Raw genomic sequence first — 55,504 nt, 5'->3', positions numbered from 1 at the left:
CCTGGAAACCACCTTATTCAACGAGAAGCTGGCGATGCCAACGGCGCTGGCGCCGGTGGGGCTGTGCGGGATGTACGCCCGCCGCGGTGAAGTGCAGGCCGCCGGCGCGGCGGATGAAAAAGGTATTCCGTTTACCCTCTCTACCGTTTCCGTCTGCCCGATTGAAGAGGTCGCCCCGACCATTAAGCGCCCGATGTGGTTCCAGCTGTACGTCCTGCGCGACCGCGGTTTTATGCGCAATGCGCTGGAGCGGGCGAAGGCGGCGGGCTGTTCAACGCTGGTCTTTACCGTCGATATGCCGACCCCCGGCGCGCGCTATCGCGATGCTCACTCCGGGATGAGCGGCCCGAACGCGGCAATGCGCCGCTACTGGCAGGCGGTGACCCATCCGCAGTGGGCATGGGACGTCGGGTTAAACGGCCGTCCGCACGATTTGGGCAACATCTCCGCCTACCTCGGCAAGCCGACCGGTCTGGAGGATTATATCGGCTGGCTGGCGAATAACTTCGATCCTTCGATTTCCTGGAAAGACCTTGAGTGGATCCGCGACTTTTGGGACGGCCCGATGGTGATCAAGGGGATCCTCGATCCGGAAGACGCCCGCGATGCGGTGCGCTTCGGCGCTGACGGGATCGTGGTTTCTAACCACGGCGGCCGCCAGCTCGACGGCGTGCTCTCTTCCGCTCGCGCTCTGCCCGCGATTGCCGACGCGGTTAAAGGCGATATCACAATTCTTGCCGACAGCGGTATTCGCAACGGCCTTGATGTGGTGCGGATGATTGCCCTCGGCGCCGATAGCGTGCTGCTGGGCCGGGCTTATCTGTATGCGCTGGCCACCCACGGCAAACAGGGCGTCGCCAATCTGCTGAACCTGATCGAGAAAGAGATGAAGGTGGCGATGACGCTGACCGGCGCGAAAACCATCGGCGAAATCAGCCGTGAATCTTTAGTCCAGAACGCCGATGCGCTGCGGACCTTTGATGCGATCAAAGCAGGAAACGCGGCGGTTATCCCTGACCCTCTCCCACAGGGAGAGGGAACCGTCCGGCAGGCGGGTTAACGTCCTCATCAGGCCATCCGGCTCACAGGCCGGCGCCGGTTTTCTCCCGCCCCCTTTTCGGGAGAGGGGCGGGATGAGGGTTAACCAAATATCTGCTATTCTGCCCCCCGCAATTAAGGGGGCAGTATGCTTAACATCGTCTTATTCGAACCAGAAATCCCGCCAAATACCGGGAATATCATCCGCCTGTGCGCCAACACCGGCTTCAATCTGCATATTATCGAACCCATGGGTTTTGCCTGGGACGATAAGCGTCTTCGCCGCGCAGGTCTGGATTACCACGAGTTTGCCGCCGTCCAGCGCCATGGTGATTACGCCGCCTTTATTGAAAGCGCAAAGCCGCAGCGCCTGTTCGCCCTGACGACCAAAGGCACGCCGGCGCACAGCGCGGTAAGCTATCAGGACGGCGATTTTCTGCTGTTTGGCCCGGAAACCCGCGGACTGCCGGGCAGCATTCTTGATGCTCTGCCGGCAGAACAAAAAATCCGTATTCCGATGATGCCGGACAGCCGCAGCATGAACCTGTCAAATGCGGTGTCGGTGGTGGTCTATGAAGCCTGGCGCCAGCTGGGCTATCCCGGCGCGGTGCTGCGCAGCTGAGCTCGCTTTCTCCCGGAGGCGGCGCGTAGCGCCTGTCCGGGCTACCAGACAGCGCTCGGTTTTGTAGCCCGGACAGATGCGCAGCATCGCCTCCGGGAAATCAATCAAATACCGTCGCCGTACTCGAAGGTATGGTGTATGCCGTTAAAGTGCTGATCCATATCCATCGCGGGCTTATCGCTCTCCGGCTTGCCCACAATGCGGGCGGGAACGCCTGCGGCGGTAGTATGCGGCGGCACCGGCTGTAGCACCACCGAACCCGCGCCGATTTTTGCCCCGCGTCCGACTTCGATATTGCCGAGGATTTTCGCCCCGGCGCCAATCATCACCCCTTCGCGAATTTTCGGATGACGATCGCCGCTGGTTTTACCGGTACCGCCCAGGGTCACGGATTGCAGAATCGATACGTCGTCTTCAATCACCGCCGTTTCGCCGACGACGATGCCGGTGGCGTGGTCCAGCATGATCCCGCGACCAATCTTCGCCGCCGGGTGGATATCCACCTGGAACGATACGGAAACCTGATTTTGCAGGAAGATCGCCAGCGCCCGACGCCCCTGATTCCACAGCCAGTGGCCGATACGATAGGCCTGCAGCGCGTGGAATCCTTTCAGATAGAGCAGCGGGGTGGAGTATTTATCCACCGCCGGGTCGCGCGTTCGCACCGCCTGAATATCGCAGGCGGCGGAGGCAATCATTTCCGGGTCGGCGGCGTAGGCCTCTTCCACCACTTCACGAATCGCGATGGCGGGCATGATCGGAGAAGCCAGTTTATTCGCCAGCATATAGCTCAGGGCGCTGCCGAGATTTTCGTGCTTGAGTAGCGTGGCGTGGTAAAAACTGGCGAGCATTGGCTCACAGTCAGCTAAAGCCCGAGCTTCGGCTTTAATATTATTCCAGACGATATCCAGTTCTTCACACGGCATTGCTGACTCCAGACGATATAATAATGACCGGCCAGTTCTTTGCTGGCCGGGTCATTCAGGTGATCCAGGTTCCATCGCAGTTAGTTGCTACGCTCGTCCTTGCGTGCACGACCTAATAAGGTCAATGCTGCCTCGCGCGCAATTTTTCCGCAATACAATACCTGATAAATTTCCTCGGTTATTGGCATTTCGACGCCTAAACGCTGCGCCAGAACGCGAACCTCTTTGGTATTGCGATAGCCTTCAACCACCTGGCCAATCTTCTCCTGCGCGCTTTGCACATCCATGCCCTGACCGAGCATCATGCCGAAGCGGCGGTTACGCGACTGGTTATCGGTGCAGGTGAGCACCAGATCGCCTAAGCCCGCCATCCCCATAAAGGTCTCCGGATCGGCGCCCAGGGCCTCCCCGAGGCGTGACATCTCAACCAGCCCGCGGGTAATCAGCGCGGTACGCGCGTTGGCGCCAAAGCCAATGCCGTCAGACATGCCGGCGCCGATAGCGATGACGTTTTTCACCGCCCCGCCGAGCTGCACGCCGATAAAGTCCGGGTTGATATAGACGCGGAAGCTCTTGCCGCAGTGCAGCAGGCTTTGCAAATCGTCAGCGAACTGCGGATCCGTCGACGCCAGCGAGATCGCCGTCGGCAGGCCTGCCGCCAGCTCTTTCGCGAAGGTCGGGCCGGAAATCACCGCCAGGGGGATAGCGTCGCCCAGCGCTTCACGGGCCACGTCCTGCAGCAGGCGCCCGGTTTCCGCTTCCAGACCTTTCGTCGCCCATACCAGGCGAGCGTCGGGGCGCATCAGCGGTTTAATCTGCCGCAGCACCTGGCCGAAAACGTGGCTCGGCACGACGACGAGGATATCGCGGCTGGCCGCCAGCGCGGTCGCCAGATCGCTTTCCAGATGCAGCGTGTCGGGGAAAGGAACGTCAGGAAGAAATGCGGCGTTGCAGCGGTCGTGCTGCAGCGTCGCAATATGTTTCGGGTCATGGCCCCACAGCACAACGTGGTGGCCATTTCTTGCCAGGGTGATGGCAAGAGCGGTGCCGTAAGAGCCGGCACCGATCACAGTCATTGCAGCGTTAAGCGCGTTCATCAGGCATCCTGATGTTGTTCAGCACCTTCGCCAGCCTGCTGCTGCAGATAGTTCATAAACAGCGCATCGAAGTTCACTGGCGCAAGGTTCAGTTGCGGGAAGGTGCCGCGGGAAACCAGGCTGGTGATGCACTCACGCGCGTACGGGAACAGAATGTTCGGGCAGTATGCGCCGAGGCAGTGCGCCATCTGGGTGCCGTCGATGCCTTCGATGGAGAAAATACCGCCCTGCTGTACTTCGCACAGGAATGCGGTTTCTTCGCCCAGAGAGGCGGTTACGGTCACGCGCAGCACCACTTCATACACGCCTTCAGCCAGCTGGCTGGAAGCGGTATCCAGATCAAGTTTAACTTCCGGCTGCCAATCTTTCTGGAAAACTTGCGGCGCGTTCGGCGCTTCAAAAGAAATATCTTTGGTGTAGATGCGCTGAATCTGGAAAGTCATTTCGGTGCTGTTTTGTTCTGACATAGTAAAACCCTTTCGTGTTGTCCTTAAGTACGCCCGTCCAATGGGGATGAGCGCAAAAATTAGCGCAGGAGGGGATCGAGTCCACCACGTGAATCAAGCGCGTACAAGTCGTCACAGCCGCCAATGTGCTGCGCATCAATAAAAATCTGCGGAACCGTCGTTCGACCGCTGCGCTGAATCATCTCTTCACGCTTCGCAGCATCGCCATCGATAGGCAACTCGTTGAACGTCACGCCCTTGCTGTTCAGCAGCGCTTTTGCACGTACGCAGAACGGGCAGGTCGCTTTGGTATAGATATCAATATTGGCCATGACTTCACTCCTGTTTTTACCCCCGAGAGTTTTACGCCGCAGGCGTTGTTTTCCCGCTGACGAATAGCCGCCGCAGGGAAAACCGCGCTACGCCATAAAGACGCGGGTAAATTATTTACCGCGTACCAGCGGAAGGTTCTCGCCGCTCCAGCCAGCGATGCCTTCTTTCAGTACGAAGACCTTTTCAAAACCGGCTTTGTTCAGCGCGCTGGCGGGTTCTTGCGCCTGCATACCTGAGCCGTCTACCACTATAATGGGTTGTGCTTTGTGCTTTTCCAACTCGCCGACGTTATTTGCTTTGATATCGCTCGGCAGCAGGTTAATAGAACCCGCAATGTGGCCTTTACGGAAATCGTCACGCTGACGCAGGTCGACAACCACGGCATCTTCTTTGTTGATCAGGCGCGTCGCTTCACCGCGGGTGATGACTTTAACTTTCGACATCAGCCCTTTAAAGGTGGTGAACAGCACCGCCACCAGCAGCGCGACCCACGCGATGCTCAGGACGGGGTGACGGCTGATGAATTGCATAATTTCTTGCATGGGGGGTTACAACTCCCGACTAAGTGATAAAAAAACCAGGGAAGGAGTATACCTGTGCATTGCGGCAAATACAGCCAGTGAGCGCGATGTAATGTATTTTCTGCGGCCCGTCACGAAAAAAAACCGCTCTCGCCGCGGCAATGCGCTCTGGCCGCCCTCTTTCTTTGATCTTTTACGGTGATTTGATCGATTCAGCTGTAGTAAAATTACGCAAATTTTCTGTCTTTGAGCATGAGGTTGTCGCAATGTCGGTTTCTAAAAAACCTATGGTACTGGTGATTCTGGATGGCTATGGCTACCGTGAAGACCAGCAGGATAACGCTATTTACAGCGCCAAAACCCCTGTTATGGACGCACTGTGGGCGAAACGTCCGCATACCCTGATTGATGCTTCAGGCCTGGAAGTCGGTCTGCCGGATCGTCAAATGGGCAACTCCGAAGTGGGCCACGTCAACCTCGGCGCGGGCCGTATCGTGTATCAGGATCTCACCCGCCTGGACGTTGAAATCAAAGAACGTACCTTCTTCGCCAACCCGGTACTGACCGGCGCGGTCGATAAAGCCGTTGCCGCAGGCAAAGCCGTGCATATCATGGGCCTGATGTCTCCGGGCGGCGTCCACAGCCACGAAGACCACATCATGGCGATGGTTGAGCTGGCAGCCGAACGCGGCGCGGATAAAATCTATCTGCACGCCTTCCTCGACGGCCGCGATACTCCGCCGCGCAGCGCTGAAAAGACGCTGGCGAAATTCGAAGACAAATTTGCCGCGCTGGGCAAAGGCCGCGTCGCCTCGATCGTTGGCCGCTACTACGCCATGGACCGCGACAACCGTTGGGACCGCGTTGAGCAGGCTTACGATCTGATGACCCTGGCAAAAGGCGAATTCCAGGCCGATACCGCCGTTGCGGGCCTGCAGGCCGCTTATGCGCGCGATGAAAACGATGAGTTCGTGAAAGCGACCGTTATTCGCGCTGAAGGCCAGGCCGATGCGGCGATGGAAGACGGCGATGCGCTGATTTTCATGAACTTCCGCGCCGACCGCGCGCGCGAAATTACCCGCGCCTTCGTTAACGCCGATTTCGACGGCTTCGCCCGTAAGAAAGTGGTGAACCTCGATTTCGTCATGCTGACCGAGTACGCCGCGGACATTAAAGTCGCCTGCGCTTATCCACCGGCATCTCTGGTGAACACCTTCGGCGAATGGATGGCGAAGAACGACAAAACCCAGCTGCGCATCTCCGAAACTGAAAAATACGCTCACGTGACCTTCTTCTTCAACGGCGGCGTTGAAGAGCCGTTCAAAGGCGAAGAGCGCATTCTGATCAATTCACCGAAGGTCGCCACCTACGATCTGCAGCCGGAAATGAGCTCCGCTGAGCTGACCGAAAAACTGGTTGCCGCCATCAAGGGCGGTCAGTTCGACACCATCATCTGTAACTACCCGAATGGCGATATGGTTGGCCACACCGGCGTAATGGAAGCCGCCGTTAAAGCGGTCGAAGCGCTGGATGACTGCATCGACCAGGTGAGCAAAGCCGTTGAATCCGTTGGCGGACAGCTGCTGATCACCGCAGACCACGGCAACGCCGAGCAGATGCGCGATCCGGCCACCGGCCAGGCGCACACCGCGCACACCAACCTGCCGGTTCCGCTGATTTACGTTGGCGATAAAAACGTCAAAGCGGTCAACGGCGGCAAACTTTCCGACATCGCGCCGACCATGCTGACGCTGATGGGAATGGAAATCCCGCAAGAGATGACTGGCAAGCCGCTGTTCATCGTGGAATAATCCTTCCCCATGAGGGGAAAGGCGACGTATTCAACTACATGGATCGCAACGGCAGTTCGATCCGTCTTTTACGCCAGCGCGCTTAGCGCTGGCGTATTGCTGTGCGCCTCATCTGCTCACGCCGACGATCGCGACCAGCTTAAATCCATTCAGGCCGATATCGCCGCTAAACAGCGGGCGATTAAGCAGCAGCAGCAGCAGCGCGCTTCCCTGGTCGCCCAGCTTAAAGCGCAGGAGGAGGCCATCTCCGCCGCCGCGCGCAAGCTGCGCGAAACCCAGGAAACGCTGAACCAGCTGAATAAGCAGATCGATGAAATGAACGCCGCGCTGGCCAAGCTGGAGCGTCAGCGCGCCTCGCAGGAGCGTAACCTTTCCGCGCAGCTCGACGCCGCGTTTCGTCAGGGGCCGCATACCGGCATCCAGATGATCCTCAGCGGCGAAGAGGGGCAGCGTAATCAGCGCCTGCAGGCCTACTTTGGCTATCTGAACCAGGCGCGCCAGGAAACCATCGCCCAGTTGAAGAAAACCCGCGAAGACGTGGCGGTGCAAAAATCGATGCTGGAAGAGAAACAGAGCCAGCAGCAAACCCTGGTGTACGAACAGCGCGCCCAGCAGAGCAAGCTGGAGCAGGCGCGCAACGAGCGTAAAAAGACCCTCGCCAGCCTGGAATCCTCCATTCAGCAAGGCCAGCAGCAGCTCAGCGAGATGCGGGCTAACGAATCACGCCTGCGCGGCCGTATCGCCCAGGCGGCGGCGGCGGCCAAAGCGCGGGCGGATCGCGAAGCCCGCGAAGCGCAGGATGTGCGCGATCGCCAGCAGGAAGCCTCGCGTAAAGGCACCACCTACAAACCTACCGAAAGCGAACGCTCGCTGATGTCCCGCACCGGCGGGCTTGGCTCACCGCGCGGCCAGGCATTCTGGCCGGTTCGCGGCTCAATTCTCCATCGCTATGGCGAACAGCTGCAAGGTGAACTACGTTGGAAGGGGATGGTTATCGCTGCGTCTGAAGGCACCGAGGTCAAAGCCGTTGCCGATGGTCGGGTTATTCTCGCCGACTGGCTGCAGGGCTATGGCCTGGTGGTGGTCGTTGAACACGGCAAAGGCGACATGAGTCTTTACGGCTATAACCAAAGCGCGCTGGTCAGCGTCGGCACTCAGGTCCGGGCGGGCCAGCCGATCGCTCTCGTAGGCAGCAGCGGCGGTCAGGGCCGTCCGTCGCTCTATTTCGAAATTCGCCGCCAGGGTCAGGCGGTCAATCCACAGCCGTGGTTGGGAAGATAAGTTTTGCTTCAATTTCGCAGAATTGCACTCGCGGTAACCGGTACGCTGGTTATGGCGTCGCCGGTTTTTGCCGGCAAACTCTCCATTGTTATCGACGACTTTGGCTATCGTCCACAAACGGAAAACCAGGTGCTGGCGCTGCCAGCGACGATCTCCGTTGCCGTCCTTCCTAATGCGCCCCACGCCCGAGAAATGGCGACCAAAGCGCATAATCTCGGCCACGAGGTGCTCATCCACCTGCCAATGGCGCCGCTCAGCAAACAGCCGCTGGAAAAAGACACCCTCCGCCCGGATATGAACAGCAGCGAGATAGAGCGCATTATCCGCGAAGCCTACGGTAAGGTTCCGTACGCCGTGGGGCTGAATAACCATATGGGCAGCGCCATGACGTCGAATCTCTTCGGCATGCAGAAGGTGATGCAGGCGCTCGAGCGCTACAATCTCTACTTCCTCGATAGCGTCACCATCGGCAATACCCAGGCCATGCGCGCGGCGCAGGGCACCGGCGTAAAGGTGATTAAGCGTAAGGTTTTCCTCGACGATACCCAAAACGAAGCGGATATCCGCTATCAGTTCAGCCGCGCTATCGCTTTGGCGCGGCGCAACGGTTCCGCCATTGCTATCGGCCACCCGCACCCGACGACGGTGCGCGTGCTGCAGCAGATGGTGTATAACCTGCCGCCGGATATCACTCTGGTTCGCCCGAGCAGCCTGCTCAACGAGCCGCAGGTGGATACCTCAACGCCGAACACCGCGCCGCCGTCCGTTCAGCCGCCGCGCAATCCGTTCCGCGGCGTGAAACAGTGCAAATCTAAGCGTCCGCCGGAGCCGGTCAACGCCAGCCGCTTCTTTACCATTCTGAGCGAAAGCATCACTCAGAGCACGCTGGTGCAGTATTACCAGCTGAAGTGGCAGGGCTGGGATAAGCCTACCAACTAAATCATCCGGGAGTCCGTGTGCTTATCCGCCGCGGATTCCGGCTTGTCCTGATGGGCATACCAGGCTTTAAAGTATTTAAGAAAGCTGTAAAAGGTCGCGTAAAGCCCGGTGACCACGCCAACCTTGCCCTTTCGCCACGCTCCGCTGAACAGATACCACTTAAAGAAAGCGCCAATCGCGCTGATCGCTCCGCGCGCAAGAGACGGCCTGATTTTCTGGTGTTTAACCAGCCGCGTGGTGTAGCTATTGAGCTTACTAAACACTTCATGCAGGGAGTAGAAGGTATCGTGGCGCACGAATCCCGGTAGCCGGGCAGAGTGCGTAAAGCCAACCACCTGATCGTCTACCGGCCGATCGTTGAACCTGGCGACGGAGCGATTAAACAAGCGAACCGGGAAATCCGGCGATGATACCGGATAAATGGTGCGCACCTCTTCACCCAGCACGAACCAGTAGCGCGGCAGACGCCATGCGCAGGCGGGGTCCGGCTCATCGCCGGCCTTGAGCGCCAGAATTGCCGCCACCACCTCGTCGTCAAGGATCTCATCGCTGTCCACACACAGCACCCAGTCGTGGCGGGCCAGAGAGGTCGCATAATTCATCTGCGTACCGTGAGCCGTATAAGGATGATGGTGAACGGAGAGACCGAACTGTTGGCAAATCTGCAGCGTAGCATCCGTACTGCCTGAATCGACGACGATAAATTCATCAGCCACCCTGAGCAGCGGTGGTAACACCTCCCGTAATAAGCGGGATGAATTACAGATCAATAAGCATACAGAAAGTTTAAGCATAATCTTTATAGGGTTAAACCATGGTTAAACTGACTGTATAAACGAATAGGCGAGAAAGCGATTTAGAAAAAGTGCGGAGTGGATTAAGTATCACAAAATTGTAGGATAACTCTCAAAAAAGCGCCCGTGGGCGCTTTTTTACCATCCTGACCGGGGCGGAATTAATCCCAGCTGAGAATGACTTTGCCAGACTGGCCGGAGCGCATCGCGTCAAAGCCCTGCTGGAAATCATCAATGCCAAAGCGATGGGTGATGATCGGCGACAGATCGAGCCCGGACTGGATGAGCGCGGCCATCTTGTACCAGGTTTCGAACATTTCGCGACCATAAATCCCTTTGATAAACAGCCCCTTGAAAATCACCTTGGTCCAGTCGATAGACATATCCGACGGCGGAATACCCAGCATGGCAATACGCCCGCCGTGGTTCATGGTATCGAGCATGGTGCGAAACGCCGGCGGCGCGCCGGACATCTCCAGACCCACGTCGAAACCCTCGGTCATGCCCAGCTCGGCCATCACATCGTTAAGGTTCTCTTTCGCCACGTTCACCGCCCGGGTGACGCCCATTTTGCGCGCCAGCTCCAGGCGATATTCGTTAACATCGGTAATCACGACGTTGCGCGCGCCAACGTGTTTCGCCACCGCGGCGGCCATCACGCCGATCGGGCCGGCGCCGGAAACCAGCACATCTTCACCGACGAGGTCGAATGAAAGCGCGGTATGCACGGCGTTGCCAAACGGATCGAAAATCGACGCCAGATCGTCAGAGATATTGTCGGGGATTTTAAAGGCGTTAAACGCCGGGATCACCAGATATTCGGCAAAACAGCCCGGACGGTTGACGCCGACGCCCGTCGTATTGCGGCACAGATGCGTACGCCCGGCGCGGCAGTTACGGCAGTGGCCGCAGGTGATATGCCCTTCGCCGGAAACGCGGTCACCCAGCTTAAAGCCGCGAACTTCCTGACCGATACCCACCACTTCGCCGACGTATTCATGCCCCACCACCATCGGAACCGGAATGGTCTTTTGCGACCACTCGTCCCAGTTGTAGATATGCACGTCGGTACCGCAAATCGCGGTCTTGCGAATTTTAATCAGCAGATCGTTGTGGCCGACTTCCGGTTCCGGTACGTCGGTCATCCAGATGCCTTCTTCCGCCTTCAGTTTGGATAACGCTTTCATCTCACACCCTCAGGCAATGACGCCCAGTTGTTTACCGATGCGGGTAAAGGCTTCCACCGCACGTTCAATTTGTTCAGGGGTATGCGCCGCAGACATCTGGGTACGGATACGCGCCTGGCCTTTTGGTACCACCGGGTAGAAGAATCCGGTGACGTAAATACCTTCTTTTTGCAGCTCGCGCGCGAACTGCTGCGCCACGGTGGCTTCACCGAGCATCACCGGGATAATGGCGTGATCGGCGCCCGCAAGGGTAAACCCTGCCGCGGTCATTTTTTCACGGAACAGGCGCGCGTTAGCCCACAGACGATCGCGCAGCTCGCTGCCCGCTTCCACCATCTCCAGCACTTTGATGGATGCGGCGACAATCGCCGGCGCCAGCGAGTTGGAGAACAGATACGGACGCGAGCGCTGGCGCAACCACTCGACGACTTCTTTACGCGCGGCGGTATAGCCGCCGGACGCGCCGCCCAGCGCTTTACCCAGCGTACCGGTGATAATGTCGACGCGGCCCATCACGTCGCAGTACTCATGGGAACCGCGGCCGTTTTCACCCACAAAACCCACGGCGTGCGAATCATCGACCATCACCAGCGCGTCGTATTTATCCGCCAGATCGCAGACGCCCTTCAGGTTGGCGATCACCCCGTCCATGGAGAACACGCCGTCGGTGGCGATCAGCACATGGCGCGCGCCGGCTTCACGCGCCTCTTTCAGACGGGCTTCCAGCTCCTGCATATCGTTGTTGGCATAGCGGAAGCGCTTCGCTTTACACAGGCGCACGCCGTCGATGATCGACGCGTGGTTCAGAGCATCGGAGATAATCGCGTCCTCTGCGCCGAGCAGGGTTTCAAACAGGCCGCCGTTGGCGTCGAAGCAGGAGGAGTACAGAATCGCATCTTCCATACCGAGAAAATCGGCCAGCTTCTTCTCAAGCGCTTTGTGGCTGTCCTGGGTACCGCAGATAAAGCGCACGGAGGCCATGCCGAAGCCGTGGCTGTCCATCCCGCTTTTCGCGGCGGCAATCAGTTCCGGGTGGTTCGCGAGGCCGAGATAGTTATTGGCGCAGAAGTTAATGACCTGGCTGCCGCCGACGGTGATATCCGCCTGCTGCGCCGAAGTGATAATCCGTTCTTCTTTAAACAACCCTTCCGCGCGCGCGGTATCCAGGTCATTGGTTAACTGTTTGTAGAAATCCCCACGCATTGCAACTCTCCAGATTCGGCAAAATTTGGCACATATTACCTAAAGCTATACGCTGATACGAGATGATGCATTACTGCATGAATTATTTGCAGCATAAATCACGAGTCCCTCTCTACCTTATCGGCGAATGGCTGAAGCCTTTCCGATGTAGTGATATGATAGGAGTATTCATGTCCGGATTGTCTCTGGACTACCAACTTCAAAGGTTACAGTTATGATCATCGTTACCGGCGGCGCAGGCTTTATCGGCAGCAATATCGTTAAGGCGCTGAATGACCAGGGTATTACCGACATTCTGGTCGTAGATAATCTGAAAGACGGGACCAAATTCATCAATCTGGTGGATTTGAACATTGCCGACTACATGGATAAAGAAGACTTTCTGATCCAGATTATGGCGGGCGAAGAGTTCGGCGATATCGACGCTATTTTCCATGAAGGCGCCTGCTCTTCCACCACGGAGTGGGACGGCAAGTACATGATGGATAACAACTATCAGTATTCCAAAGAGGTACTGCACTACTGTCTGGAGCGTGAAATCCCGTTCCTGTACGCCTCTTCCGCAGCGACCTACGGCGGTCGCACCAGCGACTTTATTGAATCCCGCGAATACGAGCAGCCGCTCAACGTTTACGGCTACTCCAAGTTTCTGTTTGATGAATACGTCCGTCAGATCCTGCCGGAAGCGAACTCGCAGATTGTCGGCTTCCGCTATTTCAACGTCTACGGGCCGCGCGAAGGCCATAAAGGCAGCATGGCCAGCGTCGCTTTCCATCTGAACACCCAGCTGAATAATGGCGAAAGTCCGAAACTGTTCGAAGGCAGCGACGGCTTCAAGCGCGACTTCGTCTACGTCGGCGACGTCGCGGCGGTGAACCTGTGGTTCTGGGAAAACGGCGTTTCCGGCATCTTCAACCTCGGCACCGGGCGCGCGGAGTCTTTCCAGGCCGTTGCAGACGCAACGCTGGCTTATCACCAGAAAGGCAGCATCGAGTACATTCCGTTCCCGGATAAACTCAAAGGCCGCTATCAGGCGTTTACTCAGGCGGATCTGACTAACCTGCGCGCAGCGGGCTACGATAAACCGTTTAAGACCGTTGCCGAAGGCGTAACGGAATATATGGCCTGGCTCAATCGCGACAATCATGCGAATTCATAAAATCATTCGAGCGGTATCAAGGCGGCAACTCAGTGATTCTCCGGGAGCTGACTAAAGTCAGTGACCGGAGGGAACGCAGGCAGCCAACGCAGAGACAGCTTGAAGGATGGAATGAATGAAAATATTGGTGGTTGGCCCGTCATGGGTGGGCGACATGATGATGTCGCAAAGTCTTTACCGTACGCTCAGGGCGCGCTATCCCCAGGCGATAATCGACGTGATGGCGCCCGCATGGTGCCGTCCGCTGCTATCGCGCATGCCGGAAGTCAACGAAGCGATCCCGATGCCGCTCGGCCACGGCGCGCTGGAAATCGGTGAACGGCGTAAGCTTGGGCACAGCCTGCGCGAACGTCGCTACGATCGCGCTTTCGTGCTGCCCAACTCGTTTAAATCGGCCCTCGTGCCGTTCTTTGCGGGAATACCGCATCGCACAGGCTGGCTCGGCGAAATGCGCTACGGCCTGCTGAACGACGCCCGTAAGCTGGATAAAGACGCCTGGCCGCTGATGGTCGAACGCTACGTCGGTCTGGCCTACGACAAAGGCGTGATGCGCTGCGCGAAAGATCTGCCGCAGCCGCTGCTCTGGCCGCAGCTGCAGGTGCATGAAGGCGAAAAATCGCAGGCCTGCAGCGCGTTTAATCTCTCAGCCGAGCGCCCGATTATCGGCTTCTGCCCCGGCGCAGAGTTCGGCCCGGCAAAACGCTGGCCGCACTATCACTACGCCGAGCTGGCGAAACAGCTGATCGACGAAGGCTTTCAGATCGTACTGTTTGGCTCCGCGAAAGACCACGAAGCGGGCAATGAAATCCTCGCCGCGCTCACGACCGAACAGCAGGCATGGTGCCGCAATCTGGCCGGCGAAACCCAGCTTGAGCAGGCCGTTATTCTGATCGCCGCCTGTAAAGCGGTGGTCAGCAACGATTCCGGCCTGATGCACGTCGCCGCGGCGCTGGACCGTCCGCTGGTGGCGCTCTACGGGCCCAGCAGCCCGGACTTCACTCCACCGCTGTCGCACAAAGCGCGCGTGATCCGCCTGATCAGCGGCTACCACAAAGTGCGTAAAGGCGACGCCGCCGAAGGCTATCATCAGAGTTTGATCGACATTACGCCGCAGCGCGTACTGGAAGAATTAAACGACCTGCTGCTGGAAAAAACGGAACAAGAGGAAGCCTGACGGATGCGGGTACTGATCGTAAAAACCTCGTCCATGGGCGACGTGCTGCACACGCTGCCCGCGCTGAGCGACGCCGCGCTGGCCTTTCCCGGCATTCGTTTCGACTGGGTGGTTGAAGAAGGCTTCGCGCAGATCCCTTCCTGGCATGAGAGCGTCGACCGGGTCATCCCGGTGGCGATTCGCCGCTGGCGCAAGGCGTGGTTTTCCGCGCCGATCAAAGCCGAGCGCAAGGCGTTCCGCGAGGCCGTGCGCGCGGAAAAGTACGACGCTATCATCGATGCCCAGGGGCTGGTGAAGAGCGCCGCGCTGGTCACCCGACTGGCCCGCGGCGTGAAGCACGGTATGGACTGGCAGACCGCCCGCGAGCCGCTGGCGAGCCTGTTTTACAACCGTCGTCACCATATCGCTAAACAGCAGCACGCCGTTGAGCGCACCCGCGAGCTGTTCGCGAAAAGCCTCGGCTACGCGAAGCCGGAAACCCAGGGCGACTACGCGATCGCCCGCCATTTTTTGCGTCAGGCTGACCCGTCCGCTGCGCCGTATCTGGTGTTCCTCCACGCCACAACGCGCGATGATAAACACTGGCCGGAAGAGAACTGGCGGGCGCTTATCGCCCTGCTTGCCGACAGCGGCGTACGCATCAAACTGCCGTGGGGCGCCCCCCATGAAGAGGCGCGGGCCGGACGCCTGGCGGAAGGGCACGATTTTGTCGACGTCCTGCCGCGCATGAGCCTGGAGCAGGTAGCCCAGGTGCTGGCCGGCGCGCGCGGGGTCGTTTCCGTCGACACGGGGCTGAGCCATCTCACCGCCGCGCTCGATAAACCGAACTTCACGCTGTACGGCCCGACCGATCCGGGGCTGATTGGCGGCTACGGTAAAAATCAGCACGTGGTGCGCCCGGAAAGCGGCAGCAGCACGGGCGATATTCCCGCGTCCCGGGTTCGGCAACTGTTGAAATCTCAGGAACTGGCTTAATGGGTTCATTATTTAAGCAGATCTATCGCTACACGCATCGACGCGCCTTTCGCCATAACGAAAATCTCTGGCCGTTTACCCATATCACGCGCGCGGCGAGCGGCGAAATCCGCACCCTGAAATACAAAGGGAAAGCGGTTCCGCTGGTCAATCTCAGCGAACTGAAGGATAGCGCTCAGGGCGAGGTGCTGCTGACCGCCACCGGCCCCTCTACGCGCCGCATCGATTTTACGCTGCTGCCGAAAAGTATTCCGGTGATGGGGGTGAACGGCGCCTGGCATCTCTCTGATAAAATTAAATTTTCGCTCTATACCATCGTGGATATGGAGTTTTACGATAAAAAACCGGACGTGATCCGTTCGGTGATTAGCCAGGCTGACATTGTGCTCTTCACCACCATGCACGGTATCGCCAAAATCCTCGACCGCCACGGCGCAGAGCTTCGCTGTCGTTTGGCATTAATTGAAGACGCCTGTTATAAAATTTATCAGCCCAAAGTCGCCAAAAACGCGATACAGCAGGCCTGGCGCGGCGTCCCCGCGCTACGCTTTCATCCGCAAAGGCAGGATATTTGCTTTAGCACCGACATTCGTCACGGCATTTTCGATGCCGGAACCGTGGTCTACTGGGCACTGCAAATTCTGATGTGGCTGGGATTTAAAACCATTCTGATAAGCGGGCTGGATATGAGTAATTTCAACCAGCCGCGATTCTACGAAACGGAACAGGATAAACTCCCCTCCTGGCTGGCAAATAAGGTGGATGACCTGGTCATGCCGTCCTTTTCGCACGCTGCCAACGTGCTGCAACAAAACCATATTCGGGTCGTCAACTTCTCGTTAGAAAGCGCGGTTCCGGAAACGATTTTCGAAAAGGTTTCTTTTGATGAGTACTTTAAAAATAAGTAATTACGCCAGACAGGGCTACACCGTTTTCTTCACTTTGTTTCTGTTTTTTAGCGCTATTTTCTGCGTATCAACCCGGACAAATAACCTCCTTCATTTATCTATTTTGCTCTTTTTGCTTTCACTGCTTAACAAAGACAACCGTCAGGCAATAGCGGAAAGCATCCGCCAGCGGTGGCCGGTTTATAGCCTGCTGGTCGTATTCTGCGTGTACTATGCGCTGAGCAATATTTGGGGGCAGACGCCGCAGCATATCGATTCTCCTCTGACCCACGGCACCTATTTAATTTTCTATCTTCTGCTGCTGACAACGCTACTTGGCCATCCCCGGACCCGACATCTGGCGCTGCTGAGCGTCGTGGCCGGGATCACGGTGCTCTCCGTCTGGACGATGGCGTTCGACTTCACGCTGGTCCTCAAGGAACGCCTGGTTTCGCCGGAGAATCCCGGCCCGACCAACGTGATCGACCTGGCGGGCTATTGCGGTATCGGTATCCTTATTTGCGCGATGCTGCTGAAGGAGAAAGGCAGCCACCTGCTGTATGTGCCGATGGCTATCATGCTGGTGATGCTGTTTCTGACCCAAAGCCGCGGCCCGATTATCGCGCTGCTGGTGGCGTTTGTTTGCACCCTGCACCTGCACGTCTTTACCCGCCGCAACCTTCTGATTGTCGCCGCGTTAGCGTTGGTTCTGGGCGCGCTTTTCTTCTTTACGCCAACGGGAGACCTGCTGCTGGCGCGCTTTGAAGAGCTGGGCACCCAAAGCGGATTGCGCTTGAGTATCTGGCACCATACGCTCCAGGAAGTGGCCAGCCAGCCGTGGCTGGGTCGGGGCTTTGACTACGAGCTGAACTTTACCAACTACAGCGGCGAGCATATCACTACCACCCACAGCGTCTATCTTGGTGCTCTGTTGAAAGGCGGCATAATCGGCCTGGCGCTGCTGCTGGCGGTGATTGCCGGAGGGTTATGGCAGGCATGGCGTAAACAGCAGGATGGCCGCTACGGGCTGGCGATTTTTATCTATGCGCTGATTTTTATGGCCTCGCAGGGCATGTTTATCATCAGCAACCCTCGCGAAAGCTGGCCGCTGTTTTGGCTGCCGCTGGGCATCGCGCTGAGCGGCAGCCTGAAGGCGAAACGCTAAGAGAAGGGCCCGCAGCGGGCCCTTTTTTATGCCTGCTGGCGAGCGGCGATCAGGGCATCCACCTGCGCTTTGATGACCGGCCAGACCGCGTCAATGGTCATGTCGGCGACGTTAGTCTCTTCGCAGACAATTTGTCTGGCCTTGTCATAACCCGGCGCCCAAATGGTATAGCCCGGCAAACCGGTATCTTTGAGTTTACGTTTGTTGTAAACCGCCACCATGGGCTTGTCGAACGCGCGAGCAATATGCACGATGGCGGTATCCGCCGTAATCACCAGATCGCAGTGGCGAACAATCTCAACCGCTGAATTAATATTGCTATCTGGCAGATGCAGCGCCGTTTCCAGATTAAGCTGACGAATTTTCTCGCTATGCCCGACCATCACGACGCTGATTTTATAAGGGAGCGTATATAAGCGTTCAATCAGAGCAGAAACCTGATGACGGCAAAAGTCTTTATCCGTTGAGGCGGTAAACGGGTTTATGGCAATACAGAGCTGACTCCCCTTGTGCTGAGCCAGCAGTGTTTTGACTCTTTCCCGCTCAAAAGCATCGCCGGGCAGATGATAGTGGTAATGAGGGTGTTCTATACCAAATAGCCTGGCGACGGCTTTATAGCGCGCGGAAATATGGCTGCTGCTGTCCAGAAAAGGGATGGAGTGATCGTAAAGCTTATATTCTTGTTTATTAAAACCGATAACGCAGCCAGGGCGTAAATCAGCCAGCAGTTTAAAACGCTCGTAGGTTTTCACGTCATCAAAATCAACGACCGCGTCAAATCCTGCCGCACGCAGTGCGTTTAACGGCATCCGCGGCTGATATAAATAAACCTGCTCAAGAAAATCCGCACCGGCAAGCATCTGCTTACAGACCGGCCCGGTAAGAACCGAAACCTTATAGCCCCGGTCAGCTAAAAGCTTTGCGCAGCCGGTCGTTACGACCATATCCCCAACTTTGTCATCCAGGCGCAATAATAAAACATGCTGAATCTTCGCGGTATTAAAGGGCTGGCGTGCGCTTTTATTTCTGTAACGATAGTTAATTAAATTAAACTTAATTTCGCGGAAGAAGGCATTTTTCTTCCGCGTAAACTGCTTCACGATACGCATACGGTACCTGGTTGTGATCTTTTATCGCTGTGTGAGTTTCTGTTGGTAGTACTCCGCCAACGTCATTCCCTTCACCTGCGGCGCCAGCCAGCTGAAAAAAGCGTCCAGATCGGCATATAAGCGCTCGATATCCTGCTCGTTTTTAAACGTTGGGCTGCCGCCGGGCATGTACTCTGAAGAGTGGAGCATATATTCGACGTAGTCATTACCCTGAGTCAACGTTTGTTCGACCACTTTTTTCATCGTCTCAACGTTGCCGCCCATCGGACGCAGCCAGTGTACCGACGGCGAGCGTACTTTGCCGCGCAGGCGATCGTAGCCCTGCTTCAGGCTATTCATCCACGCGGAATGTTTGTACTGAATGCTCATCGGCACTTCCAGCAGCGATGATTGCCCTTCACGACGGATATCATTCTCGTCAAGAAAATAGGCGTGCTGCGGGAAATGACGGTAATCGGTACCGCCGTCGCCCTGCGGCGCGCCTTTCGCCGTCTTCCAGTTCACCCTCGGGGTAACCGAGCAATCCACCAGATAGCCATACTCCACCAGCAGACGCGCGTAGCGCTCGTCAAACGCCCAGCGACCGGCGCGATGGCTGACCATTTTGGTCTGGAAGGTGTCCTCCAGCAGACAGGTCATATAGTCGACTTTTGCCCGCATCGCCGCATCGCTGTACTCGATCAAATACGGTTTATGTCGCCAGTCGTCATCGGTGAGCGGATCGGTCGGCGGGCTGTTCCACGCGTGGAGATGCATACCGATTTCCGCGGTTCCCCGGGCGATCGCATCTTTGGCAAATTCGATATAAACCGGGTCGATGGCCATTTCATAGTTGGTCAACCAGACCGGTTTAAAACCATACTTTTCGCAAAGCTGCTGAAAACGCGGTAGATAGCGCGCATTCTCGGTGGTGATGCTGTCATGTTTTTGCCAGAGGTTATCACCCTCTGTATCAATCGTGATGAGAAATGCGGGTTTGTGCACGAAAACGTCCTCAGGCCATACGTATCGGGTCATGGTAGAGCAAGACAAGGCTTCTCTCAATCTATCTGATCCCCTAGAATCGGAGCCCTGCCCCTGAATGAAGAATAGAGAATGACGCCTGAAACCCGCACTTCCGGCCGCGTGAACCCGGCGCGAATCCTGGTTATTAAGCTTCGCCATCATGGCGATATGTTATTGATAACGCCGCTTATTCACGCACTTAAGCAGCAATATCCCGCCGCCAGCGTGGATGTGCTGCTTTATGAAGAAACCCGGGATATGCTCGCAGCGAATACGGATATCCGCCACATTTACGGCATTGACCGGCGCTGGAAAAAACAGGGCACCGGCCATCAGCTGAAGATGGAGTGGCGGCTGATTCGCACGCTCCGCCAGCAGCGCTACGATATGGTGCTCAATCTTGCCGATCAGTGGCCCAGCGCGATCATCACCAAACTGACCGGGGCGGCCATCCGTATCGGCTTTGACTTTCCGAAGCGTCGCCACCCGGCCTGGCGTTTTTGCCATACCGCCCTCGCCTCAACCGAGCGGCATAACCAGCTGCATACCGTGCAGCAGAATCTGTCGATTCTGGCGCCGCTTGGGCTGGATATTGCTGACGCGCCGGCGACGATGGGCTACAGCGAGCAGGACTGGCGCGCCAGCCGCGCGCTGCTGCCGGTAGGATTTCAGGATAACTATATCGTCATTCAGCCCACCTCCCGCTGGTTCTTTAAGTGCTGGCGCGAAGGGCGGATGAGCGCCCTGATAAACGCGCTTTCTGAAGCAGGCTACCCGGTCGTGCTGACCTCCGGCCCTGACGCCAGAGAGAAGCAGATGATCGACACCATTATGGCCGGCTGCCCCAATGCTCGCCTGCACTCCCTCGCCGGGCTGCTCACCCTGCGCCAGCTGGCGTCCGTCATCGACCATGCCCGCCTGTTTATCGGCGTCGACTCCGTGCCGATGCATATGGCCGCCGCGCTCGGTACGCCGCTGGTGGCGCTATTCGGCCCCTCCAAGCTCACCTTCTGGCGTCCATGGCAGGCGCAGGGCGAGGTGATTTGGGCGGGTGATTTCGGAGCGATTCCCGATCCTGACGACATTGATACCAACACCAACGAACGCTTTCTCGATTTAATCCCCACCGACGCGGTTATCGCGGCGGCGAAAAAGGTACTGGCATGAGTAAATTCAGGCTGGCTCTGGTACGCCAGAAGTATCGCCCGGACGGCGGCGCGGAGCGCTTTGTCTCCCGCGCGCTGGAAGCCCTCGACGACAGCGATCTTGAACTGAACGTCATCACCCGCGAATGGCAGGGGCCGGTGAAGCCCGAGTGGAACATCCACATCTGCAATCCGCGCAAATGGGGGCGGATCAGCCGCGAGCGAGGATTTGCCGACGCCGCCCGCCAGCTGTGGCAGCGCGAAGCCTTCGATCTGGTGCAAAGCCACGAGCGTATCCCCGGCTGCGACCTGTACCGCGCCGGAGACGGCGTGCACCGCCGCTGGCTGCAGCAGCGCTCGCGCATTTTGCCCGGCTGGAAAAGCCGCCTGCTGTTTGCCGACCGCTACCATCGCTATGTGATGCAGGCCGAGCGCGACATGTACCAGGACGCGCACCTGCGCGGCGTTATCTGCAACGCGGAGATGATTAAACGCGAGATTATTGAAGACTTCGGCCTGCCGGCGGAAAAAATCCACGTTATCTATAACGCTATCGATAACCAGCGTTTTCTGCCGCCGACGGAAGAAGCCTTTGTCGCGCTGCGCGCCAAATGGAATCTGCCGATCCAGGCGACCTGCCTGATCTACGTCGGCTCCGGCTTTGAGCGCAAGGGGCTGGATGCGGCGATCCGCGCCATCGCCCCGACCAACCGCTACCTGCTGGTGGTGGGCAAAGATAAAGAGCAGGGCCGCTATCAGCAGCTGGCGAAAACGCTGAACTGCGAGGAGCGGGTGCGCTTCTTCGGCATGCAGTCGGAAACCCTGCCGTTCTATCAGATGGCCGACGGCCTGCTGCTGCCGACGCTGTACGATCCGTTTCCCAACGTCATTCTCGAAGCGATGGCCTGCGGCCTGCCGGTGATTACGACTACCGGCTGCGGCGGCGCGGAGTTTATTGTTCAGGGCAGCAATGGCTACGTTTGCGATGCGCTGGATATCCCGGCCCTGCAGGAGTCGGTTAGCGCCCTGCCCGCCCGGGCGTTAGGCTCTGCGCAAGGCGAACGCGCCCGCGAGCGCATCATGACCTGCACCAGCGAACGTCTCTCGGCGCAGCTGCTCTCCCTCTATCAGGATTTGGTGAAATAACGATGCGCATACTGTTTGTTATCGACGGCCTGCCCGGCGGCGGCGCGGAAAAAGTCGTGCTGACGCTGGCAGCGCATTTTCTTAGCCAGGGTGAACAGGTATCACTTTTTTCCCTGCGCGACGTCTGCGATTATCCGCTGCCGGAAGGGCTGGATTATCAGGTCATCGCCGATCGCTGCCGCAAGCCGTGGCGCAAGCTGACGGAGCTGTCCCGGCGCGCGCGCCAGCTTGATGCGGCAATCGAGAAAGCAGAACAGCAGGGCCGTTTCGATCTGGTGCTCTCGAATCTGCATAAAACCGACCGCATTGTCTCCCGCAGCCGCCTGCTGAACGGGCGCAACGTCTGGTTTTGCCTGCACGGCGTGTTCTCCGCGTCCTATCTCGGACACCGCAGCGGTTTTGACCGCTGGCTGAAACAGCAGAAAATCGGGCGCGTTTACCGGGGACGCAACGTCGTCGCCGTCTCCGATGCGGTAGGTCAAGACCTGGTCGAGCAGTTCGCCATTCGCCCGGCCCAGCTGAAAACCATCTATAACCCGTTTGATATCCCCGCTCTGCGCGCCGCGGCTGAAGAACCCAGCCAGCGCCCCGACGGCGACTATATTATCCACGTGGGCCGCTTTCATCCCGGTAAACGCCACGACCGCCTGATTGAGGCCTATGCGCAAAGCGGTATCGATGCGCCGCTGGTGCTGCTGGGGCAGGGAAAACCGGAACAAGAACAGCGCCTGCGCCAGCTGGCGCAGCAGCTACAGGTTGCCGATCGCGTCCTGTTTAAGGGCTTCCAGAAAAACCCGCTGCCGTGGATTAAAGGCGCGCGGATGCTGGTCCTCAGCTCCGATAGCGAAGGCTTTGGCAACGTGGTGGTTGAGGCGCTGCTGCTGGATACGCCGGTCGCCAGCACCCGCTGCCCGGGCGGCGTGACCGAGATCCTCACCGGCGAGCTGTCGCGTGGCCTGGCGGATCTCAACAGCCCGGCGCTGGCTCAGACGATGCAAAGCATTTACCATAGCCCGCCGGCCATCGACGCAGCGGCGCTGGAGAAGTTCAGCGTGGCATCGATTTGTCAGCAGTATCGTCAGCTGCGCAGCGCCTGACGCCGTTATTCAACCAGGATCGAATGAGTTATGAGTCAAACGCCTTTACTAAGCATCGTAGCCGCCGTCTATAACGGCGAAAAATTCCTTGCGCAATTCTTTGAGTGCCTTGAGCAACAGCAGCTGGAAAGCTATGAACTGATCCTGGTGAACGACGGGTCGACGGACGGCAGCCTTGCGGTTATCGACCAGTGGAAAGACCGCCTGCAAAACGTGCTCGTGCTGGAGCAGGAAAACCAGGGCGTGTCGGTGGCGCGCAATACCGGCCTCGCCGCGGCGACGGGTAAGTACCTGACCTTCCCGGATATCGACGATAAGCTTTACCCGGGCATGTACCGTACGCTTCTGGAGATGGCGGAAAAGGGCAATCTAGACGTCGCCACCTGCAACGGCCGCTACGTCTACGAGACGAAAAAAGATATCCATCCTATTTTCCCGCTGGACCGGCTACAGTCGACCGGCGTTTTGCCCGGCCACGTCTGGTTAAAGCAGGCGCTGGATTCTCGTAAGTTCCTGCATGTCACCTGGCTGAATATCTACCGCCGGGAGTTTATCGCCAGCCACCGCTTCCACTTTGAGCCTGGCCTGCGCCATCAGGATATTCCCTGGACCACCGAAGTGCTGCTGGCGGCAGAACGCGTGCAGTACACCAGCGAACAGTTCTACGATTACTATATTCACTCGGAATCGGTGTCGCATAAGCCGGACAACGACGACACGCTGATGCGTTCAGCGCGCCACTATATGAAGATTCTTGAGATGCTGGACGCCATCAACCAGCGCTATCCGGACAAGGTTCGCGATATTTCCGCCTGCCGCTGGCAGATCGCCAAAGAGGGGCTGGGGATTATTCATACCTTCGATAGCATGAAAGATGAGTCAAAAAAGCATATTATCATTAAAGAGTTCTTTGACCGCGGTATCTGGCGCCTGATCTGGAAAAACGCCCGTACGTTCCGTCTGCGCTGGCGTCTTGGACGCCGCTATCTGCGCATCAAGCGCTATCGCGACGCGGCTTAATACTGAATCCCTTAGTTTCCGCCAAAGAGATAGCTTTACGCGGGTTAAATGCTTAGAATTTGCCCGCAAAAACATAAATACGGATAAATCGCTTGGAATTGCTTTATACCGCCCTACTTTACCTCATTCAGCCGCTGGTGTGGCTGCGACTGCTGTTACGCAGCCGTAAGGCCCCTGCCTATCGTAAACGCTGGAAGGAACGTTATGGCTTCTGCCAGAACAAGGTAGAACCGGGTGGCATCCTGCTGCATTCCGTTTCCGTAGGTGAAACGCTGGCGGCGATTCCGCTGGTGCGCGCGCTACGCCACCGTTACCCCTATCTGCCGATCACCGTCACCACCATGACGCCAACCGGCTCTGAACGCGCGATGTCCGCTTTCGGCAAAGACGTGCATCACGTCTATCTGCCTTACGATCTGCCCGGCGCGATGAACCGCTTCTTCAATACCGTTCAACCGAAGCTGGTTATCGTCATGGAAACCGAACTCTGGCCGAACATGGTCGCCACGCTGCATAAGCGTAAAATCCCGCTGGTAATCGCCAACGCCCGCCTCTCCGAACGCTCGGCGAAAGGCTATGCCAAACTGGGGAAATTTATGCGTCGGCTGCTGAGCCGCATTACCCTTATCGCCGCGCAGAATGAAGAAGACGCCAGCCGCTTTATCGCTCTTGGCCTGAAACGCAATCAGCTGGCGGTCACCGGCAGCCTGAAGTTTGATATTTCGGTCACGCCGGAGCTGGCGGCTCGCGCCATCACCCTGCGCCGCCAGTGGGCGCCGCACCGCCAGGTATGGATTGCCACCAGCACCCACGACGGCGAAGAACAAATTATTCTTCAGGCGCATAAGCAGCTGCTGGAGCGTTTCCCCAACCTGCTGCTGATCCTTGTCCCGCGCCATCCGGAGCGCTTCGGCGACGCCCGCGAGATGGTGCAGAAAGCGGGAATGAGCTACACCCTGCGCAGCACCGGCGAAATCCCGTCGAACAGTACCCAGGTGGTGATTGGCGATACCATGGGCGAGCTGATGCTGCTGTACGGTATTGCCGACCTCGCGTTTGTCGGCGGTAGCCTGGTGGAGCGCGGCGGCCATAACCCGCTGGAGCCCGCCGCCCATGCGATACCGGTACTGATGGGTCCGCACACGTTCAACTTCAAAGATATCTGCGCCAAGCTGCAGCAGGACGATGGACTGATTACCGTCACCGACGCCGACTCGCTGGTAACGCAGGTGTCTAACCTGCTGACCGATGAAGATTACCGTCTGTGGTACGGTCGCCATGCGGTGGAAGTTCTGCACCAAAACCAGGGCGCGCTTTCCCGTCTGCTACAGTTATTGCAACCCTATCTGCCGCAGCGGAGCCACTAATGTCGCCTCGACTCTCGGTCGTGATGATTGCCAAAAACGCGGCGGATCTGCTGCCTGATTGTCTGGCGTCGGTAAGTTGGGCCGATGAGATAGTGCTGCTGGATTCCGGCAGCAGCGACAACACCGTCGAACTCGCCCGCAGCCAGGGCGTTCAGGTGCATGTCGATCGCGACTGGCAGGGCTACGGTATTCAGCGCCAGCGCGCCCAGGCCTACGCCACCGGCGACTACGTGCTGATGATCGATACCGACGAGCGCGTCACTCCGGAGCTTGCGCAGTCTATCCGCAGCGTGCTGGCCGCGCCGCAAACCGGCGCGATATACAGCATCGCCCGGCGCAACTATTTCCTTGGCCGCTTTATGCGCCACAGCGGCTGGTACCCCGACCGCGTGATGCGCCTGTACGAACGCGACCGTTACCGCTATAACGATAATCTGGTCCACGAATCTCTCGACGCCCAGGGCGCGCGGGTTATCGAACTCGCGGGCGACCTGCTGCATCTGACCTGCCGTGATTTCTCCGGCTTTCAGCAAAAGCAGCTGGCCTACGCCGCCGCCTGGGCGCAGGAGCGCCATCAGAGAGGCAAAAAGACCTCGCTGGCCGCTATCTTCGGCCATACGCTGGGCGCCTTTGTGAAAACGCTGCTGCTGCGCGGGGGCATTCTGGATGGGAAACAAGGTTGGCTGCTGGCGGTGGTCAACGCGCAATACACGTTTAATAAATACACCGAGCTGTGGGCCCTGAGCCGCGGCTACTCGGAGAAAGTGTCATTATGAGCACAAAAGCGATCTATCCGGGAACCTTCGACCCTATCACCAACGGCCATATCGATATCGTCACCCGCGCGGCCAGCATGTTCGATAAGGTGCTGCTGGCTATCGCCGCCAGCCCGAGCAAAAAGCCGATGTTCACTCTCGACGAGCGCATCGCGCTGGCCACCCAGGCAACGGCGCATCTGGTCAACGTTGAGGTTATTGGCTTCAGCGATTTAATGGCCAATTTTGCCCGCGCGCAGCAGGCGAATATTTTAATTCGCGGCCTGCGGGCGGTGGCGGATTTTGAATATGAGATGCAGCTGGCGCATATGAACCGTCATTTGATGCCGACGCTGGAGAGCGTGTTTCTGATGCCGTGCAAAGAGTGGTCGTTTATCTCCTCTTCGCTGGTGAAAGAAGTGGCGCGCCACCAGGGCGATGTCTCTCACTTTCTGCCGGCAAACGTTCACCAGGCGCTGCTGAGGAAGCTGTAATCCTGCGCCATCGGGGCTCTTCCCGCAGGCGATGCTGCGCATCTGTCCGGGCTACCGGACCAAGCGCAGCCCTGTAGCCCGGCTAAGCGCAGCGCAAGCCGGGTTCACGGCAACCCCCGCACTTTACTTCTGACACTGGCGGCAATAAAACGTCGCCCGCTGGGCGTGTTTACTGCCGATAACCGGCGTCCCGCAAATGCGGCACGGCTCGCCCTTGCGGCCATACACCTGCAGCTCCTGGGCAAAGTAGCCCGGTTTACCGTCGCTTTGCAGGAAATCTTTCAGCGTCGTCCCGCCCTGTTCGATGGATCGCAGCAGGACCAGCTTAATCACTTTCACCAGCTGCTCGCACTCCTCGCGCGACAGCGAAGAAGCCAGCCTGTCGGGGTGAATGCCCGCCGAAAAGAGCGATTCGCTGGCGTAGATATTGCCCACCCCGACCACCAGCTTGTTATCCATTAGCCAGGGCTTAATCGCGGTTTTTTTCTTCGCGCACTTCGCCTGCAGATAATCGGCGTTGAACTCATCGCTCAGCGGCTCCGGCCCCAGATGCGCCAGCACCGGATGCCCCTCCAGCGTTTTGGTCCACAGCCAGGCGCCAAAACGACGCGGGTCGGTATAGCGCAGCACCTTGCCGTTACTCATCACCAGGTCCACGTGATCGTGTTTTTCCGCGGGCAGCTCTTCGCTCAGGATACGCAGGCTTCCCGACATCCCAAGGTGGACGATAATCCAGCCGTCGGGCAGTTCCAGCAGCAGATATTTAGCGCGGCGGCGTACGCTGAGCACCGGAACGTCGCTCAGACGATAGATCTCTTCAGAAACGGGCCAGCGCAGGCGCCCGTTGCGCACAACGGCGTGCAGGATGGTGGCTCCCACCAGGTGCGGCTCAATGCCGCGGCGGCTGGTTTCTACTTCAGGTAATTCAGGCATTCTTTTCTCGAACAAAAACGGCAGGATGCACTATCTTACCGCGTTCAGCGACGAGGTTCAGGGCAATTATTGTTCAGCATGCTCTTCCGCCTGGCGCAGGGGGTAAACGTTCGCCAGCGCCAACGGTGTAGACGGTAGCGTAGTCTTGATAACAAAAAACCCCGCCGAGGCGGGGTTTTTCTTTACAAGGAATCTAAAATTATTTGATTTTAGCTTCTTTGTATAAAACGTGCTGACGGACAACTGGATCGAACTTTTTCAGTTCCAGTTTTTCCGGCTTAGTACGTTTGTTCTTCGTGGTGGTATAGAAGTGACCAGTACCAGCAGAAGAAACCAGCTTGATTTTCTCACGAATACCTTTAGCCATGACTTATTTCCTCTAAGTACTTAGTACTTTTCGCCACGGGCACGCAGTTCGGACAGAACTGTATCGATGCCTTTCTTATCAATAACACGCATACCTTTAGCAGATACGCGCAGGGTGACAAAACGCTTCTCGCTCTCAACCCAGAAACGGTGAGAGTGCAGGTTCGGCAGGAAACGGCGTTTAGTCGCGTTCAGTGCGTGGGAACGGTTGTTACCGGTCACCGGACGCTTGCCAGTAACTTGGCAGACTCGGGACATGTCTATTCTCCAAAAATCAAATTAGCTCGAGCTTCGTATGGGGTATTGGCGCCTCGTCAGGCTTTACAGCCCGGTCATCGCAGTTCTAAGCGAACTCTCGATTGCCAGGCCCAAATGCCAAACCCGAGATTCTCAAAGGTGGCGTAGTATACGCTGACTCGGCGATGTGCTCAAGTCCCGAACAGACAAAGATCCCGATGGATCGCGCGATCGGGGCTAAATCCAGCCGCGTTCAGCAAAAGATACGTACGCTCCGCGGCCAATAACAAGGTGATCCAGCACACGTATATCCATGAATCGACAACATTTTATCACTCTTTCGGTAATCAACCTGTCGGCCTTGCTCGGCTCAGGACTACCGGATGGATGATTATGTGCCAGGATCACCGCGGCGGCGTTCACTTTGATGGCTTCGCGTACGATTTCTCGCGGATGCACCTCAACGTGGCTAAGAGTACCAGAAAAAAGGCGGCTATGTTTCAATACCCGGTTCTGATTATCTAAAAAGATCACCATGAAGATCTCACGCTCTTCGTCGGCCAGCTGGCTTTGCAGAAATTCCCGCGTCATCGACGGGGTAACCAGCGAGGGTTCTTCCGTCATTCGCAGGCTAAAATAGCGTCGCGCCAGTTCAGCAATCCCTTTTAGCTGCGCATATTTCGCCAGACCAATGCCTTCCACCTCTGCAAACTGCGACTCCTCCGCCGATAGCAGGCCGTACAGCGAGCCAAAACGCTGTAGCAGCTCCCGCGAAAATGTCATCACGTCCTGCGTGCGGGTACCGGTACGTAAAAATAGCGCCAACAGCTCAATATCCGACAAAACTTCGATACCGTAGCGCTGCATCTTTTCCCTCGGCATGAGGGATTCTTGTATTTCCATCGCGGCATCTCCTTCCCACTGCGCGCTATCCTGGCACAGCCTTTTTGCGCCGCCGAGACGCAAGTTTTATCCCTGCGTAGCGCCTCGCAAAGTGTATCTCCGCGAGGCACACGATGCCGTCAGGATTGTGATAAGATGCGCGAATTCTGGTGTACCGCAACAGGAAAAAATCATGATGAGTCTGGCTGGTAAAAAGATCGTTCTTGGCGTGAGCGGCGGCATTGCTGCCTATAAAACGCCGGAACTGGTGCGCCGCCTGCGTGACCGCGGCGCGGATGTCCGCGTCGCCATGACGGAAGCCGCAAAAGCCTTCATTACGCCATTAAGTCTACAGGCGGTATCCGGTTATCCGGTTTCCGACAGCCTGCTCGACCCGGCCGCCGAAGCGGCGATGGGCCATATTGAGCTGGGGAAATGGGCCGACCTGGTCATTCTCGCCCCCGCCACCGCCGACCTAATCGCTCGCGTCGCGGCAGGGATGGCCAACGATCTCGTTTCGACGATTTGTCTCGCTACGCCCTCGCCGGTCGCCGTCGTGCCCGCCATGAATCAGCAGATGTATCGCGCCGCCGCCACTCAGCATAATCTGGACGTCATTGCCGCCCGCGGTCTGCTGGTCTGGGGCCCGGACAGCGGCAGCCAGGCCTGCGGCGATGTTGGCCCGGGGCGGATGCTGGACCCGCTGACCATTGTGGATATGGCCGCGCAGCATTTCTCGCCTGTCAAAGATTTGCAACATCTGAACATCATGATTACCGCGGGCCCCACCCGCGAGCCGCTGGATCCGGTGCGTTATATCACCAATCACAGTTCTGGTAAGATGGGCTTCGCGATTGCCGCCGCCGCCGCGCGCCGCGGGGCGAACGTCACGCTGGTGAGCGGCCCGGTTTCGCTGCCTACGCCGCCGTTTGTACACAGAATTGATGTCACCACCGCGCTGGAAATGGAAGCCGCGGTGCAAAACAGCGCGCCTCAGCAGCATATTTTTATTGGCTGTGCGGCGGTCGCTGACTACCGTGCGGTCGCCATCGCCGAAGAAAAAATCAAAAAACAAGGTGATGAATTAACCCTGAAAATGGTTAAAAATCCGGATATCGTCGCAGGGGTCGCCGCGCTTAAGGCCAACCGCCCTTACGTCGTTGGGTTTGCCGCCGAAACAAATAATGTGGAAGAATACGCACGGCAAAAGCGAGCCCGCAAAAATCTTGATCTGATTTGCGCCAATGATGTTTCTCAGCCAAATCAGGGATTTAACAGCGACAGCAATGCATTACACCTTTTCTGGCAGGAGGGAGATAAGCGCTTACCACTTGAGCGCAAGGAACTCCTGGGCCAATTATTACTCGACGAGATCGTTACCCGTTATGATGAAAAAAATCGACGTTAAGATTCTGGACCCGCGTGTTGGTCAGCAATTTCCGCTGCCGACCTATGCCACCTCCGGCTCCGCCGGACTTGACCTGCGAGCCTGTCTCGATGACGCCGTAGAGCTGGCTCCTGGCGCAACGACCCTCGTGCCAACCGGTCTGGCGATTCATATTGCCGATCCCTCTCTGGCGGCGGTGATTCTCCCGCGCTCCGGACTGGGCCATAAGCACGGCGTCGTACTGGGTAACCTGGTCGGTCTGATTGATTCTGACTATCAGGGCCAGCTGATGGTTTCCGTCTGGAACCGCAGCCAGCAGAGCTTCAGCATCGAACCCGGCGAGCGTATCGCGCAAATGGTGTTTGTGCCCGTTGTGCAGGCAGAATTTAACCTGGTGGAAGATTTTGACGCCACCGATCGCGGCGAAGGCGGCTTCGGTCACTCAGGGCGTCAATAAGCCCGGCGATAGACAAAACTCTTTCGGGGCGCTGCCGGCAAAAGGGCTGCCTGAAGGATGAAGTGGAACCAGCATCGCAAAGCGCACTAATGCAATAACATCACCGCAGGCAACAGCTTGCGGTCGCTTTGTGGGTGCCTGCCTGACAAGTGCTTTTTTTCAGGGGTATTTTAAAACATGGCAGAAAAACAAACTGCGAAAAGGAATCGTCGCGAAGAAATACTTCAATCTCTGGCGCTAATGCTTGAATCCAGCGATGGAAGTCAGCGCATTACCACAGCGAAACTGGCGGCGTCCGTTGGCGTATCCGAAGCGGCTCTGTATCGGCACTTCCCGAGCAAGACCCGCATGTTTGACAGCCTGATTGAATTTATCGAAGACAGCCTGATTACGCGCATCAATTTGATTTTAAAAGATGAAAAAGACACCTCAGCGCGCCTGCGTCTGATTGTGCTGTTGATTCTTGGGTTTGGCGAGCGTAATCCTGGGCTGACAAGAATTCTGACCGGCCATGCGCTGATGTTTGAACAGGACCGGCTTCAGGACCGCATCAATCAGCTGTTCGAGCGCATTGAAGTTCAGCTGCGTCAGGTGTTGCGTGAAAAGAAAATGCGCGAAGGCGAAGGCTATACCGTCGATGAAGCCCTGCTGGCCAGCCAGCTATTGGCATTCTGCGAAGGGATGCTATCGCGCTTTGTGCGCAGCGAGTTTAAATATCGCCCGACGGACGATTTTGACGCCCGCTGGCCGCTGGTCGCCGCCCAGCTGAAATAATTCTCGCCGGTCTCTGTGCAGCCCGAAGGGCTGCATCTCTTCCCGCAGGAATGCCCGGCATTATCCGCATTGATACCCAGGCGCTCTTCTCGCCTCGGCTGGCCGTTTTGCCAGCAATCGACCCGACAGACCGTTGCCTGCCGGGCAGATGTTTATACGCCGTACGCTTCGCGATAGGCGCGAACGGCAGTCAGGTGTTCAGCCATTTCCGGCTTCTCTTCCAGATAGCTAATCAGGTCTTTCAGCGTCACGATGGAAATTACTTTACAGCCGTAGTCGCGCTCAACTTCCTGAATCGCGGAGATTTCGCCGCGTCCGCGTTCCTGACGATCCAGAGAGATCAGTACGCCGGCCAGCTCAGCGCCGTTGGCCTGAATAATTTCCATCGATTCCCGAATCGCGGTGCCTGCGGTAATCACATCATCCACCAGCATCACGCGGCCCTGCAGCGCACTCCCCACCAGGTTTCCGCCCTCGCCGTGAGTCTTCGCCTCTTTGCGGTTAAAGCAGTAAGGCAGATCGCGGTCATGGTGTTCCGCCAGCGCGACCGCCGTGGTCGTGGCGATAGGGATGCCTTTATAGGCCGGGCCGAACAGCAGGTCAAAATCAATCCCGGAATCCACCAGCGCTTCGGCGTAAAAACGGCCTAACAGTGCCAGATCGCGCCCGGTATTAAACAGGCCGGCGTTGAAGAAATAGGGGCTCTTGCGCCCGGATTTCAGCGTAAACTCGCCAAACTTAAGTACCTGCTTGTTAAGCGCAAACTCAATAAACTGGCGCTGATACGGTTTCATGGATTCGCTCCTCATCTTACTTTTCTACGGACAAAAAAAAGGCGACTTCTCAGTCGCCTTAAAAACTAGTTTTGCAACGCCGCTTTCTGCGTCGTGACAATGGATTCGATACCCCCCCGGGCCAATGCCAGCAGGGTGAGGAGTTCTTCATGGGTGAACGGCTCGCCTTCCGCCGTACCCTGCACCTCAATGATGCGGCCATCTTCGGTCATCACCACGTTCATATCGGTTTCCGCCGCGGAATCTTCAACGTATTCCAGATCGCAAATCGCTTCGGCATTCACGATGCCTACGGAGACCGCCGCCACCATTCCTTTCATCGGGTTGGTTTTCAGCTTACCGGCCGCGACCAGCTTATTCAGCGCATCGGCCAGCGCCACGCAGGCTCCGGTGATAGACGCGGTACGGGTGCCGCCGTCTGCCTGCAGCACATCGCAGTCCAGAGTGATGGTGAACTCACCCAGCGCTTTCAGGTCAACCGCCGCGCGCAGCGCACGCGCGATCAGGCGCTGGATTTCCATGGTGCGTCCGCCCTGCTTACCTTTTGCGGCTTCACGCGCGTTACGCGTGTGGGTAGAACGCGGCAGCATGCCGTATTCGGCGGTGATCCACCCCTGACCCTGGCCTTTCAGAAAGCGCGGCACGCCTTCATCAATAGAAGCGGTGCACAATACTTTCGTGTCACCAAATTCGACCAGCACGGAGCCTTCTGCGTGTTTTGTGTAGTTACGGGTCAGGGTTACTGGGCGCACTTGATTAGCGCTACGGCCTGCTGGACGCATGATGTTCTCCGGCTTGAAACGAATGTGGCTGCGCATTATACGGATAATGCGCGCTTATTCCTATCCTGATAAGGCCTCGAAAGCTATAATCCACCCCACTCTCCTTTAAAAACAGGAACGTCTATGATCCGCAGTATGACCGCCTACGCCCGGCGTGAAATCAAGGGTGAATGGGGTAGCGCCGCGTGGGAACTGCGCTCGGTAAACCAACGATATCTGGAAACCTACTTCCGCCTGCCGGAGCAGTTCCGTAGCCTGGAGCCCGTGGTGCGTGAACGTATTCGCTCCCGTCTGACCCGCGGTAAAGTCGAATGTACCCTGCGTTTTGAGCAGGACCCGAGCGCGCAGGGTGAGCTGATCCTTAACGAAAAACTGGCAAAGCAGCTGGTTAACGCCGCCAACTGGGTCAAAATGCAGAGCGACGAAGGCGAAATCAATCCGGTAGATATTCTGCGCTGGCCTGGCGTGATGTCGGCCCATGAACAGGATCTGGACGCCATTGCCGCCGAAATTCTGGGCGCGTTGAACGGTGCGCTGGATGACTTTATCGTCGCCCGCGAAACCGAAGGCCAGGCGCTGAAAGCGCTGATCGAACAGCGTCTCGATGGCGTGACGGCCGAGGTAGCTAAAGTACGTGCCCATATGCCGGAAATTTTGCAGTGGCAGCGCGAGCGTCTGGTTGCCAAGCTGGAAGATGCGGAAGTGCAGCTGGAAAACAACCGCCTCGAGCAGGAGCTGGTGCTGATGGCGCAGCGTATAGACGTCGCCGAAGAGCTGGATCGTCTGGAAGCGCACGTGAAAGAGACGTGGAATATCCTGAAGAAGAAAGAAGCGGTCGGTCGCCGTCTCGACTTTATGATGCAGGAGTTCAACCGCGAGTCGAACACCCTGGCGTCTAAATCAATCAATGCCGAAGTGACGAACTCCGCCATTGAGCTGAAAGTGCTGATCGAACAAATGCGCGAGCAGATCCAGAACATCGAGTAACGGTTTTTTGCTCGCCAACCCACGCACGGACAAAAGGCCATGGTAAATCATGGCCTTTTATTTTCGCTGCGTTTCAGAAGGCGTAGTTCTTATCCAATATCCGGCAGGTTAAAAATGCCCCTGCGGCGCACAGCAGCGTGGGGGCCAGATAGCTGTGATCCATGTGGGTGAACTCCATCACCAGCGCGACCGCCGTTAGCGGCATCTGCATGGATGCGGCGAGAAACGCCGCCGCGCCGACGAGAGCAAAACTGCCGTAATCTCCGCCGGGAAGCAGCTGTTGCCAGAGCATACACAGCAGCAGGCTGGTCAGGCCGCCGACCGCCAGCCCCGGCGTCAGCAGGCCGCCCTCCGCGCCGCCGCGCAGCACCGCCAGAATCACCACCATTTTTAGCGCCAGCAGCATCGCCGCCCCGGGGAAACCCAGTTCATCGCTGAGAGCCAGCTGCATAGGCCCTTTACCGTTTCCCGGAAGCTGGGGGAAATAGAGGCTGAGGACGGCAAGCAGGGAAAACGCCAGCAGACAGAAAACCGGCATCTGCCAGTTGCTCCGAACGCGCGAGCGGGCCGTGCTGGTCGCTTTGCGAAAGAGCCAGGCCCCGGCGCCAAGAATGGGGCCAGCGATAATCGCCCACCAGAGAAATGAATGCGGCAGGATGTCTGAAGTAAAATGGTATTGCGATTCCTCGCCTAACCCGAGCGTTGCCGTCCACGCGGCAATCGCCGATGTGATAATCGCCGCCAGCGTTTTTTCCCAGCTAAACGACAGCAGCATTACCTCAAGGCTGAATAACGCACCGGCCAGCGGAACGTTATACACCGCCGCCAGGCCCGCACCGGCGCCGCAGGCAACCAGCGTTCGGGTTTCATCCGCCAGCAGTCCCAGCTTACGCGCCACCATCCCTGCCCCCAGCGCGCCCATTTCCCGCGGAGCCACTTCGCGGCCAAGCGGAGAGCCCAGCGCCACGGTGACGATCTGCAACAGGGCATGAATCGTTGTGGTACCCGCAGGCATTGCCACCGAAGGATTCGCCACCGCTGACGCTATTGAGACCCGCTTCTGCCCATAGCGTCCAAGGAGCCACCAGCCGAATCCTGCGATGGCTCCCCCCGCGACGATTGCCGAGAGGCGACGAGGCCAGGATGAATCCGTGACGCCCTGTAGAAATGACTCCGCGCTCACGATCTGCCCGGGGCTGTAGCCAAAGGCCAGGTGCTGAATCGCGTGTAAAATCAGCGCCAGAACCATGCCTGAGAGGCCGGCAAGCAGCCCCGTCAGCACAACGGCAATCAGGCGGGTGAGATAGTTTTTATTGCCAGCTGCTGCAGTCATTTTCTCAGGCCATGAAGGAGGAAAATAAAAGGATAAAGGTCGAGAGTTAAACAACAGGTATTCATCCCGTTTTCAATATCGATACGCATCGACGGCTTTCACATTACTTTTTATAATCATTAAAAATGAATAAATGACAAATGAACCGTTAAATTCAGCCGATTTAAACCGATCGTGCATTAGTTTAATCAGGTTAAATTCATTCACTTTAGAAAATCTCAATCGTGATCTTGCGCACAAATCGTTAACCTTCCGCCATCACCGTGGGAGATTTATGTTGCTTCATATTCTTTATCTGATTGGGATTACGGCGGAAGCCATGACCGGCGCGCTGGCTGCCGGACGCCGCCGTATGGATACGTTTGGCGTCATTATCATTGCCACCGCGACGGCCCTCGGAGGCGGTTCAGTGCGCGATATTCTGCTCGGCCACTATCCTCTGGGCTGGGTGCAGCACCCCGAGTACGTCATTATTGTCGCCATTGCTGCGGTCCTGACCACGATTGCCGCGCCGGTGATGCCGCATCTGCGCCGTCTGTTTCTGGTGCTTGATGCGCTCGGCCTGATCGTGTTCTCTATCATTGGCGCCCAGATCGCGCTGGATATGGGCCAGGGCCCGGTCATCGCCTCCATTGCCGCCGTCATCACCGGCGTTTTTGGCGGCGTGCTGCGCGATATGTTCTGCAAGCGTATCCCGCTGGTGTTCCAGAAAGAGCTTTACGCCGGGGTGTCATTCGCCGCCGCGATTTTATACATCGCGCTTCAGCATTACGTCAGCAACCACGATGTGGTGGTGATCTCCACCCTGCTGTTCGGCTTTACCGCCCGCATGCTGGCGCTGCGCTGGAAGCTGGGCCTGCCGGTATTTAACTACAACCATAGCGCACATTAATGCTTTCAGAATCCCGGAACGCGTTGCCCGCTTAGCCACTTCGCCAGTGCGGCAACATCCGGGTGATGTAAGAACGTCACCAGCTGCCGCGCTCTTTCCGCCCCGATCCCCGGCAGGCGCCGCCACTGCTCTTCGTTTCGCTCCTGCATCCGTTGCCAGTCATCCTCCTTCAGCCGGGCAAACGCCGTCTTCGGTATGGGGACTCCCATCGCCTGGATCCAGCGCAGAAAAGGCCGTTCGCGCGCAAGATTGAACTGGTGCCACAGCCTCTGCCCGCGCAGCGTCGAGACCCCCGGTATGGCTTGCAGCCGCTCCGGCGTAAACGCCAGCCATGAAAAGAGATGCTCCATGCTGCGCGCGTCATGCAGGGACCGCCATAGCGCTTCTCCCACGCCGTCAATATCGAGAACCGATCGGGATGAGAGCCAGACCAGCCGCGAAAGAAACTGTTCCGCACACTCGGGCGTGGCAAAATAGCAGGTTAAGGCATTGAAACGCGCCGCCGGTGGCTGGGGTTTATTACGCTGAGCCGTGCGCCAGACGACCGAATCGATGCGCGGTATCCCCTGCCCGGCAAGGCTGATTTGCAGCTGGTCGCCAATACCGATATCCAGATTGTACCAGCGGGATACCGAACCGACGCTCACCCGCTGCACGCGCTTATCGTCCAGCATCTGCGGCTCCAGATGCGCCACCACGGCTATTTTACCGCTGCGCCCGACGCTAAAGCTGATACGGCGAACCTCCATGACGCGTGAGGCAGGCGGGTATTTCCAGGCAATGACCCAATCGCCCTGACCCGGAACCCAGAAGCGCCCGGGAGATGCTTTTTCCCGCCGCACTACGACGCCATCGCTGGCAAAAGGCAGCGGTGAAGTGAACCAGCGCTGGCGCCACTGTTCAACCTGCTGCGCATCCGCGACAGGGTGCGAAAAAAGCGCGCTGTAAAGAAAGCCGCCCTGCCGCAGCAGCGCCAGCCGCTGTTTCATATCCTGCGGCCCATCGGGCCATGCCCAGATAAAAAGACCCAGCTGATTAAGATCCGCCGCAGCCTGCTGGCGCATCATCATGCCGGCAACTTTTGCCCGCGCGTTCATGCCGCCCATCTGCTTTTGCACGTGCCCCTCGCGGAGCAGGAACAGCTCACCCTGTAGAACGCTATTCGCCAGTACGCCGTCAGAGACTTTAGGCACGGAGGGGATCTGCAAGACCCTGGCCGTCCAGTCTTCCCCGGCCAGGCCATTACCCCGGCTTATCGCCTGGGTCAGACGCCCCTGCCGATACACGAGCGTGACCGCGACGCCATCGACTTTAGGCTGTACCCACAGGCCGGATTGACCGCGCATCCAGCGCGCCACGTCGGCTTGATTTGCCAGTTTACGCACGCCGGTGTGCGCCACCGGATGTCTGGCCTCCCCTTTTAGGGGAGGAGACGCATCGTGAGCGGGAGCCTCGCCGGTGAAGCAGCGCCGCCAGTACGCCAGCCGCTCCGCAAGCTGGTCATAGATCTCATCGCTTACCGTACTGCTCCCCTGCTGCCAGTAGGCGTTTTTCCATTCCGTTATCTGCTGGCTGAGACGTTCAATCTCCCGATCGGCCCTGGCCTGCGGCCACGCGGGGCAGGCTGCCTGCCCGTATCCCACCAGCATCCACAGCACCAGCGCCCAGACTCCATTTTGCATCGCGATGCCCTCCTGTTTTCTCGTCGGCGATTGTGCCGCAGGCGTATTTTCGTCCGCGAGGAGGGATTTTTAACGCTGCGAGCAGGCATCCGGGTTTTCTGCGTTGTTTCTGCAACGCCCGGAGAAATCAGGGAAACGGCAAGCAAAATGAAAGAAAGAACGCAAAAAGTGTGACAGGGACTGCGTCACGCGGTGCCGCCGTGTATAATAGGCTCGTATGTAAGCTCTATTTCGACCACCACATACAAAAGACACTCATGGCTCAAGGCACGCTTTATATTGTTTCCGCCCCTAGCGGCGCGGGTAAATCCAGCCTGATTCAGGCTTTATTAAAAACCCAACCGTTGTACGACTCTCAGGTTTCTGTTTCGCATACCACGCGCGCTCCGCGCCCGGGTGAAGTGCACGGTGAACACTATTTCTTTGTGAATCACGACGAATTCAGGACGATGATTGGCAGAGACGCTTTTCTTGAACATGCAGAAGTCTTTGGCAACTATTACGGCACCTCGCGCGAAGCTATCGAGCAGGTACTGGCGACCGGCGTCGACGTCTTCCTTGATATCGACTGGCAGGGCGCGCAGCAAATCCGCAACAGAATGCCCGGCGCGCGCAGCATTTTTATCCTGCCGCCGTCAAAAGATGAGCTTGATCGTCGCCTGCGCGGCCGCGGTCAGGACAGCGAAGAGGTTATCGCAAAACGTATGGCACAGGCAGTTGCAGAAATGAGCCATTACGCGGAGTATGATTACCTGATTGTGAATGATGATTTTGATACCGCGCTGAGCGATCTGAAAATTATTATTCGCGCCGAACGTCTGCGCATGAGCCGCCAAAAGCAGCGACATGGCGCTTTAATCACCAAACTGTTGGCAGACTGAACCCACATTCAGTATTATGCCCAGTCATTTCTTCACCTGTGGAGCATTTTAAGTATGGCACGCGTAACTGTTCAGGACGCTGTAGAGAAAATTGGTAACCGTTTTGACCTGGTACTGGTCGCCGCGCGTCGCGCTCGTCAGATGCAGGTAGGCGGAAAGGATCCGCTGGTACCGGAAGAAAACGATAAAACTACCGTTATCGCACTGCGCGAAATCGAAGAAGGTCTGATCAACAACAAGATCCTCGACGTTCGTGAGCGCCAGGAACAGCAAGAGCAGGAAGCCGCTGAATTACAAGCCGTTACCGCTATTGCTGAAGGTCGTCGTTAATCACACTGCGGGTCGCCCTTGTATCTGTTTGAAAGCCTGAATCAGCTGATTCAAAACTACCTGCCCGAAGAGCAAATTAAACGTCTTCGGCAGGCTTATCTCGTTGCACGTGACGCTCACGAGGGCCAGACACGTTCAAGCGGTGAACCCTATATCACGCACCCGGTAGCGGTAGCCTGTATCCTGGCCGAGATGAAACTCGACCATGAAACGCTAATGGCCGCTCTGCTGCACGACGTGATAGAAGATACCCCCGCCACCTACCAGGACATGGAGCAGCTTTTCGGTAAAAGCGTTGCTGAACTGGTAGAGGGGGTGTCAAAACTTGATAAGCTTAAGTTTCGCGACAAGAAAGAGGCCCAGGCTGAAAACTTTCGCAAAATGATTATGGCGATGGTGCAGGATATCCGCGTCATCCTTATCAAGCTCGCTGACCGCACCCATAACATGCGCACGCTGGGCTCATTGCGCCCGGACAAGCGCCGCCGCATCGCCCGCGAAACGCTGGAAATCTACAGCCCTCTGGCGCACCGTTTAGGTATCCATCACATCAAAACCGAGCTCGAAGAGCTGGGCTTTGAGGCGCTGTATCCTAACCGCTACCGCGTCATTAAAGAGGTGGTTAAAGCGGCGCGCGGCAACCGTAAAGAGATGATTCAAAAGATCCTCTCCGAAATCGAAGGGCGTTTGCAGGAAGCGGGAATTCCCTGTCGCGTTAGCGGTCGCGAAAAGCATTTGTACTCCATCTACTGCAAGATGGTGCTCAAAGAGCAGCGCTTTCACTCGATTATGGATATCTACGCTTTCCGCGTGATTGTCCATGATTCCGACACCTGCTACCGCGTACTTGGCCAGATGCACAGCCTTTATAAGCCGCGTCCGGGTCGCGTCAAAGACTATATTGCCATTCCAAAGGCGAACGGCTATCAATCTTTGCACACCTCGATGATCGGCCCGCACGGCGTCCCGGTTGAGGTACAAATTCGTACCGAAGACATGGACCAGATGGCGGAAATGGGGGTGGCGGCGCACTGGGCTTATAAAGAGCACGGCGGCGAAAGCAGCACCACGGCACAAATCCGCGCCCAGCGCTGGATGCAGAGCCTGCTGGAGCTCCAGCAGAGCGCCGGTAGTTCATTTGAATTTATTGAGAGCGTGAAATCCGATCTGTTCCCGGATGAGATTTACGTTTTCACCCCGGAAGGGCGCATTGTCGAACTGCCCGCTGGCGCGACGCCGGTGGATTTCGCCTACGCGGTGCATACCGACATCGGCCATGCCTGCGTCGGCGCCCGCGTCGACCGCCAGCCGTATCCGCTGTCGCAGTCGCTCTCCAGCGGCCAGACGGTGGAAATCATCACCGCGCCGGGCGCACGTCCGAACGCCGCGTGGCTGAACTTTGTCGTCAGTTCGAAAGCGCGCGCAAAAATTCGCCAGCTGCTGAAAAACCTTAAGCGCGACGACTCCGTAAGCCTCGGGCGCCGCCTGCTCAATCACGCCCTCGGCGGTAGCCGCAAGCTGGCCGAGATCCCGCCAGAGAACATTCAGCGTGAACTTGAGCGCATGAAGCTGACCACGCTTGACGATCTGCTGGCCGAAATCGGCCTCGGCAACGCCATGAGCGTCGTGGTAGCAAAAAACCTGCAGCAGGGTGAAACCACCGCCGTGCCTGTACAGCCAGCGCCTGTCGGCCATAATCATCTGCCGATTAAAGGCGCGGATGGCGTGCTGATCACCTTCGCCAAATGCTGCCGTCCGATCCCCGGTGACCCGATTATCGCGCACGTCAGCCCGGGCAAAGGCCTGGTTATTCACCATGAGTCCTGTCGTAACATTCGCGGCTATCAGAAAGAGCCGGAGAAATTTATGGCGGTCGAGTGGGACAAAGAGACGGCGCAGGAATTTATCACCGAAATCAAGGTGGATATGTTCAACCATCAGGGTGCCCTGGCGAATCTTACCGCGGCGATCAACACCGCTTCTTCTAATATTCAAAGCCTGAATACGGAAGAGAAAGATGGCCGCGTTTACAGCGCCTTTATTCGCCTTACCGCGCGCGACCGCGTGCATCTGGCGAATATCATGCGCAAAATTCGCGTCATGCCGGATGTAATAAAAGTCACCCGTAACCGAAACTAGCTCTTCCACAAAATCATTCGAATTGCGTCAAGGCGGCAAGCGAATGACAAATCTGCCGGGAGCAGATTTGAACGCTGCTTACAGCGGCCCGGTAAGGGGCAAGGCCCAGGAATGGGCCGCGTAATCCGCAGCGATTAAAGAGTCATTCGAAGGATGGAAGTATCATGAATTTACAGCGTTATGCGCGTATCTGCGAGATGCTCGCCAGGCGCCAGCCTGACCTGACAGTCTGCATGGAGCAGGTCCATAAGCCTCATAACGTCTCTGCGGTCATTCGTACCGCAGACGCCGTTGGCGTGCATGAAGTGCACGCCATCTGGCCCGGTAGCCGTATGCGTACCATGGCCTCCGCGGCCGCCGGCAGCAATAGCTGGGTGCAGGTCAAAACCCACCGTACTATTGGCGAGGCCGTCACGCATTTAAAAGGCCAGGGCATGCAGATCCTGGCGACCCATCTCTCTGATAACGCCGTCGATTTCCGTGAAATCGACTATACCCGTCCCACCTGTATCCTGATGGGGCAGGAGAAAACCGGCATTACGCAGGAAGCGTTAGACCTGGCAGACCAGGACATCATCATTCCGATGATTGGCATGGTGCAGTCGCTGAACGTTTCCGTCGCCTCAGCGCTTATCCTCTACGAAGCCCAGCGCCAGCGGCAGAACGCCGGCATGTACCGGCGCGAGAACAGTATGCTGCCGGAAGAAGACCAGCAGCGCCTGCTGTTTGAAGGCGGCTATCCGGTGCTGGCGAAGGTCGCTAAACGCAAGGGACTTCCCTACCCCCACGTCAACGAGCAGGGCGAAGTCGAAGCCGATGCCGCGTGGTGGGCCACCATGCAGGCGGCGAAGTAATCATGCAGGGCCGTCTGCTGGATGCGGTGCCGCTCAATTCCCTGACGGGCGTTGGCGCGGCCCAGAGCAGTAAGCTGGCAAAAATCGGCCTGCATACGGTACAGGATCTGCTTCTGCACCTGCCGCTGCGCTACGAAGACCGCACCCATCTGTATCACATCGGCGAACTGCTGCCCGGCGTTTACGCCACCGTTGAAGGCGAAGTCCTCAACTGCAACATCACTTTCGGCGGCCGCCGGATGATGACCTGCCAGATAAGCGACGGCTCCGGCATCCTCACTATGCGCTTTTTTAACTTCAGCGCGGCGATGAAAAATAGCCTGGCAACCGGGCGCCGCGTGCTGGCCTACGGTGAGGCGAAGCGCGGTAAGCACGGGGCGGAGATGATCCATCCGGAATATCGGGTTCAGGGCGATATGAGTACCCCTGATTTACAGGAAACGCTGACCCCGGTATATCCCACCACCGAAGGCATCAAGCAGGCTACGCTGCGCAAGCTCACCGACCAGGCGCTGGAGCTGCTTGAAACCTGCGCGATCGCCGAGCTGCTGCCGCCTGAGCTGGCGCAGGGGATGATGAGCCTGCCGGACGCCTTGCGCACGCTACATCGCCCGCCGCCCACGTTACAGCTTAGCGAGCTGGAAAGCGGCAAACATCCGGCTCAGCGGCGCTTAATCCTGGAAGAGCTGCTGGCGCATAACCTCAGCATGCTGGCGCTGCGGGCAGGCGCCCAGCGCTACCACGCCCTCGCGCTCAGCGCTAACGACACGCTAAAAGATAAGCTGCTGGCCTCCCTCCCCTTTACGCCGACCGGCGCGCAGGCGCGCGTCACGGCTGAAATCGAACGCGATATGGCGCTGGACGTGCCGATGATGCGTCTGGTGCAGGGGGACGTGGGCTCCGGTAAAACCCTGGTCGCCGCGCTTGCCGCCCTGCGCGCCATCGCCCACGGCAAACAGGTAGCGCTGATGGCGCCGACCGAGCTGCTGGCTGAACAGCACGCCAATAACTTCCGCAGCTGGTTCGAACCGCTGGGCATTGAAGTGGGCTGGCTGGCCGGGAAGCAAAAAGGAAAAGCGCGCCTGGCGCAGCAGGAGGCTATCGCCAGCGGACAGGTGCAGATGATTGTCGGCACCCACGCCATCTTTCAGGAGCAGGTCCAGTTTAACGGCCTCGCGTTGGTGATTATCGACGAGCAGCACCGTTTTGGCGTCCATCAGCGGCTGGCGCTGTGGGAGAAAGGGCAACAGCAGGGATTTCACCCGCACCAGCTGATTATGACCGCCACGCCGATTCCGCGTACCCTGGCGATGACCGCGTATGCCGACCTCGACACCTCGGTCATCGATGAACTGCCGCCGGGCCGAACGCCGGTTACGACGGTGGCCATTCCGGATACGCGACGCAGCGATATTATTGACCGCGTTCGTCACGCCTGCACTCACGAAGGCCGCCAGGCCTACTGGGTTTGTACGCTGATTGAAGAGTCGGATCTGCTGGAAGCTCAGGCGGCGGAAGCCACCTGGGAAGAGCTGAAGCTCGCCCTGCCGGAGCTGAATATCGGCCTGGTACACGGGCGTATGAAATCCGCCGAGAAGCAGGCGGTAATGAGCGCGTTCAAGCAGGGCGAGTTGCATCTGCTGGTCGCCACTACGGTGATCGAAGTCGGCGTGGACGTGCCCAACTCCAGCCTGATGATCATCGAAAACCCGGAGCGTCTGGGGCTGGCGCAGCTGCACCAGCTCCGAGGGCGCGTCGGGCGCGGTGCGGTAGCTTCCCACTGCGTGCTGCTCTATAAATCGCCGCTGTCAAAAACCGCCCAGAAGCGCCTGCAGGTTCTGCGCGATAGCAATGACGGTTTCGTCATCGCCCAAAAAGACCTGGAAATTCGCGGTCCCGGCGAGCTGCTCGGCACCCGTCAGACCGGTAACGCTGAATTTAAAGTCGCGGACTTATTGCGCGATCAGGCCATGATCCCGGAAGTTCAGCGCATCGCCCGCCATATTCACGAACGCTATCCCCAGCAGGCCCAGGCCCTGATTGAGCGCTGGATGCCGGAAACCGAACGCTATTCCAACGCGTAGCGCGAACGTCATCTCGCCACGCTGCGCATAATTTTTATTCAGATGAGTGGATTATGAAACGAGAACTGGCCATCGAATTTTCGCGCGTCACCGAAGCCGCCGCGCTGGCAGGCTACAAATGGTTAGGCCGCGGTGATAAAAACACCGCCGACGGCGCCGCCGTCAACGCCATGCGCATTATGCTCAACCTGATCAACATCGACGGCACTATCGTGATTGGCGAAGGCGAAATCGACGAAGCGCCGATGCTGTACATCGGCGAGCGCGTCGGTACCGGCCACGGCGATGCGGTAGATATCGCCGTCGATCCCATCGAAGGCACCCGCATGACGGCGATGGGCCAGGCGAACGCGCTGGCGGTCATGGCGGTAGGCGATAAGGGCTGTTTCCTGAATGCGCCAGATATGTACATGGAAAAGCTGATTGTCGGCCCGGGAGCGAAGGGCACCATCGATCTGAACCTGCCGCTGGCGGAGAACCTGCATAATATCGCCCGCGCGCTGAATAAGCCGCTGAGTGAATTAACGGTCACCATCTTAGCCAAGCCGCGCCATGACGACGTCATTGTTGAGCTGCAAAAGCTGGGCGTGCGCGTGTTCGCCATCCCCGACGGCGACGTTGCCGCTTCTATTCTGACCTGCATGCCGGACAGCGAAGTTGACGTCATGTACGGTATCGGCGGCGCGCCGGAAGGCGTCGTTTCCGCTGCGGTGATCCGCGCGCTGGACGGCGATATGAACGGCCGTCTGCTGGCGCGTCACCACGTGAAGGGCGACAGCGAAGAGAATCGCCGCATCGGCGAAAACGAGCTGGCACGCTGTCAGGCGATGGGCATTGAAGCTGGCAAAGTGCTGCGCCTGGACGATATGGCGCGCAGCGACAACGTGGTTTTCTCGGCAACCGGCATCACCAAGGGCGATCTGCTGGACGGTATCACCCGTAAAGGCAATATGGCCACCACCGAAACCCTGCTGATCCGCGGTAAATCACGCACCATCCGCCGTATTCAATCAATTCATTATCTCGATCGCAAAGACCCGGATATTCAGCTGCACATCCTGTAAAAACATTTGATCAATAGAGCTTTCCAGCCTTTTCGGGCTGGAAATCTGCTCTCGTCGCGGTGAAGATACGTTAACAGGATTGAGAGGAGAGTCGCTATGGCAAACTGGGTTACGGGCAAAGTGGTAAAAGTACAGAACTGGACTGATGCACTGTTTAGCCTCACCGTTCACGCGCCGGTTGCGCCCTTCACCGCTGGGCAGTTTGCCAAACTGGGGCTGGACGTAGACGGAGAACGCGTGCAGCGCGCCTATTCCTACGTCAACGCCCCCAGCAACCCCGATCTTGAGTTCTATCTGGTGACGGTTCCGGAGGGCAAGCTCAGCCCGCGGCTGGCGGCACTGAAGCCGGGCGATGAAGTCCAGGTGGTCAGCGAAGCCGCCGGTTTCTTCGTGCTGGAAGAGGTGCCGGATTGCGACACCCTATGGATGCTCGCCACTGGCACGGCGATTGGCCCGTACCTGTCGATTCTGGAAGAAGGGAAGGACCTGGATCGCTTTAAAAACCTGGTACTGGTGCACGCCGCGCGCTATGCCGCCGACCTCAGCTATCTGCCGCAGATGCAGGCGCTGGAAGCGCGCTATGCGGGCAAACTGCGCATCCAGTCTGTCGTGAGCCGGGAAACCGCGCCGGGCATGCTCACGGGACGTATCCCGTTCCTGATTGAAACCGGCGCGCTGGAAGAGGCCGTCGGCCTGCCGATGAACGCTGAGAGCAGTCACGTCATGCTGTGCGGTAACCCGCAGATGGTGCGCGACACCCAGCAGCTGCTGAAAGAGACCCGGCAGATGAGCAAGCACCTGCGTCGCCGGCCGGGTCATATGACCGCCGAACACTACTGGTAATCAGGATTCCGCTTTCCAGCGCACATCCAGCGTCTCTTTACCAAACTTATTCGCGCCCTGGGTACCGACAAACGCGCCCAGGTCGATCAGCATCATGACGATAATCAGCGTCGGTATAAACCGCCCGACGCCCCACTGCCAGACCCCAGGCAGCATCGACCAGTTGCCCGCCAGCAGCATCCACGCCAGAATCATCAGCAGCGCCCAGAGCCCGGATTTACCCCGATCGTGCAGGCGTTTAATGGTCACCGCCGCCGTCGGCCACAGCAGGCACACCAGAATAAAAGCCGCCGTCTGTAAATTGAGAAGGTTACTACCGGCCAGCGTGAACAGCGCGCTCATGGTCATTATCCAGATAGCGATCCAGATCCAGAAGTCGCGACGTCCAATCCGCCCTTTAATTGAGAATAGCCACTGCTGTAGGGTCATGTTTTATTCCTTATCATCATCACCGACGTAGTTTACCCTGAAGGCGTGACTTTTTGACAAGCGTGACGGTTCTCGTTTTAATCGTCAGCAGATAAAAAAAGGGAAGATGGGCATGAAGAAGTGGGCAACCTTATGTTTAATTGGGCTGGCGGCATTATCCGTCGGCCAAAAAGCGTTGTCCGCCGAGTCAGACGCCAGCGCTACGGCGCCCTATCTTCTCTCCGGCGCGCCGGCCTTTGATATTTCCATCAGCGAGTTTCGGGAAAAATTCAACAACGATAACCCGAAGCTATCGCTCAATGAATTTCGCGCCGTCGCCGCCAGCAAAGACCAGGCAAACCTGACCCGCGCCGCCACGAAGATCAATGAGAACCTCTACGCGTCGACCGCGCTTGAACGCGGCACGCTCAAAATTAAATCGATGCAGATCACCTGGCTGCCGATTCAGGGGCCGCAGCAGAAAGCGGCGAAAGCGAGAGCCCAGGAGTATATGAGCGCCGTGATGCGCGCGTTCGTGCCCACGCTCAGCCTGACGCAAAGCCAGCAGAAGCTGCAGAAACTGCTGACCGCCGGAAAAGGCAAACGTTACTTCTCCGAAACGGAAGGTGCTGTGCGCTATGTGGTGGCGGACAACGGCGAAAAGGGGCTGACCTTCGCTGTTGAACCGATTAAGCTGGCGCTATCTGAAACGCTGGAAAACAACAATAAATGACAAAAAGCAAAGCCTTTCCAGTGATGAATCTCTATACTGTTTCACAGACCATGCTGCCCGCGGGGGCGGCTATATTCCTTAATTCGCTTTAAAGCGTGGAGAATAAAAATGCGACATCCTTTAGTGATGGGTAACTGGAAACTGAACGGCAGCCGCCACATGGTAAACGAACTGGTCGCGAACCTGCGTACCGAACTGGCTGGCGTAACCGGCTGTGCAGTTGCCATTGCTCCGCCTGAGATGTACATCGACCTGGCTAAACAAGCCGCTGCGGGCAGCCACATTCACCTGGGCGCGCAGAACGTTGACCTGAACCTGTCCGGCGCGTTCACTGGCGAAACCTCTGCCGAAATGCTGAAAGACATCGGCGCTGAATACATCATCATCGGCCACTCCGAGCGTCGTACCTACCACAAAGAGTCCGACGAGTTTATCGCTAAGAAATTCGCGGTACTGAAAGAGCAGGGTCTGATCCCGGTTCTGTGCATCGGTGAAACCGAAGCGGAAAACGAAGCGGGCAAAACCGAAGAAGTGTGCGCGCGTCAGATCGACGCCGTTCTGAAAACCCAGGGCGCGGCGGCGTTCGAAGGCGCGGTTATCGCTTACGAACCGGTATGGGCGATCGGTACCGGCAAATCCGCTACCCCGGCTCAGGCTCAGGCGGTGCACAAATTCATTCGCGACCACATCGCTAAAGCTGATGCGAAAGTGGCTGAACAAGTGATCATCCAGTACGGCGGTTCCGTTAACGCGGGCAACGCAGCAGAGCTGTTCACCCAGCCGGACATCGACGGCGCGCTGGTTGGCGGCGCATCCCTGAAAGCTGACGCTTTCGCGGTGATCGTTAAAGCAGCAGAAGCCGCGAAAAAAGCGTAATTCGCTTTAAGGCCTTTCCCCGGTCGCGCTTTGCAACCGGGGTTATCGCCCGGTTGCCCTCCGGGATAATTCCCGAGCGATGCAGTCTACAGTTTCCCCAACGCCTGATACCACAGGTAGTCCAGCGGCAGCAGAATCAAATAGCTTACCGCCGCCAGCGCAATACACAGCAGCATTCCCGCCCTTGCAGGCACTTTCCCCAGCCCCATTGCCACCACAATCGGTGATGCCTGATACGGCAGCAGCGGCGTGGAGTACCCCAGCACCTGAATCATAATCACGCTCAGCAGCGGGAAGCCGGTCGCATCGGAGAAGCTCTGTGCGAAAGTGGTATACAGCGCCGGTACGCCGTTAGCCGTCATGATAAAGTTCAGCGCGCTGGTAATGCCGGTCAATGCGAGAAAGCTGGTGAACGGACTCTCTTTATCCAGCGGCATAATCTGCAGCAGGGCATTTCCCACCACGCCGCCGATACCGGTTTGCGTCACGGTGATAGCCAGCCCCAAAATCCCGGCGACGTAAATACAGGTGCGGATATTCACGCCGCTGGAAAACTCCTCGCCGCTGATAAAACCGACCCGCGGCAGCAGCGTTATCACCGCCGCCGCCAACCCCGTCCAGGCCGGCCCCACGCCGTGCCAGCTCTCCGTCACCCAGAGCGTTAGCACTACCACCAGCAGCCACGCCAGGCGCTTCTCATCGCGGCTCATCGGCGGCAGCGGCGTCATGTCACGCGGCGGGTGCGGTTTTCCGGGAAACAGCCAGCATATCAGGGCGATCAGCACAGCCCCTTTGAGCCAGCCGAGCACCGGCGTATGCAGCAGTAAATAGGGAAGATAATTCAAATGGATACCATACGATCCCTCCGCCGCACCGCTCATCACCAGATTCGGGACGTTGGCGGGCAGGATGGTGGCAGACAGCTGGAAGGTCCCGAACCCCACCGCCAGCGCCAGGCCAAACCACGGGCGCGTCCCCTCTTCAATGCCGGCACGCCTGGCCATTGCCGCCACAATCGGCATCAGCAGCGCGATACGCCCCATATTGGACGGCATCACAAACGCCAGCGCATAGCTGAGCAGCACCACGCTGCCGACCATCAGCGGCCAGGAGTCGGTCAGCCGCGACGAGAGCGACCGGGCCGCCCTGTCCGCCAGCCCGGTTTTGCGTATGGCGATCCCCAGCACAAATCCGCTGAACACCAGCCAGAACGCCGATGAGGCAAAGCCGCCGAAAATGACCTCCGGCGGCGCGATTTTGGCGATCATCGCTGCGGCAAAAAACAGCAGTGCGGTCATAAACTCCGGCAGTAGCGAAGTCGCCCAGAGGAGAATAGTGATGCCGACAATGATAGAAGGAAGGAAAAGAGGGTGGGACAACCAGAGCGACATACCTGTCTCCTGTCGTTTTTTTCAGCAAGAATACGACGGACGATAAGACAGGTAAACGCCAGATATGGTGGGGTTATTGCAGGATTGCACAGCTGTGATCCTGAATCTCTTCCGCCGATGCGCGATTAAGCGTTAGCAGGTTACGCTCGGTCGCCAGCAGCACCAGCGAGCCATCGCTCTGCTTTGCCATCGCCAGCGCAAAACGGCCCATATGTTCACGCGCTTCCGGCACCTCTTCGGCCAGCATCAGGAACGGACTGCGCTGCGCCAGCTCCGTTTCGGTGACCCGACGCGCCAGATATTCGTGGCCCAGTAGTCCACCGGGCAGCGGCAACCAACGGCTGCTGATAGCTGGCGCGTCCTTGTCCAGCTGGGTACGGACATCGGGACGCAGGCAGGAGATATGGATATGGAAATGATTTTGCGTGCGTCCGCTGCGCGAGTTGATGGTCAAGGAGACCGCGTCATCCGATACGGCGGAACCACGATGCTGGCTCATGATTTCGCGCCCCTGCCAGGCCTGCCAGAAGAAGTTCGGCGTCAGGGGATTAAGCAGCAGCGGACTTTCGGTGCCGTTAATACGGTAAGTCGGCATCAGCAGATACTGCAGCGGGCCATTGCGGTCTTTAAACAGCACATAGCCGCCCTTGAGGTTCACTTCCGCACAGGGCGCGGGATTCTGGTGCTGCTGTTGATTGGGGACGCACTGTTGCAGAACAATTTTGCGCAACGCATCAGGGTTGCCGGAATGAAGCCAGTAGTAGCCGCCGGCCATCGCCGCCACAACGACCACCAGCAGCGCTAATAAAAGGTATCGTACTCTTCGCATTATTTTTTCCTGTCTCAGCCAGAAACGGAAGAGTAACGCAGTTTGATGACCAAATGAAAACAGGAAGAGGTTCGGTGTGTTTTCCCGGAGGCGGCGCTACCAGACTTCTCAACCCCGGGTCGCGGCTTACGCCTGTCCGGGCGACAAGAGTTGTATCCCCGCTAAGCGCAGCGCAAGCGGGGATAAGGAGAGGCTATTTAACGCTGGTTGATCTGGTCGAAGGTGCCGCCGTTGGAAAAGTGCTCTTTCTGCGCTTTCGTCCAGCCGCCAAACACGTCATCGATGGTGAACAGCTTCAGTTTCGGGAACTCATTCGCGTATTTTTTCGCTATCTCAGGATCGCGCGGACGATAGAAGTTCTTCGCCGCAATCTCCTGGCCTTCCGGCGAGTAGAGGTACTTCAGATACGCTTCCGCCACTTGGCGAGTGCCCTTCTTGTCGACCACTTTATCCACCACGGAAACCGTCGGCTCGGCGAGAATCGATTCGCTCGGGGTCACGATCTCAAATTTGTCTTTACCCAGTTCGTTGGTCGCCAGCAGGGCTTCGTTTTCCCAGGCAATCAGCACATCGCCGATCCCACGTTCCACGAAGGTGTTGGTCGCGCCACGGGCACCGGAATCCAGCACTTCGACGTTCTTAAACAGCGCTTTTACGAACTCTTGCGCCTTCGCCTGGTCGCCATTGTTCTGGTGCAGGGCGTAGCCCCATGCCGCCAGATAGTTCCAGCGCGCGCCGCCTGAGCTTTTCGGGTTCGGGGTAATCACCGACACGCCCGGTTTAATCAGGTCGTTCCAGTCGTGAATCTGCTTCGGGTTGCCTTTGCGTACGAGGAACACGATGGTTGAGGTATACGGCGCGGAGTTATCCGGCAGACGCTTCAGCCAGTTTTTGTCGATTCGGCCACGCTCGGCAATCGCATCGACGTCATAGGCCAGCGCAAGGGTCACCACGTCGGCTTCAATGCCGTTGATCACCGAGGTCGCCTGTTTGCCGGAGCCGCCGTGGGACTGACGAATCACCACGTTGTCGCCGGTTTCTTGTTTCCAGTGCGCGCTAAAGGCTTTGTTGTACTGTTCGTACAGCTCGCGCGTTGGATCGTAAGAAACGTTTAATAGTTGAATGTCTTTTGCCAGAACGCTGGCGGATGCCAGCAACAGAGTTAACCCCACGCCCCACTTATTCATCGCACCGCTCTCTTTATGTAGTGTTGTGATGGATTAAGCGTGCCAGAAAGCGGACTGATGATTAAAGAATAAAAAAAGATTGGCTATAACTTGTGAGTATATAGAGCGGGGGAGAGTTTACCCCCTCCCGAACGGGAGGGGGCGGGAAGCATCAGACTTCTTCCATGCGGCCCAGCAGCGCCTGCAGACGATCCTGCCAGCCCTGCTGCTGTTCTTTCAGCTGACCGTTTTCACGCTCAAGCTCTTCACGGCTGTGCTGCGCGCTCTGTACTTCCTGCGCCAGCGTGTTGTTCTTCTCTTTCAGCTCTTCGATTTCCATCTGTAACAGAGTGATGGTATCAATCGCCTGCTGAACTTTAGATTCTAATTTCTCAAACACTTCTAATGACATCGTCATACCTCTCCTGAACTTGCAAGGCGTTGATAGAAACCGTCCGTTTCGTATACGCGTTGACGCCTTAACGAAAATTAGCGCACTACAGTGGTGATGTAGTCGATTGTATGAAGCCCCGCCTCCCCTGTCCAGCGACAACCCGCGTAGATTGCGGTTTGCAACACTTTTCAGCCTTTACCTGGTTCGTTCGCCGCTTTTACCCGGTACTTTTTCGTAATTGTTAATCAACACGTAAAAAAATGTGCGGTGAAACGCTCCCGCAAAAGGCCGAACACGCGTTTATGGCGCGAAAACGCTCATTTTCTTGACGTGGTACACACATTTGAATTTCGATATTTCTCGTTTTTGTTCGTTAACGATAAATTAACACTATGCCTACATGGCAGCGTGGTCGCCTGCGACCTTCACACATACAATAATCATCACTACGCTTCAGGATTCGATTATGAGCCAAACATCAACACTAAAAGGCCAGTGCATCGCAGAGTTCCTCGGTACCGGGTTGTTGATCTTTTTCGGCGTTGGGTGCGTCGCTGCGCTTAAGGTCGCGGGAGCCAGCTTCGGTCAGTGGGAAATCAGCATCATCTGGGGTCTGGGCGTCGCCATGGCGATTTACCTGACCGCAGGGGTTTCCGGTGCGCACCTTAACCCGGCGGTCACCATCGCGCTGTGGCTGTTCGCCTGCTTTGACGGTCGTAAAGTTGTTCCTTTTATCGTTGCGCAATTCGCTGGCGCCTTTTGCGCTGCGGCTTTAGTTTACGGGCTTTATTACAATCTTTTCTTCGATTTCGAACATACCCACAATATGGTGCGCGGTAGCGTCGAAAGTCTCGAGCTGGCAGGCATTTTCTCCACCTATCCGAATCCGCATATCAATTTTGTGCAGGCCTTCGCGGTAGAAATGGTGATTACCGCTATCCTGATGGGCGTCATTCTGGCGCTGACCGACGATGGTAACGGCGTACCGCGTGGCCCGCTGGCGCCGCTGCTGATTGGTCTGCTGATCGCCGTCATCGGCGCATCCATGGGCCCGCTGACCGGCTTCGCCATGAACCCGGCGCGTGATATCGGACCGAAAGCCTTCGCCTGGCTGGCAGGCTGGGGCAACGTCGCCTTCACCGGCGGCAAAGATATTCCTTATTTCCTGGTGCCGCTGTGTGCGCCAATCGTCGGTGCTGCGCTGGGCGCATTCTGCTACCGCAAGCTGATTGGCCGCCACCTGCCTTGCGACACCTGCGTCGTCGAAGAGAAAGAAGCTGCATCCCCCTCTACGACGCAACACAAAGCTTCGCTGTAATCTGACTACGGGACTCATACTATGACCGACAAAAAATATATCGTAGCGCTCGACCAGGGCACCACCAGCTCCCGCGCCGTGGTAATGGATCACGATGCCAATATCGTCAGCGTTTCTCAGCGAGAATTCGAACAAATTTATCCGCGTCCAGGCTGGGTTGAACACGACCCGATGGAGATCTGGGCATCGCAAAGCTCTACGCTGGTCGAAGTGCTGGCAAAAGCCGATATCAGCTCCGATGAAATCGCGGCGATCGGCATCACCAACCAGCGTGAAACCGCCATCGTCTGGGAGCGCGAAACCGGAAAGCCGATTTATAACGCCATCGTCTGGCAGTGCCGTCGTACCGCCGAGATCTGTGAACAGCTCAAGCGCGACGGCATGGAAGAGTACATCCGCAAGGCCACCGGCCTGGTGGTTGACCCCTACTTCTCCGGCACCAAAGTGAAGTGGATCCTCGACCACGTCGAAGGCGCGCGCGAACGCGCTAAACGCGGCGAGCTGCTGTTCGGTACCGTAGACACCTGGCTTATCTGGAAAATGACCCAGGGACGCGTTCACGTAACCGACTACACCAACGCCTCGCGTACCATGCTGTTTAATATCCACGAGCTGGACTGGGACGACAAAATGCTCGACGCGCTGGATATCCCGCGCGCCATGCTGCCGGAAGTGCGCAAATCTTCCGAAGTGTACGGCCAGACCAACATCGGCGGTAAGGGCGGGACGCGTATTCCGATCGCCGGCATCGCGGGCGACCAGCAGGCGGCGCTGTTCGGCCAGCTGTGCGTGAAAGAGGGGATGGCGAAAAACACCTACGGTACCGGCTGCTTTATGCTGATGAATACCGGCGAGAAAGCGGTGACGTCAACGCACGGCCTGCTGACGACTATCGCCTGCGGCCCGCGCGGTGAGGTGAACTATGCGCTGGAAGGCGCGGTGTTTATGGCTGGCGCCTCTATTCAGTGGCTGCGCGATGAGATGAAGCTGATTAGCGACGCGTTCGATTCCGAATATTTCGCCACCAAAGTGAAGGATACCAACGGCGTGTACGTCGTTCCGGCGTTTACCGGCCTCGGCGCCCCGTACTGGGACCCGTATGCCCGCGGCGCGATCTTCGGCCTGACCCGCGGCGTGAACTCCAACCATATTATTCGCGCCACCCTGGAGTCGATTGCCTATCAGACGCGCGACGTGCTGGAAGCGATGCAGGCTGACTCCGGGATCCGTCTGCACGCCCTGCGCGTTGACGGCGGCGCGGTCGCCAACAACTTCCTGATGCAGTTCCAGTCCGATATTCTCGGCACCCGCGTGGAACGCCCGGAAGTCCGCGAAGTCACCGCGCTGGGCGCAGCCTATCTGGCCGGTCTGGCGGTCGGTTTCTGGCAAAACCTGGATGAACTGCAGGAGAAAGCGGTCATCGAACGCGAGTTCCGTCCCGGGATTGAAACCACCGAGCGTAACTATCGCTACAGCGGCTGGAAGAAAGCGGTAAAACGCGCGCTGGCGTGGGAAGAGCACGACGAAGCGTAAGATGGGGTATTCCCGGCTGGCGGCGTAAACGCCTTACCCGGGCTACACAGCCCGCAGACCGCCCCCCCGTAGCAGCGCGAGCCGGGGAGAAACCACGCCGATGTATAAACCCCGGGGTATCCCCGGGTTGCGGCGTAAACGCCTTACCCGGGCTACAGCCCGCAGACCGCCCCCCCGTAGCACTGCTAAGCGCGGCGCGAGCCGGGGAGAAACCGCGTCGATGTATAAATCCCGGGTTGCGGCGTAAACGCCTTACCCGGGCTACAGCCCGCACCCGTAGCCCGGCTAAGCGCGGCGCGAGCCGGGGGGAAACCGCGTCGATGTATAAATCCCGGGGTATCCCCGGGTTGCGGCGTAAACGCCTTACCCGGGCTACCGCCCGCAGACCGCACAACCCCGTAGCCCTGCTAAGCGCGGCGCGAGCCGGGGAGAAACCGCGTCGATGTATAAATCCCGGGT

General features: G+C 57.7%; 56 protein-coding genes (1 of these 56 cut by a window edge). 33 read left to right on the top strand and 23 right to left on the bottom strand.

All coding sequences use genetic code 11. The annotated features are described in order from the left end of the window. Nucleotides 1-1,060, top strand: the 3' portion of a protein-coding gene (gene lldD, locus ABLU88_RS23565; protein ID WP_025106767.1) for an FMN-dependent L-lactate dehydrogenase LldD. The gene continues 176 nt to the left of window position 1, outside the view; 1,060 of the gene's 1,236 nt are visible here — the last part of the coding sequence; its start codon lies off the left edge, out of view; the stop codon is at nt 1,058-1,060. Nucleotides 1,061-1,186: 126 nt separating this feature from the next. Next, the gene (trmL, locus tag ABLU88_RS23560) at nt 1,187-1,660 is read left to right on the top strand and encodes a tRNA (uridine(34)/cytosine(34)/5-carboxymethylaminomethyluridine(34)-2'-O)-methyltransferase TrmL (protein ID WP_014227233.1); all 474 of its coding nucleotides are present in this window, start codon (nt 1,187-1,189) and stop codon (nt 1,658-1,660) included. Between the two features lie 104 nt (nt 1,661-1,764). On the opposite strand, the gene cysE is transcribed toward trmL, so the two are convergent. The 5 genes from cysE to ABLU88_RS23535 form a co-directional block, all read right to left on the bottom strand. Then, nucleotides 1,765-2,586 (bottom strand): serine O-acetyltransferase, encoded by an 822-nt coding sequence (cysE, locus tag ABLU88_RS23555; protein WP_004106845.1) that lies wholly within the window; start codon nt 2,584-2,586, stop codon nt 1,765-1,767. A gap of 80 nt (nt 2,587-2,666) precedes the next feature. Next, on the bottom strand, nt 2,667-3,683 hold the full coding sequence (gene gpsA, locus ABLU88_RS23550) for an NAD(P)H-dependent glycerol-3-phosphate dehydrogenase (RefSeq protein WP_004855462.1): 1,017 nt from the start codon (nt 3,681-3,683) through the stop codon (nt 2,667-2,669). Beyond that, the gene (secB, locus tag ABLU88_RS23545) at nt 3,683-4,150 is read right to left on the bottom strand and encodes a protein-export chaperone SecB (protein ID WP_004106849.1); all 468 of its coding nucleotides are present in this window, start codon (nt 4,148-4,150) and stop codon (nt 3,683-3,685) included. Before secB ends, gpsA begins: the two co-directional genes overlap by 1 nt. Nucleotides 4,151-4,209: 59 nt before the next feature. Beyond that, nucleotides 4,210-4,461, bottom strand: a complete 252-nt coding sequence (gene grxC / locus ABLU88_RS23540) for a glutaredoxin 3 (protein ID WP_004106850.1) — start codon at nt 4,459-4,461, stop codon at nt 4,210-4,212. A 111-nt stretch (nt 4,462-4,572) separates the two neighbouring features. Next, complete coding sequence (locus tag ABLU88_RS23535; RefSeq protein WP_004126582.1) at nt 4,573-5,004, bottom strand: rhodanese-like domain-containing protein; 432 nt, start codon at nt 5,002-5,004, stop codon at nt 4,573-4,575. Between the two features lie 245 nt (nt 5,005-5,249). Here ABLU88_RS23535 and gpmM point away from each other — a divergent pair, with 245 nt between their 5' ends. The 3 genes from gpmM to ABLU88_RS23520 are packed head-to-tail and all read left to right on the top strand — an operon-like array spanning nt 5,250 to nt 9,014. Next, nucleotides 5,250-6,794: a 2,3-bisphosphoglycerate-independent phosphoglycerate mutase gene (gpmM, locus tag ABLU88_RS23530; protein ID WP_014227235.1), complete on the top strand. Its 1,545-nt coding sequence runs from the start codon at nt 5,250-5,252 to the stop codon at nt 6,792-6,794. Between the two features lie 9 nt (nt 6,795-6,803). Next, nucleotides 6,804-8,075 carry a murein hydrolase activator EnvC gene (gene envC / locus ABLU88_RS23525; protein ID WP_064377575.1) on the top strand — a complete coding sequence of 424 codons (1,272 nt, stop codon included), beginning with the start codon at nt 6,804-6,806 and terminating at the stop codon, nt 8,073-8,075. Nucleotides 8,076-8,078: 3 nt separating this feature from the next. Continuing rightward, a complete protein-coding gene (locus ABLU88_RS23520; protein WP_032718807.1) occupies nt 8,079-9,014 on the top strand; it encodes a divergent polysaccharide deacetylase family protein in 936 nt (311 codons plus the stop codon). Here ABLU88_RS23520 and ABLU88_RS23515 read toward each other — a convergent pair. The 3 genes from ABLU88_RS23515 to kbl all read right to left on the bottom strand — a co-directional run bounded on the left by ABLU88_RS23515 (nt 9,011) and on the right by kbl (nt 12,198). Beyond that, on the bottom strand, nt 9,011-9,808 hold the full coding sequence (locus ABLU88_RS23515; protein ID WP_348838143.1) for a glycosyltransferase family 2 protein: 798 nt from the start codon (nt 9,806-9,808) through the stop codon (nt 9,011-9,013). The genes ABLU88_RS23520 and ABLU88_RS23515 overlap by 4 nt on opposite strands. A 161-nt stretch (nt 9,809-9,969) precedes the next feature. Continuing rightward, nucleotides 9,970-10,995, bottom strand: coding sequence for an L-threonine 3-dehydrogenase (gene tdh, locus ABLU88_RS23510; protein WP_004855475.1), 1,026 nt, complete (start codon nt 10,993-10,995; stop codon nt 9,970-9,972). Between the two features lie 9 nt (nt 10,996-11,004). Further along, a complete protein-coding gene (kbl, locus tag ABLU88_RS23505; RefSeq protein ID WP_014227238.1) occupies nt 11,005-12,198 on the bottom strand; it encodes a glycine C-acetyltransferase in 1,194 nt (397 codons plus the stop codon). 214 nt (nt 12,199-12,412) lie between these two features. Between kbl and rfaD the strand changes: the two genes are divergently transcribed. From rfaD to ABLU88_RS23480, 5 genes are all read left to right on the top strand, one after another. After that, nucleotides 12,413-13,357: an ADP-glyceromanno-heptose 6-epimerase gene (rfaD, locus tag ABLU88_RS23500; protein WP_014227239.1), complete on the top strand. Its 945-nt coding sequence runs from the start codon at nt 12,413-12,415 to the stop codon at nt 13,355-13,357. Between the two features lie 115 nt (nt 13,358-13,472). After that, complete coding sequence (gene rfaF, locus ABLU88_RS23495) at nt 13,473-14,531, top strand: ADP-heptose--LPS heptosyltransferase RfaF (RefSeq protein WP_014227240.1); 1,059 nt, start codon at nt 13,473-13,475, stop codon at nt 14,529-14,531. A gap of 3 nt (nt 14,532-14,534) precedes the next feature. Then, nucleotides 14,535-15,506, top strand: a complete 972-nt coding sequence (gene rfaC, locus ABLU88_RS23490) for a lipopolysaccharide heptosyltransferase RfaC (protein ID WP_025107811.1) — start codon at nt 14,535-14,537, stop codon at nt 15,504-15,506. Further along, a complete protein-coding gene (locus ABLU88_RS23485) occupies nt 15,506-16,414 on the top strand; it encodes a sugar glycosyltransferase (protein WP_014839787.1) in 909 nt (302 codons plus the stop codon). The genes rfaC and ABLU88_RS23485 overlap by 1 nt, the downstream gene beginning before the upstream one ends. Next, nucleotides 16,392-17,558, top strand: coding sequence for an O-antigen ligase family protein (locus tag ABLU88_RS23480; RefSeq protein ID WP_348838138.1), 1,167 nt, complete (start codon nt 16,392-16,394; stop codon nt 17,556-17,558). Before ABLU88_RS23485 ends, ABLU88_RS23480 begins: the two co-directional genes overlap by 23 nt. Nucleotides 17,559-17,584: 26 nt before the next feature. Here ABLU88_RS23480 and ABLU88_RS23475 read toward each other — a convergent pair whose 3' ends face one another. Both ABLU88_RS23475 and ABLU88_RS23470 read right to left on the bottom strand, forming a co-directional pair. Beyond that, nucleotides 17,585-18,667, bottom strand: coding sequence for a glycosyltransferase family 9 protein (locus tag ABLU88_RS23475; RefSeq protein WP_134897498.1), 1,083 nt, complete (start codon nt 18,665-18,667; stop codon nt 17,585-17,587). 21 nt (nt 18,668-18,688) lie between these two features. Next, entirely contained in the window at nt 18,689-19,651 is a 963-nt protein-coding gene (locus ABLU88_RS23470) for a polysaccharide deacetylase family protein (RefSeq protein ID WP_348838136.1), read from the bottom strand. A 111-nt stretch (nt 19,652-19,762) separates the two neighbouring features. Between ABLU88_RS23470 and rfaQ the strand changes: the two genes are divergently transcribed. The 7 genes from rfaQ (at nt 19,763) to coaD (ending at nt 26,696) form a co-directional block, all read left to right on the top strand. Continuing rightward, a complete protein-coding gene (gene rfaQ / locus ABLU88_RS23465) occupies nt 19,763-20,839 on the top strand; it encodes a putative lipopolysaccharide heptosyltransferase III (RefSeq protein ID WP_348838134.1) in 1,077 nt (358 codons plus the stop codon). Then, entirely contained in the window at nt 20,836-21,963 is a 1,128-nt protein-coding gene (locus tag ABLU88_RS23460; protein WP_032751699.1) for a glycosyltransferase family 4 protein, read from the top strand. The genes rfaQ and ABLU88_RS23460 overlap by 4 nt, the downstream gene beginning before the upstream one ends. A 2-nt stretch (nt 21,964-21,965) precedes the next feature. Next, nucleotides 21,966-23,060 carry a glycosyltransferase gene (locus ABLU88_RS23455; RefSeq protein ID WP_048262739.1) on the top strand — a complete coding sequence of 365 codons (1,095 nt, stop codon included), beginning with the start codon at nt 21,966-21,968 and terminating at the stop codon, nt 23,058-23,060. Nucleotides 23,061-23,090: 30 nt separating this feature from the next. After that, complete coding sequence (locus ABLU88_RS23450) at nt 23,091-24,080, top strand: glycosyltransferase (RefSeq protein WP_032751704.1); 990 nt, start codon at nt 23,091-23,093, stop codon at nt 24,078-24,080. Between the two features lie 92 nt (nt 24,081-24,172). After that, nucleotides 24,173-25,447, top strand: a complete 1,275-nt coding sequence (waaA, locus tag ABLU88_RS23445) for a lipid IV(A) 3-deoxy-D-manno-octulosonic acid transferase (protein ID WP_014227249.1) — start codon at nt 24,173-24,175, stop codon at nt 25,445-25,447. After that, nucleotides 25,447-26,223, top strand: a complete 777-nt coding sequence (locus tag ABLU88_RS23440; RefSeq protein WP_046876802.1) for a glycosyltransferase family 2 protein — start codon at nt 25,447-25,449, stop codon at nt 26,221-26,223. Before waaA ends, ABLU88_RS23440 begins: the two co-directional genes overlap by 1 nt. After that, nucleotides 26,220-26,696 (top strand): pantetheine-phosphate adenylyltransferase, encoded by a 477-nt coding sequence (gene coaD, locus ABLU88_RS23435; RefSeq protein ID WP_025107819.1) that lies wholly within the window; start codon nt 26,220-26,222, stop codon nt 26,694-26,696. Before ABLU88_RS23440 ends, coaD begins: the two co-directional genes overlap by 4 nt. A gap of 123 nt (nt 26,697-26,819) precedes the next feature. Here coaD and mutM read toward each other — a convergent pair whose 3' ends face one another. The 4 genes from mutM to radC all read right to left on the bottom strand — a co-directional run bounded on the left by mutM (nt 26,820) and on the right by radC (nt 29,135). After that, entirely contained in the window at nt 26,820-27,629 is an 810-nt protein-coding gene (mutM, locus tag ABLU88_RS23430) for a bifunctional DNA-formamidopyrimidine glycosylase/DNA-(apurinic or apyrimidinic site) lyase (RefSeq protein ID WP_025107820.1), read from the bottom strand. 199 nt (nt 27,630-27,828) lie between these two features. Continuing rightward, nucleotides 27,829-27,996 carry a 50S ribosomal protein L33 gene (gene rpmG / locus ABLU88_RS23425; RefSeq protein WP_003024094.1) on the bottom strand — a complete coding sequence of 56 codons (168 nt, stop codon included), beginning with the start codon at nt 27,994-27,996 and terminating at the stop codon, nt 27,829-27,831. Between the two features lie 20 nt (nt 27,997-28,016). Then, nucleotides 28,017-28,253: a 50S ribosomal protein L28 gene (gene rpmB, locus ABLU88_RS23420; protein ID WP_002436699.1), complete on the bottom strand. Its 237-nt coding sequence runs from the start codon at nt 28,251-28,253 to the stop codon at nt 28,017-28,019. Between the two features lie 216 nt (nt 28,254-28,469). Continuing rightward, on the bottom strand, nt 28,470-29,135 hold the full coding sequence (gene radC / locus ABLU88_RS23415) for a DNA repair protein RadC (RefSeq protein WP_004126657.1): 666 nt from the start codon (nt 29,133-29,135) through the stop codon (nt 28,470-28,472). A gap of 175 nt (nt 29,136-29,310) precedes the next feature. Here radC and coaBC point away from each other — a divergent pair, with 175 nt between their 5' ends. From coaBC to slmA, 3 genes are all read left to right on the top strand, one after another. Continuing rightward, complete coding sequence (coaBC, locus tag ABLU88_RS23410) at nt 29,311-30,522, top strand: bifunctional phosphopantothenoylcysteine decarboxylase/phosphopantothenate--cysteine ligase CoaBC (protein ID WP_014227252.1); 1,212 nt, start codon at nt 29,311-29,313, stop codon at nt 30,520-30,522. Then, complete coding sequence (dut, locus tag ABLU88_RS23405; protein WP_004855506.1) at nt 30,500-30,958, top strand: dUTP diphosphatase; 459 nt, start codon at nt 30,500-30,502, stop codon at nt 30,956-30,958. Before coaBC ends, dut begins: the two co-directional genes overlap by 23 nt. A 177-nt stretch (nt 30,959-31,135) precedes the next feature. Beyond that, on the top strand, nt 31,136-31,732 hold the full coding sequence (slmA, locus tag ABLU88_RS23400; RefSeq protein ID WP_004855507.1) for a nucleoid occlusion factor SlmA: 597 nt from the start codon (nt 31,136-31,138) through the stop codon (nt 31,730-31,732). Nucleotides 31,733-31,884: 152 nt separating this feature from the next. On the opposite strand, the gene pyrE is transcribed toward slmA, so the two are convergent. Both pyrE and rph read right to left on the bottom strand, forming a co-directional pair. Next, complete coding sequence (gene pyrE / locus ABLU88_RS23395; RefSeq protein ID WP_004855508.1) at nt 31,885-32,526, bottom strand: orotate phosphoribosyltransferase; 642 nt, start codon at nt 32,524-32,526, stop codon at nt 31,885-31,887. Nucleotides 32,527-32,591: 65 nt separating this feature from the next. Further along, the gene (rph, locus tag ABLU88_RS23390) at nt 32,592-33,308 is read right to left on the bottom strand and encodes a ribonuclease PH (RefSeq protein ID WP_348838126.1); all 717 of its coding nucleotides are present in this window, start codon (nt 33,306-33,308) and stop codon (nt 32,592-32,594) included. Between the two features lie 123 nt (nt 33,309-33,431). Here rph and ABLU88_RS23385 point away from each other — a divergent pair, with 123 nt between their 5' ends. Beyond that, nucleotides 33,432-34,295 carry a YicC/YloC family endoribonuclease gene (locus tag ABLU88_RS23385; protein WP_004126669.1) on the top strand — a complete coding sequence of 288 codons (864 nt, stop codon included), beginning with the start codon at nt 33,432-33,434 and terminating at the stop codon, nt 34,293-34,295. Between the two features lie 73 nt (nt 34,296-34,368). Here ABLU88_RS23385 and ABLU88_RS23380 read toward each other — a convergent pair whose 3' ends face one another. Next, nucleotides 34,369-35,628, bottom strand: coding sequence for a chloride channel protein (locus tag ABLU88_RS23380; RefSeq protein ID WP_196546105.1), 1,260 nt, complete (start codon nt 35,626-35,628; stop codon nt 34,369-34,371). A gap of 274 nt (nt 35,629-35,902) precedes the next feature. On the opposite strand from ABLU88_RS23380, the gene ABLU88_RS23375 reads away from it, so the two are divergent. After that, nucleotides 35,903-36,520: a trimeric intracellular cation channel family protein gene (locus ABLU88_RS23375; protein WP_014227255.1), complete on the top strand. Its 618-nt coding sequence runs from the start codon at nt 35,903-35,905 to the stop codon at nt 36,518-36,520. Between the two features lie 5 nt (nt 36,521-36,525). Here ABLU88_RS23375 and ligB read toward each other — a convergent pair whose 3' ends face one another. Continuing rightward, nucleotides 36,526-38,202 carry an NAD-dependent DNA ligase LigB gene (gene ligB, locus ABLU88_RS23370; RefSeq protein WP_348838123.1) on the bottom strand — a complete coding sequence of 559 codons (1,677 nt, stop codon included), beginning with the start codon at nt 38,200-38,202 and terminating at the stop codon, nt 36,526-36,528. Nucleotides 38,203-38,459: 257 nt separating this feature from the next. On the opposite strand from ligB, the gene gmk reads away from it, so the two are divergent. The 7 genes from gmk to fpr all read left to right on the top strand — a co-directional run bounded on the left by gmk (nt 38,460) and on the right by fpr (nt 46,397). Next, nucleotides 38,460-39,083 (top strand): guanylate kinase, encoded by a 624-nt coding sequence (gene gmk, locus ABLU88_RS23365; RefSeq protein WP_004126677.1) that lies wholly within the window; start codon nt 38,460-38,462, stop codon nt 39,081-39,083. 54 nt (nt 39,084-39,137) lie between these two features. Further along, nucleotides 39,138-39,413, top strand: coding sequence for a DNA-directed RNA polymerase subunit omega (rpoZ, locus tag ABLU88_RS23360; RefSeq protein ID WP_004106927.1), 276 nt, complete (start codon nt 39,138-39,140; stop codon nt 39,411-39,413). An 18-nt stretch (nt 39,414-39,431) separates the two neighbouring features. Beyond that, on the top strand, nt 39,432-41,552 hold the full coding sequence (spoT, locus tag ABLU88_RS23355; RefSeq protein WP_004855514.1) for a bifunctional GTP diphosphokinase/guanosine-3',5'-bis pyrophosphate 3'-pyrophosphohydrolase: 2,121 nt from the start codon (nt 39,432-39,434) through the stop codon (nt 41,550-41,552). 164 nt (nt 41,553-41,716) lie between these two features. Then, complete coding sequence (gene trmH / locus ABLU88_RS23350; protein WP_004855515.1) at nt 41,717-42,406, top strand: tRNA (guanosine(18)-2'-O)-methyltransferase TrmH; 690 nt, start codon at nt 41,717-41,719, stop codon at nt 42,404-42,406. A gap of 2 nt (nt 42,407-42,408) precedes the next feature. Continuing rightward, a complete protein-coding gene (recG, locus tag ABLU88_RS23345) occupies nt 42,409-44,490 on the top strand; it encodes an ATP-dependent DNA helicase RecG (protein WP_064357634.1) in 2,082 nt (693 codons plus the stop codon). A gap of 53 nt (nt 44,491-44,543) precedes the next feature. Next, entirely contained in the window at nt 44,544-45,554 is a 1,011-nt protein-coding gene (glpX, locus tag ABLU88_RS23340) for a class II fructose-bisphosphatase (protein WP_014227259.1), read from the top strand. Nucleotides 45,555-45,650: 96 nt separating this feature from the next. Further along, entirely contained in the window at nt 45,651-46,397 is a 747-nt protein-coding gene (fpr, locus tag ABLU88_RS23335; RefSeq protein ID WP_014227260.1) for a ferredoxin--NADP(+) reductase, read from the top strand. On the opposite strand, the gene ABLU88_RS23330 is transcribed toward fpr, so the two are convergent. Then, entirely contained in the window at nt 46,398-46,826 is a 429-nt protein-coding gene (locus tag ABLU88_RS23330; RefSeq protein ID WP_004126694.1) for a DUF805 domain-containing protein, read from the bottom strand. 112 nt (nt 46,827-46,938) lie between these two features. Here ABLU88_RS23330 and ABLU88_RS23325 point away from each other — a divergent pair, with 112 nt between their 5' ends. Then, nucleotides 46,939-47,538, top strand: a complete 600-nt coding sequence (locus ABLU88_RS23325) for a DUF1454 family protein (RefSeq protein ID WP_004855520.1) — start codon at nt 46,939-46,941, stop codon at nt 47,536-47,538. Nucleotides 47,539-47,646: 108 nt separating this feature from the next. Beyond that, nucleotides 47,647-48,414 (top strand): triose-phosphate isomerase, encoded by a 768-nt coding sequence (tpiA, locus tag ABLU88_RS23320; RefSeq protein WP_004106939.1) that lies wholly within the window; start codon nt 47,647-47,649, stop codon nt 48,412-48,414. Between the two features lie 86 nt (nt 48,415-48,500). Here tpiA and ABLU88_RS23315 read toward each other — a convergent pair whose 3' ends face one another. From ABLU88_RS23315 to zapB, 4 genes are all read right to left on the bottom strand, one after another. Continuing rightward, nucleotides 48,501-49,805, bottom strand: a complete 1,305-nt coding sequence (locus ABLU88_RS23315) for an SLC13 family permease (protein ID WP_014227261.1) — start codon at nt 49,803-49,805, stop codon at nt 48,501-48,503. 73 nt (nt 49,806-49,878) lie between these two features. After that, nucleotides 49,879-50,634: a CDP-diacylglycerol diphosphatase gene (locus ABLU88_RS23310; protein WP_009652756.1), complete on the bottom strand. Its 756-nt coding sequence runs from the start codon at nt 50,632-50,634 to the stop codon at nt 49,879-49,881. 197 nt (nt 50,635-50,831) lie between these two features. Then, nucleotides 50,832-51,821, bottom strand: a complete 990-nt coding sequence (locus ABLU88_RS23305) for a sulfate ABC transporter substrate-binding protein (protein ID WP_004126718.1) — start codon at nt 51,819-51,821, stop codon at nt 50,832-50,834. Between the two features lie 151 nt (nt 51,822-51,972). Beyond that, nucleotides 51,973-52,218 (bottom strand): septal ring assembly protein ZapB, encoded by a 246-nt coding sequence (zapB, locus tag ABLU88_RS23300; protein WP_009652751.1) that lies wholly within the window; start codon nt 52,216-52,218, stop codon nt 51,973-51,975. Nucleotides 52,219-52,660: 442 nt separating this feature from the next. On the opposite strand from zapB, the gene ABLU88_RS23295 reads away from it, so the two are divergent. Together ABLU88_RS23295 and glpK are read left to right on the top strand one after the other, a co-directional pair. After that, entirely contained in the window at nt 52,661-53,512 is an 852-nt protein-coding gene (locus ABLU88_RS23295; protein ID WP_004855525.1) for an MIP/aquaporin family protein, read from the top strand. A 21-nt stretch (nt 53,513-53,533) separates the two neighbouring features. Beyond that, nucleotides 53,534-55,045, top strand: a complete 1,512-nt coding sequence (gene glpK, locus ABLU88_RS23290) for a glycerol kinase GlpK (RefSeq protein ID WP_004126722.1) — start codon at nt 53,534-53,536, stop codon at nt 55,043-55,045. The last annotated feature ends 459 nt before the right edge of the window (nt 55,046-55,504 follow it).

The sequence above is a fragment of the Klebsiella sp. GW_Kp182 genome, assembly GCF_040062275.1.
Taxonomy (GTDB): Bacteria; Pseudomonadota; Gammaproteobacteria; order Enterobacterales; family Enterobacteriaceae; genus Klebsiella; species Klebsiella michiganensis.
Note: the sequence above shows the minus strand (reverse complement) of the source record. Positions and strands in the feature narration are given on the sequence as shown.

Excerpts from the sequence above, each read along its gene's own strand:
- grxC (WP_004106850.1), bottom strand. The coding sequence starts at position 4,461 with ATGGCCAATATTGATATCTATACCAAAGCGACCTGCCCGTTCTGCGTA.
- ABLU88_RS23295 (WP_004855525.1), top strand. The coding sequence starts at position 52,661 with ATGAGCCAAACATCAACACTAAAAGGCCAGTGCATCGCAGAGTTCCTC.
- coaBC (WP_014227252.1), top strand. The coding sequence starts at position 29,311 with ATGAGTCTGGCTGGTAAAAAGATCGTTCTTGGCGTGAGCGGCGGCATT.
- zapB (WP_009652751.1), bottom strand. The coding sequence starts at position 52,218 with ATGACGATGTCATTAGAAGTGTTTGAGAAATTAGAATCTAAAGTTCAG.
- trmH (WP_004855515.1), top strand. The coding sequence starts at position 41,717 with ATGAATTTACAGCGTTATGCGCGTATCTGCGAGATGCTCGCCAGGCGC.
- gpmM (WP_014227235.1), top strand. The coding sequence starts at position 5,250 with ATGTCGGTTTCTAAAAAACCTATGGTACTGGTGATTCTGGATGGCTAT.
- pyrE (WP_004855508.1), bottom strand. The coding sequence starts at position 32,526 with ATGAAACCGTATCAGCGCCAGTTTATTGAGTTTGCGCTTAACAAGCAG.
- ABLU88_RS23440 (WP_046876802.1), top strand. The coding sequence starts at position 25,447 with ATGTCGCCTCGACTCTCGGTCGTGATGATTGCCAAAAACGCGGCGGAT.
- ABLU88_RS23310 (WP_009652756.1), bottom strand. The coding sequence starts at position 50,634 with ATGCGAAGAGTACGATACCTTTTATTAGCGCTGCTGGTGGTCGTTGTG.
- ligB (WP_348838123.1), bottom strand. The coding sequence starts at position 38,202 with ATGCAAAATGGAGTCTGGGCGCTGGTGCTGTGGATGCTGGTGGGATAC.
- cysE (WP_004106845.1), bottom strand. The coding sequence starts at position 2,586 with ATGCCGTGTGAAGAACTGGATATCGTCTGGAATAATATTAAAGCCGAA.
- rph (WP_348838126.1), bottom strand. The coding sequence starts at position 33,308 with ATGCGTCCAGCAGGCCGTAGCGCTAATCAAGTGCGCCCAGTAACCCTG.
- trmL (WP_014227233.1), top strand. The coding sequence starts at position 1,187 with ATGCTTAACATCGTCTTATTCGAACCAGAAATCCCGCCAAATACCGGG.
- ABLU88_RS23325 (WP_004855520.1), top strand. The coding sequence starts at position 46,939 with ATGAAGAAGTGGGCAACCTTATGTTTAATTGGGCTGGCGGCATTATCC.
- ABLU88_RS23385 (WP_004126669.1), top strand. The coding sequence starts at position 33,432 with ATGATCCGCAGTATGACCGCCTACGCCCGGCGTGAAATCAAGGGTGAA.
- ABLU88_RS23455 (WP_048262739.1), top strand. The coding sequence starts at position 21,966 with ATGCGCATACTGTTTGTTATCGACGGCCTGCCCGGCGGCGGCGCGGAA.
- kbl (WP_014227238.1), bottom strand. The coding sequence starts at position 12,198 with ATGCGTGGGGATTTCTACAAACAGTTAACCAATGACCTGGATACCGCG.
- ABLU88_RS23485 (WP_014839787.1), top strand. The coding sequence starts at position 15,506 with ATGGGTTCATTATTTAAGCAGATCTATCGCTACACGCATCGACGCGCC.
- coaD (WP_025107819.1), top strand. The coding sequence starts at position 26,220 with ATGAGCACAAAAGCGATCTATCCGGGAACCTTCGACCCTATCACCAAC.
- gmk (WP_004126677.1), top strand. The coding sequence starts at position 38,460 with ATGGCTCAAGGCACGCTTTATATTGTTTCCGCCCCTAGCGGCGCGGGT.
- ABLU88_RS23380 (WP_196546105.1), bottom strand. The coding sequence starts at position 35,628 with ATGACTGCAGCAGCTGGCAATAAAAACTATCTCACCCGCCTGATTGCC.
- rpoZ (WP_004106927.1), top strand. The coding sequence starts at position 39,138 with ATGGCACGCGTAACTGTTCAGGACGCTGTAGAGAAAATTGGTAACCGT.
- ABLU88_RS23480 (WP_348838138.1), top strand. The coding sequence starts at position 16,392 with ATGAGTACTTTAAAAATAAGTAATTACGCCAGACAGGGCTACACCGTT.
- tdh (WP_004855475.1), bottom strand. The coding sequence starts at position 10,995 with ATGAAAGCGTTATCCAAACTGAAGGCGGAAGAAGGCATCTGGATGACC.
- ABLU88_RS23305 (WP_004126718.1), bottom strand. The coding sequence starts at position 51,821 with ATGAATAAGTGGGGCGTGGGGTTAACTCTGTTGCTGGCATCCGCCAGC.
- ABLU88_RS23450 (WP_032751704.1), top strand. The coding sequence starts at position 23,091 with ATGAGTCAAACGCCTTTACTAAGCATCGTAGCCGCCGTCTATAACGGC.
- ABLU88_RS23330 (WP_004126694.1), bottom strand. The coding sequence starts at position 46,826 with ATGACCCTACAGCAGTGGCTATTCTCAATTAAAGGGCGGATTGGACGT.
- rfaQ (WP_348838134.1), top strand. The coding sequence starts at position 19,763 with ATGACGCCTGAAACCCGCACTTCCGGCCGCGTGAACCCGGCGCGAATC.
- tpiA (WP_004106939.1), top strand. The coding sequence starts at position 47,647 with ATGCGACATCCTTTAGTGATGGGTAACTGGAAACTGAACGGCAGCCGC.
- ABLU88_RS23315 (WP_014227261.1), bottom strand. The coding sequence starts at position 49,805 with ATGTCGCTCTGGTTGTCCCACCCTCTTTTCCTTCCTTCTATCATTGTC.
- rpmB (WP_002436699.1), bottom strand. The coding sequence starts at position 28,253 with ATGTCCCGAGTCTGCCAAGTTACTGGCAAGCGTCCGGTGACCGGTAAC.
- glpK (WP_004126722.1), top strand. The coding sequence starts at position 53,534 with ATGACCGACAAAAAATATATCGTAGCGCTCGACCAGGGCACCACCAGC.
- rpmG (WP_003024094.1), bottom strand. The coding sequence starts at position 27,996 with ATGGCTAAAGGTATTCGTGAGAAAATCAAGCTGGTTTCTTCTGCTGGT.
- gpsA (WP_004855462.1), bottom strand. The coding sequence starts at position 3,683 with ATGAACGCGCTTAACGCTGCAATGACTGTGATCGGTGCCGGCTCTTAC.
- radC (WP_004126657.1), bottom strand. The coding sequence starts at position 29,135 with ATGGAAATACAAGAATCCCTCATGCCGAGGGAAAAGATGCAGCGCTAC.
- ABLU88_RS23460 (WP_032751699.1), top strand. The coding sequence starts at position 20,836 with ATGAGTAAATTCAGGCTGGCTCTGGTACGCCAGAAGTATCGCCCGGAC.
- slmA (WP_004855507.1), top strand. The coding sequence starts at position 31,136 with ATGGCAGAAAAACAAACTGCGAAAAGGAATCGTCGCGAAGAAATACTT.
- glpX (WP_014227259.1), top strand. The coding sequence starts at position 44,544 with ATGAAACGAGAACTGGCCATCGAATTTTCGCGCGTCACCGAAGCCGCC.
- rfaC (WP_025107811.1), top strand. The coding sequence starts at position 14,535 with ATGCGGGTACTGATCGTAAAAACCTCGTCCATGGGCGACGTGCTGCAC.
- secB (WP_004106849.1), bottom strand. The coding sequence starts at position 4,150 with ATGTCAGAACAAAACAGCACCGAAATGACTTTCCAGATTCAGCGCATC.
- ABLU88_RS23515 (WP_348838143.1), bottom strand. The coding sequence starts at position 9,808 with ATGCTTAAACTTTCTGTATGCTTATTGATCTGTAATTCATCCCGCTTA.
- ABLU88_RS23475 (WP_134897498.1), bottom strand. The coding sequence starts at position 18,667 with ATGCGTATCGTGAAGCAGTTTACGCGGAAGAAAAATGCCTTCTTCCGC.
- envC (WP_064377575.1), top strand. The coding sequence starts at position 6,804 with ATGAGGGGAAAGGCGACGTATTCAACTACATGGATCGCAACGGCAGTT.
- ABLU88_RS23535 (WP_004126582.1), bottom strand. The coding sequence starts at position 5,004 with ATGCAAGAAATTATGCAATTCATCAGCCGTCACCCCGTCCTGAGCATC.
- recG (WP_064357634.1), top strand. The coding sequence starts at position 42,409 with ATGCAGGGCCGTCTGCTGGATGCGGTGCCGCTCAATTCCCTGACGGGC.
- rfaF (WP_014227240.1), top strand. The coding sequence starts at position 13,473 with ATGAAAATATTGGTGGTTGGCCCGTCATGGGTGGGCGACATGATGATG.
- dut (WP_004855506.1), top strand. The coding sequence starts at position 30,500 with ATGATGAAAAAAATCGACGTTAAGATTCTGGACCCGCGTGTTGGTCAG.
- mutM (WP_025107820.1), bottom strand. The coding sequence starts at position 27,629 with ATGCCTGAATTACCTGAAGTAGAAACCAGCCGCCGCGGCATTGAGCCG.
- rfaD (WP_014227239.1), top strand. The coding sequence starts at position 12,413 with ATGATCATCGTTACCGGCGGCGCAGGCTTTATCGGCAGCAATATCGTT.
- fpr (WP_014227260.1), top strand. The coding sequence starts at position 45,651 with ATGGCAAACTGGGTTACGGGCAAAGTGGTAAAAGTACAGAACTGGACT.
- ABLU88_RS23375 (WP_014227255.1), top strand. The coding sequence starts at position 35,903 with ATGTTGCTTCATATTCTTTATCTGATTGGGATTACGGCGGAAGCCATG.